This window comes from Streptomyces sp. AK08-02 (genome assembly GCF_033795085.1).
GTDB classification, from domain to species: domain Bacteria; phylum Actinomycetota; class Actinomycetes; order Streptomycetales; family Streptomycetaceae; genus Streptomyces; species Streptomyces echiniscabiei.
Map to the genome: position 1 here is coordinate 57672 of NZ_JARAZV010000030.1, position 47704 is coordinate 105375.

The 47704-nt window shown below is 70.8% G+C and carries 39 protein-coding genes and 1 other RNA gene (1 of these 40 running past the window's edge); 32 read left to right on the plus strand and 8 right to left on the minus strand.

The annotated features are described in order from the left end of the window. From PV734_RS42815 to PV734_RS42830, 4 genes are all read left to right on the plus strand, one after another. Positions 1 to 481 carry the 3' portion of a S41 family peptidase gene (locus PV734_RS42815; RefSeq protein ID WP_319294745.1) on the plus strand. Its footprint begins 698 nt before the window's first position, so 481 of the gene's 1179 nt are visible here — the last part of the coding sequence; its start codon lies off the left edge, out of view; its stop codon occupies positions 479 to 481. 69 nt (positions 482 to 550) lie between these two features. Next, a complete protein-coding gene (gene smpB / locus PV734_RS42820) occupies positions 551 to 1033 on the plus strand; it encodes an SsrA-binding protein SmpB (RefSeq protein WP_319092552.1) in 483 nt (160 codons plus the stop codon). A gap of 175 nt (positions 1034 to 1208) precedes the next feature. After that, positions 1209 to 1611, plus strand: a transfer-messenger RNA (tmRNA) gene (ssrA, locus tag PV734_RS42825). Positions 1612 to 1726: 115 nt separating this feature from the next. Next, entirely contained in the window at positions 1727 to 3115 is a 1389-nt protein-coding gene (locus tag PV734_RS42830; protein WP_319294746.1) for an ankyrin repeat domain-containing protein, read from the plus strand. Positions 3116 to 3121: 6 nt separating this feature from the next. Here the strand turns inward: PV734_RS42830 and PV734_RS42835 are convergent, their stop codons facing one another. Together PV734_RS42835 and PV734_RS42840 are read right to left on the minus strand one after the other, a co-directional pair. After that, on the minus strand, positions 3122 to 3391 hold the full coding sequence (locus PV734_RS42835) for a DUF397 domain-containing protein (RefSeq protein ID WP_319294748.1): 270 nt from the start codon (positions 3389 to 3391) through the stop codon (positions 3122 to 3124). An 8-nt stretch (positions 3392 to 3399) separates the two neighbouring features. After that, entirely contained in the window at positions 3400 to 4236 is an 837-nt protein-coding gene (locus PV734_RS42840) for a helix-turn-helix transcriptional regulator (protein ID WP_319294750.1), read from the minus strand. 223 nt (positions 4237 to 4459) lie between these two features. Between PV734_RS42840 and PV734_RS42845 the strand changes: the two genes are divergently transcribed. The 7 genes from PV734_RS42845 to tsaE all read left to right on the plus strand — a co-directional run bounded on the left by PV734_RS42845 (position 4460) and on the right by tsaE (position 11180). Beyond that, complete coding sequence (locus tag PV734_RS42845; RefSeq protein WP_319092547.1) at positions 4460 to 4894, plus strand: ATP-binding protein; 435 nt, start codon at positions 4460 to 4462, stop codon at positions 4892 to 4894. A 145-nt stretch (positions 4895 to 5039) separates the two neighbouring features. Beyond that, entirely contained in the window at positions 5040 to 5411 is a 372-nt protein-coding gene (locus PV734_RS42850) for a holo-ACP synthase (protein ID WP_319092546.1), read from the plus strand. A gap of 66 nt (positions 5412 to 5477) precedes the next feature. Beyond that, positions 5478 to 6959: an NAD(P)H-hydrate dehydratase gene (locus tag PV734_RS42855; protein WP_319294752.1), complete on the plus strand. Its 1482-nt coding sequence runs from the start codon at positions 5478 to 5480 to the stop codon at positions 6957 to 6959. Between the two features lie 130 nt (positions 6960 to 7089). Then, positions 7090 to 7980, plus strand: a complete 891-nt coding sequence (locus PV734_RS42860) for a L,D-transpeptidase family protein (RefSeq protein WP_319092543.1) — start codon at positions 7090 to 7092, stop codon at positions 7978 to 7980. Between the two features lie 43 nt (positions 7981 to 8023). Continuing rightward, positions 8024 to 9193 carry an alanine racemase gene (alr, locus tag PV734_RS42865; protein WP_319092542.1) on the plus strand — a complete coding sequence of 390 codons (1170 nt, stop codon included), beginning with the start codon at positions 8024 to 8026 and terminating at the stop codon, positions 9191 to 9193. Between the two features lie 222 nt (positions 9194 to 9415). After that, on the plus strand, positions 9416 to 10678 hold the full coding sequence (locus PV734_RS42870; RefSeq protein WP_319092541.1) for an alpha/beta hydrolase: 1263 nt from the start codon (positions 9416 to 9418) through the stop codon (positions 10676 to 10678). Continuing rightward, positions 10641 to 11180: a tRNA (adenosine(37)-N6)-threonylcarbamoyltransferase complex ATPase subunit type 1 TsaE gene (gene tsaE, locus PV734_RS42875; protein ID WP_319294754.1), complete on the plus strand. Its 540-nt coding sequence runs from the start codon at positions 10641 to 10643 to the stop codon at positions 11178 to 11180. The genes PV734_RS42870 and tsaE overlap by 38 nt, the downstream gene beginning before the upstream one ends. 329 nt (positions 11181 to 11509) lie before the next feature. Here the strand turns inward: tsaE and PV734_RS42885 are convergent, their stop codons facing one another. Then, positions 11510 to 12064, minus strand: a complete 555-nt coding sequence (locus tag PV734_RS42885; protein ID WP_319092538.1) for a hypothetical protein — start codon at positions 12062 to 12064, stop codon at positions 11510 to 11512. 110 nt (positions 12065 to 12174) lie between these two features. Between PV734_RS42885 and tsaB the strand changes: the two genes are divergently transcribed. From tsaB to PV734_RS42925, 8 genes are all read left to right on the plus strand, one after another. Next, on the plus strand, positions 12175 to 12831 hold the full coding sequence (tsaB, locus tag PV734_RS42890; protein WP_319294756.1) for a tRNA (adenosine(37)-N6)-threonylcarbamoyltransferase complex dimerization subunit type 1 TsaB: 657 nt from the start codon (positions 12175 to 12177) through the stop codon (positions 12829 to 12831). 20 nt (positions 12832 to 12851) lie between these two features. Beyond that, entirely contained in the window at positions 12852 to 13466 is a 615-nt protein-coding gene (locus PV734_RS42895) for a GNAT family N-acetyltransferase (protein WP_319092619.1), read from the plus strand. Continuing rightward, on the plus strand, positions 13459 to 14547 hold the full coding sequence (gene tsaD / locus PV734_RS42900) for a tRNA (adenosine(37)-N6)-threonylcarbamoyltransferase complex transferase subunit TsaD (protein ID WP_319092536.1): 1089 nt from the start codon (positions 13459 to 13461) through the stop codon (positions 14545 to 14547). The genes PV734_RS42895 and tsaD overlap by 8 nt, the downstream gene beginning before the upstream one ends. After that, positions 14544 to 14798: a hypothetical protein gene (locus PV734_RS42905; RefSeq protein WP_319092535.1), complete on the plus strand. Its 255-nt coding sequence runs from the start codon at positions 14544 to 14546 to the stop codon at positions 14796 to 14798. The genes tsaD and PV734_RS42905 overlap by 4 nt, the downstream gene beginning before the upstream one ends. A 279-nt stretch (positions 14799 to 15077) precedes the next feature. Then, positions 15078 to 21350, plus strand: coding sequence for a DNRLRE domain-containing protein (locus PV734_RS42910; RefSeq protein ID WP_319294758.1), 6273 nt, complete (start codon positions 15078 to 15080; stop codon positions 21348 to 21350). Positions 21351 to 21448: 98 nt separating this feature from the next. Next, positions 21449 to 21697, plus strand: a complete 249-nt coding sequence (locus PV734_RS42915; RefSeq protein ID WP_319092533.1) for a hypothetical protein — start codon at positions 21449 to 21451, stop codon at positions 21695 to 21697. Between the two features lie 65 nt (positions 21698 to 21762). Continuing rightward, complete coding sequence (locus tag PV734_RS42920) at positions 21763 to 21984, plus strand: hypothetical protein (protein ID WP_319092532.1); 222 nt, start codon at positions 21763 to 21765, stop codon at positions 21982 to 21984. 31 nt (positions 21985 to 22015) lie between these two features. Beyond that, positions 22016 to 22324, plus strand: a complete 309-nt coding sequence (locus PV734_RS42925) for a hypothetical protein (RefSeq protein WP_319092531.1) — start codon at positions 22016 to 22018, stop codon at positions 22322 to 22324. Positions 22325 to 22429: 105 nt separating this feature from the next. Here the strand turns inward: PV734_RS42925 and PV734_RS42930 are convergent, their stop codons facing one another. After that, on the minus strand, positions 22430 to 23281 hold the full coding sequence (locus PV734_RS42930) for a class I SAM-dependent methyltransferase (protein WP_319294760.1): 852 nt from the start codon (positions 23279 to 23281) through the stop codon (positions 22430 to 22432). A gap of 232 nt (positions 23282 to 23513) precedes the next feature. Here PV734_RS42930 and pstC point away from each other — a divergent pair, with 232 nt between their 5' ends. The 8 genes from pstC to PV734_RS42970 all read left to right on the plus strand — a co-directional run bounded on the left by pstC (position 23514) and on the right by PV734_RS42970 (position 35979). Beyond that, positions 23514 to 24539 (plus strand): phosphate ABC transporter permease subunit PstC, encoded by a 1026-nt coding sequence (gene pstC, locus PV734_RS42935; protein WP_319092530.1) that lies wholly within the window; start codon positions 23514 to 23516, stop codon positions 24537 to 24539. 10 nt (positions 24540 to 24549) lie between these two features. After that, positions 24550 to 25950, plus strand: a complete 1401-nt coding sequence (gene pstA / locus PV734_RS42940; RefSeq protein WP_319294762.1) for a phosphate ABC transporter permease PstA — start codon at positions 24550 to 24552, stop codon at positions 25948 to 25950. Next, positions 25950 to 27734, plus strand: a complete 1785-nt coding sequence (locus PV734_RS42945) for a substrate-binding domain-containing protein (protein ID WP_319294764.1) — start codon at positions 25950 to 25952, stop codon at positions 27732 to 27734. The genes pstA and PV734_RS42945 overlap by 1 nt, the downstream gene beginning before the upstream one ends. Continuing rightward, positions 27731 to 30412, plus strand: coding sequence for a hypothetical protein (locus PV734_RS42950; protein ID WP_319294766.1), 2682 nt, complete (start codon positions 27731 to 27733; stop codon positions 30410 to 30412). Before PV734_RS42945 ends, PV734_RS42950 begins: the two co-directional genes overlap by 4 nt. 151 nt (positions 30413 to 30563) lie before the next feature. Then, on the plus strand, positions 30564 to 32546 hold the full coding sequence (locus tag PV734_RS42955) for an Ig-like domain repeat protein (protein ID WP_319294768.1): 1983 nt from the start codon (positions 30564 to 30566) through the stop codon (positions 32544 to 32546). A gap of 97 nt (positions 32547 to 32643) precedes the next feature. After that, the gene (locus PV734_RS42960; RefSeq protein WP_319294770.1) at positions 32644 to 33558 is read left to right on the plus strand and encodes a sortase; all 915 of its coding nucleotides are present in this window, start codon (positions 32644 to 32646) and stop codon (positions 33556 to 33558) included. Between the two features lie 499 nt (positions 33559 to 34057). Beyond that, positions 34058 to 34834: a phosphate ABC transporter ATP-binding protein PstB gene (gene pstB, locus PV734_RS42965; RefSeq protein WP_415924367.1), complete on the plus strand. Its 777-nt coding sequence runs from the start codon at positions 34058 to 34060 to the stop codon at positions 34832 to 34834. Positions 34835 to 35040: 206 nt separating this feature from the next. Further along, positions 35041 to 35979, plus strand: coding sequence for a DUF3152 domain-containing protein (locus tag PV734_RS42970; RefSeq protein WP_319092524.1), 939 nt, complete (start codon positions 35041 to 35043; stop codon positions 35977 to 35979). A gap of 15 nt (positions 35980 to 35994) precedes the next feature. On the opposite strand, the gene PV734_RS42975 is transcribed toward PV734_RS42970, so the two are convergent. Genes PV734_RS42975 through PV734_RS42990 form a run of 4 tightly spaced genes read right to left on the minus strand, consistent with a single transcriptional unit; the run spans position 35995 to position 41498 of the window. Next, complete coding sequence (locus PV734_RS42975; RefSeq protein WP_319092523.1) at positions 35995 to 38307, minus strand: glycoside hydrolase family 3 N-terminal domain-containing protein; 2313 nt, start codon at positions 38305 to 38307, stop codon at positions 35995 to 35997. 50 nt (positions 38308 to 38357) lie between these two features. After that, positions 38358 to 39263 carry a carbohydrate ABC transporter permease gene (locus PV734_RS42980; protein ID WP_319294772.1) on the minus strand — a complete coding sequence of 302 codons (906 nt, stop codon included), beginning with the start codon at positions 39261 to 39263 and terminating at the stop codon, positions 38358 to 38360. Between the two features lie 4 nt (positions 39264 to 39267). After that, complete coding sequence (locus tag PV734_RS42985) at positions 39268 to 40158, minus strand: sugar ABC transporter permease (RefSeq protein ID WP_319092521.1); 891 nt, start codon at positions 40156 to 40158, stop codon at positions 39268 to 39270. After that, the gene (locus PV734_RS42990; RefSeq protein ID WP_319092520.1) at positions 40155 to 41498 is read right to left on the minus strand and encodes an ABC transporter substrate-binding protein; all 1344 of its coding nucleotides are present in this window, start codon (positions 41496 to 41498) and stop codon (positions 40155 to 40157) included. The genes PV734_RS42985 and PV734_RS42990 overlap by 4 nt, the downstream gene beginning before the upstream one ends. Before the next feature lie 141 nt (positions 41499 to 41639). On the opposite strand from PV734_RS42990, the gene PV734_RS42995 reads away from it, so the two are divergent. The 5 genes from PV734_RS42995 (at position 41640) to PV734_RS43015 (ending at position 47600) form a co-directional block, all read left to right on the plus strand. Next, positions 41640 to 42710 carry a LacI family DNA-binding transcriptional regulator gene (locus PV734_RS42995; RefSeq protein ID WP_319092519.1) on the plus strand — a complete coding sequence of 357 codons (1071 nt, stop codon included), beginning with the start codon at positions 41640 to 41642 and terminating at the stop codon, positions 42708 to 42710. 455 nt (positions 42711 to 43165) lie between these two features. Continuing rightward, positions 43166 to 44536 carry an endo-1,4-beta-xylanase gene (locus PV734_RS43000; protein ID WP_319092517.1) on the plus strand — a complete coding sequence of 457 codons (1371 nt, stop codon included), beginning with the start codon at positions 43166 to 43168 and terminating at the stop codon, positions 44534 to 44536. A gap of 103 nt (positions 44537 to 44639) precedes the next feature. Next, a complete protein-coding gene (locus tag PV734_RS43005; RefSeq protein WP_319092516.1) occupies positions 44640 to 45725 on the plus strand; it encodes an LCP family protein in 1086 nt (361 codons plus the stop codon). Positions 45726 to 45866: 141 nt separating this feature from the next. Then, complete coding sequence (locus tag PV734_RS43010) at positions 45867 to 46223, plus strand: YciI family protein (RefSeq protein ID WP_319092515.1); 357 nt, start codon at positions 45867 to 45869, stop codon at positions 46221 to 46223. Between the two features lie 90 nt (positions 46224 to 46313). Then, positions 46314 to 47600, plus strand: a complete 1287-nt coding sequence (locus PV734_RS43015) for an RNA polymerase sigma factor (RefSeq protein WP_415924366.1) — start codon at positions 46314 to 46316, stop codon at positions 47598 to 47600. The last annotated feature ends 104 nt before the right edge of the window (positions 47601 to 47704 follow it).

Consider the following 47704-nt stretch of genomic DNA (forward strand, 5'->3'; position numbering starts at 1 on the left):
CGGCGCGGTCCGGGACGCCCCGGCCGGCGCCGGGATCATTCTCGACCTGCGCGGCAACTCCGGCGGGCTGGTCACCGAGGCGGTCGCCGCCGCCTCCGCCTTCCTCGACGGCGGCCTCGTCGCCACGTACGACGTCAACGGCGAGCAGCGTGCCCTGCACGCCGATTCGGGCGGCGACACCACCCGGCCGCTGGTCGCGCTGGTCGACGGCGGCACGATGAGCGCGGCCGAGCTGCTCACCGGAGCGCTCCAGGACCGCGGGCGGGCGGTCGTCGTCGGCTCCAGGACCTTCGGCAAGGGCTCGGTGCAGATGCCGAGCCGGCTGCCCGACGGTTCCGTCGCCGAGCTGACCGTCGGCCACTACCGCACCCCTTCGGGGCGTGGCGTCGACGGCGTGGGCCTCACGCCCGACCTCGACGCCGACCGGGGAGCACTGGAACAGGCGGAGACCGTACTCAGCGGGCTGGGCGATCCCTCGTAGCCCCTGGCCCCCGGTCCCTGGTAATCGACTTTCCTTTCAGCGCCCTCATGGTGCGAAAATGGCCGCACTATGGCTAAGGAAACAGGGCGCAAGCTGATCGCCCAGAACAAGAAGGCGCGCCACGACTACGCCATCATCGACACCTACGAGGCCGGTCTGGTCCTCACCGGTACCGAGGTGAAGTCGCTGCGCCAGGGGCGGGCCTCGCTCGTCGACGGCTTCGTGCAGCTCGACGGGAACGAGGCGTGGCTGCACAACGTGCACGTGCCGGAGTACAGCCAGGGGACCTGGACCAACCACAGCGCGCGGCGCAAGCGGAAGCTGCTGCTGCACCGCGCCGAGATCGACAAGCTGGAGTCCAAGTCGGGGGAGTCGGGGCTCGCGATCGTGCCCCTCGCCCTGTACTTCAAGGACGGCCGGGCGAAGATCGAGATCGCGCTGGCGCGAGGCAAGAAGGAGTACGACAAGCGACAGACGCTGCGGGAGAAGCAGGACCGGCGCGAGACGGACCGGGCGGTCTCGGCGGTGCGGCGCAAGCAGCAGCACGGGTAGCACGGGTAGCACCGTGCGGTGGCTCCACCGACGGCGCGACCGACGGCTCGACCGGCGGGCGGAATATTGGTGGCACGCGCGCGCGTTGGTCACGTACGATGGCAACTGCACCTCACCGAAGGTGCGCCACCCTCCTCGGAGGGACTCCTCTGCGGAGGAATTGAAAAAACAACATGGGGATGATCGGTTTCGACAGCGGATGTCGAAGCAGGTGAAGCGTGTCGAGGAAGCGGCCATGATCTCGTAAACCACAGGCCGAAAAAAATAATCGCCAATTCCAACAGCGATTCTCCCGCGCAGCAGTTCTCTCTCGCCGCCTGATTTCAGGTAGCGACGAGCCTGCTCCGCACTAATGGGAGTGTCAGCCCGGGAGTGTTCCCGACCCGGATCCTGGCATCAGCTAGGGGACTAAACCTTGATCCCGGTCACGGGGTGAAGAGGGAAATCTAACAGTGACTGGGCCCGTCGGCGACTTGTTCGCGTGATTGCCGGGGCCGAGAAAAGCACAGCGAACTGCACACGGAGAAGCCCTGATTCCGCACCGTTGGACGCGGGTTCGATTCCCGCCATCTCCACAATTCCCATGTTATGCAGTGCACGCAGTGTCCAAGGGCCCCGTCGCTTTCGAGCGACGGGGCCCTTGGCGTGCTGTGTTCGTGCCTTGCGCGGGACTTCTGAGGGATGGGGCGGGGGATGACGGAGGAAGCAGAGGAAGCACTCGACAGTCGGCTCAGGTCGGCGGTTCGGGCAGGGGACGCCGAGGCGGTGCGGGTTCTGTTGGAGGAGGGCGCCGACCCGAACACCCTGGACACCGGTGGCGGCACTGACGCGGATGCGCTGCCGGTGCTGTGTGTGGCTGTCGCCGCTTATGACCAAGCGGTCGCCGAGGCGCTGGTGGAGGGCGGGGCAGACCCCGACCGGGTGCTGCCGGACGGGACCACGCCTCTGTGGCGCGCCGTCGACGGAGGTTCCCCGGCGGTCTTCTCGGCGGTGCTGGGCAAGGAGCCCCGGCTGCGGATGCCGGTGGAGGCCCGGGAACGGCTGCTCACTCTGGCGAGGGGTTGGTACGAGACGGGTGCGGCCGAGGGACTCCGGCGCAGGGTGGGTGGGTCTGAGTCGGCGGTGACGGTCCGGGTGCAGGACGACGAGTACACGTGGGTCGAGCGGATGTCGCTCGGCGGGCTTGCCGTACGGGCCGGCCACGGAGCCGTCCTCACCGAGCTGGAGTGGGCCTTCCGTGTCCTGACCCCCGTCGACGAGCTGATCGGCCGCGCCGTCGATCCGCCCGATGACGAGCACGTGAACTGGTCGACGGTCTGCTGGATCCTCGTCCAGCGCCGCAGCTTCGAGACCTGGTCGGCGGTGGTCGCCCACCGTCACGACTCCGACCGGGTGCACCGACGGTTCGTACTGGACTACCTGCGGTCGCGGTCGTTCATGTACAACAGCGATCCCGTCGACGAGCAGCGCGACAGTGACTTCCTGGCTGCCTGGGCGGCAGAAGAGACAGACAGTGGGATGCTCGCGAAGCTGCTGGACGCCTACACCGGGTACACGCACCAGGACCAGGAGACCATCGGGCTTCGCTACGCCGACCACCCCGACCCCCGGGTCCGTCGCGAAGTGCCCTACGCCCTCTCGACGCACGGTGTCCCCCTGCCTCCCCTGACCCCTCTGGCCAGGGCCGGGTTGCTCACCCTCATGCGCGACCCGGACGCCCAGGTACGGGTCGGTGCGTGCGGGGTGGGCATGCGGGACGACAGCCTCCTCCCGGAGATCGGCCAGGCACTGCTTCTCCTGGTCGAGGACCGGCACGCGGACGCGTGGCACACGGCGGTGGAGACGCTCGCCGGTTCCCGAATCCGCACGCCCGCAGTGGCCGACGCACTGGTTGCGCTTCTTGACCACGATGACCAGCTCGTGCGTCTGGAAGCCGCCTATGGGCTTGCGGTGCGTGATGACCCGCGCACCGAGGAGGCGATCGGCCGGGTGGGGCCTCTCGGCGCCGGGTTCGAGCACGACCACCGTGTCAGTGCGTTCTATTGGTGGCAGGTGCGGAAGGCGAATCCGACCGACGCGTGAGGGTGTCTACGACGTCCTGGGGGCCTTGCGCGTGGGCGACTTGAGGGAGTCGATGAACGGGGTGTAGGCGGAGGGCGGGAAGGTGAGGGTGCGGGTGGCTGGGGCCTTGGAGTCACGGATGGCTATGTGGGTGGGGGAGTTGGCGATCTCCACGCACTCGTTGCCGTCGCCCGGGCCCGAGTAGGACGACTTTCGCCAGGTTTCAGGGATGGCTATCTCCACGCAGTTGTTGCCGTCGTCGGGGCCGGAGTAGGACGACTTCCGCCAGTTGCCCATCGGGTACCTCACAGCTCTTTCGCCAACCGGTTCATGAAGTCACGCGACCGTGAGGGGTCGAGTGATACGGCTTCCACCTTACGGAAGCGCGTGCGAAAGGCGCTGAGCTGTCCTTCGGAGTCGATGAAGGCTGAGCCATGGGGTACGTCACGCACCACCGTGTCCAGTTTGGGTACGGAGCCACCCACGTACGTCATGGTGCTGGCGGCTCTGGCGAAGCCATCCAGATCGAAGGGGATGACGCGAACGGTGACGTGGTCCGCTTCGGAGCGCTCCATGAGTTTGGCGAGTTGAGCACGGGCAGCGGCACGGTCGCTGACCCTGATGCGCAGGGCCGACTCGTGGATCACCAGCTCGTACGGGATGGAGAGCTGCTGGCGCCTCATTCGGTGGCCGACGCGCAACTCAAGCTCGTCGTGCGTTAGTTCGGGAACCCGGCCGGAGAAAACTGCGCGAGCGTAGTCGTCGGTCTGCAACAGGCCGGGTACGTACAGAACGGCTACCTCGTGCTGGAAAACGGCGTGGTGATCCAGCTCCGACAAGTCCAGGAAGGATGTGGGCAGCAGCCCCCGGTACTCCTCCCACCAGCCGCGCGTTCGGTCGGTGGCCATCGCGACCAAGGCGTCGATGAACTCCTTGTCCATGCAGGCGTAGTGGGATGCGAGGCGGCGGAGTCGTGGCTCGCTCACGCCCGCGAGTCCGTTTTCGATGTGACTCATCTGGACGCGATTCGCCCCCAGCAGTGCTGCTGCCTCGATGGCGGTGAGTCCTGCCCCTTCGCGGAGTCTGCGCAACTCGACTCCCAGGCGCAGTTGACGCGCCGTGGGTTCGCGCCTCAGGACCATCCAATAGCTCCTTGCTCAACATGGCTTCCGGTGCCGCCCGTTCGGGTCAGATTACGCGATCAGCTTGCTCGGGATTACAAGTTAGACGTACCGTCGGTGACGCGACGCACACTCTGCGGCACCCCGGGGATCCGGAAGCGCACCACTCCGTCCTGCCACGACGGCTGCGGCATGCCACCGCCCGCCCGACCGCAACCCCCCACCACCGAACGGGAGTTGACGCATGCCCGAAACCGAGACAGAAACCCGGCCCGAGCCCGAGCCCTGGGAGTACTCCCTCTACATCCCCAACGACCTCCGAGCCGTCACCGTCAGCCGCCGCACCCTCCGCCTCATCCTGACCATGCACGGGCTGATCGGCCTCGTCGACGTCGCCGAACTCCTCGCCACCGAGCTCGTTTCCAACGCCGTACGGCACACCAAGGGCCCCGCCGCCCTCCGCGTCCGCTGGTCCGGCGGCGTCCTGCGGATCGGAGCCTGGGACGCGGACCCTCGACCGCCGGAGCCGCCACGGGAGTTGGAACAGCTTGTCGAGTCGCAGGACGGGCGCGGACTCGGGATGGTGGTGGCTTGTTCCGATCTCTGGGGGTGGCAGCCGCTGAGCCGGTTCGGGAATCGCGGGAAATTCGTGTGGTGCGAGCTGCGAGCCGCCGCATGATGCGCCCGGACCTGGAAGAGGAAGTCTGGTCGCCTGGATACGCCGAGCAGTGACCGTGCTGGAAGCAAGGACCTGTTCGCCGGGTACCCGGAGCTTGCGCCGGGTGCTGCTCCTGAACAGGGCTGACGGATCGTAGAGTGCCCGGATGAGCATCATCGGAGTCGGGATCGACGTCGCCGAGATCGAGCGGTTCCGGGCCTCGCTTGAGCGGACGCCCGGGCTGGCCCAACGGCTGTTTCTGGAGAGCGAGTTGCTGCTGCCCAGCGGGGAGCGGCGCGGGGCCGCCTCGCTCGCCGCCCGGTTCGCCGCGAAGGAGGCGCTCGCCAAGGCGCTGGGCGCTCCGGGCGGCATGCTCTGGACCGACGCCGAGGTCTGCGTCGAGGACAGTGGGCGGCCCTGGCTGCGGGTGACGGGGACGGTGGCGGCGCGTGCCGCCGAGCTCGGGGTGCGGTCGTGGCATGTGTCGCTGAGCCATGACGCGGGGGTGGCCTCGGCTGTGGTGATCGCGGAGGCGTAGGCCCCAGCGAAGAGGGCCGCCCGTGTGCGGCGAGCCGGGTCGGGAGTCGTGCGGGAGACTCGGTGTATGCGAACTGCGTACGGCGTGGAGACGGTACGGGCGGCCGAGCGTGAGCTGATGGCGCGGCTGCCGGAAGGTGCGCTCATGCAGCGCGCGGCGGCCGGACTGGCCGTCGCCTGCGGTCAGTTGATGGGGCGGGTGTACGGCCGCCGGGTCGTTCTTCTCATCGGCAGCGGTGACAACGGCGGCGACGCCCTGTACGCCGGTGCCCGGCTCGCCCGGCGCGGAGCGGGCGTCACGGCGCTGCTGCTCGCCCCGGAGCGCACGCACGCCGGGGGGCTCGCGGCGCTCCGGGCAGCGGGCGGGACGGCCATTTCGGCGTCCGGGTCCGGTGCCGCCGAAGGGGTCATCCGACGCGCCGATCTCGTCGTCGACGGCATCGTCGGGATCGGGGGGCGGGGTGGCCTGCGGGGTGATGCCGTGGCGTTGGTGGACGTCGTGCGCGAGGCGGGGGGCGCCGTTGTCGCCGTCGATCTGCCCAGCGGGGTCGACGCCGACAGCGGTGAGGTGTCCGGGGCGGCGGTCCGGGCCGATCTGACCGTGACCTTCGGGACCCACAAGCCGGGGCTGCTCATCGATCCGGCGCGGGAGTACGCCGGTACCGTGCGGCTCGTCGACATCGGGCTCGGGGAGGTGCTTCCCGGGCGCGCTGAGCTGGAGGCGTTGCAACACACGGACGTCGCCCGGCTGTTGCCGGTGCCCGGGGTCGAGAGTGACAAGTATCGGAGAGGGGTCGTCGGGATCGCGGCGGGGTCGGCGCGGTATCCGGGGGCCGCTGTGCTGGCCGTCGCGGGCGCGCTCCGGGGCGGCGCCGGAGCCGTGCGGTACGTGGGGCCGGCCGCCGACGCGGTGATCGCCCGCTTTCCCGAGGTGCTCGTGTCCGACCAGGGGCCGCACAAGGCGGGGCGTGTCCAGGCGTGGGTCGTGGGGCCCGGGGCCGGGGACGACGCCGCCACGGTCGCCGAGGTCCTGGAGGCGGACGTACCCGTGCTGATCGACGCGGACGGGCTGCGGCTGGCGGACCGGGACGCGGTGCGGGGGCGTATCGCGCCGACGCTGATGACCCCGCACGCCGGGGAGGCCGCCGCGCTGCTCGGCGTGGGGCGCGGGGAGGTGGAGGGGGGCCGGTTGTCGGCCGTGCGTGAGCTTGCCGCGCGATACGGGGCGACCGTTCTCCTCAAGGGCTCCACCACGCTGATCGCCGATTCGGAGGGGGGCGCCGTGCGGGTGAACGCGACCGGCACCGGGTGGCTCGCCACCGCCGGCAGCGGAGACGTGCTGTCGGGGCTGTGCGGGTCGTTGCTGGCGGCGGGCCTCTCGGCGCCGGACGCGGGGAGCGTGGGGGCGTATCTGCACGGGCTCGCCGGGAGGCTGGCGGCCGAGGGGGCACCGGTGGGGGCGCACGATGTGGCGGAGGGGGTGCGCCGGGCCTGGCAGGACGTTCGGGACGGGCGGGACGGGCGGCGGCGGGGTGCTCGGGGCCAGTGAGACAGCCGGCCAGGTGACTCGTCGCCCAGCGACCTCATGACCAGGCGACGCACCGCCGGGTGACGCACGGTCGGGTGACCCCGCCGCGCGGCTGACCCCGGCGGCGTCAACCCCACGTTCTCCTGATCGCATGATCAGTCGACCGATCGTCCTGCGAGGGCTCGCCGCGCTCCTTGTCGCGAGTGCCGTGCTGCCCGTCGGCCCCGCCGTCGCGGATCCCGTGCCGTCACCCGCCTCCGGCCCCGAGGGTGTCCTCGTCCCCGGTGTGCCCCCCGCTCCCTCCCAGCCCTGGACCTTCGACACCCCGGACCAGCTGCTCGCGCCACGGGTGTACACGCCGACGGGGCAGGAGGACGCCGTCGAGCCGGCCGAGGCCGCGAAGGGGACGTACGACCTCATCGAGTACGTACCCCTCCGTGACGCTGCCGGGAAAGTGGCCTGTTCCAAGCTGGCCGGGCCCTATCAGCGGCAGATCGAGTTCTGGCTGAAGCTCAAGGTGGACGGGAAGCAGTCCGCGTCCGACTGTGTCGCCATCCGGGCGTTCCAGCGGAAGTACAAGATCAAGCCCGCCAGCGGATTCGCCGGGCCCGTCACCTGGTCGCGTATGCAGCTGCTGTCCGCGAGGAAGAACCCGAACGCCGCCGGCAAGTGCCCCGTACGGACCTACCGCGTCGCCTGTGTCGATCTCGGGCGGCAGCTGACCTGGGTGCAGAAGGGAAAGAAGGTCGTCTACGGGCCCGTGCCCGTCCGGAGCGGACGTACCGCCTATCCGACACGCGGTGGGTGGCACAAGGTGTACTGGAAGCACAAGAACCACCACTCCACCCTCTACGACACCCCCATGCCCTACGCCCAGTTCTTCAGCGGCGGCCAGGCCTTCCACGCCGTCTACGGCAGCATCCACACCACCGTCGGCTCCATGGGCTGCGTCAATATGCGGCTCGCCGACGCCCGTACCCTCTGGGGCGTTCTGAAGACGGGCGACCGGGTGTACGTGTGGGGACGACGGGCCGCGGGGTAGCCGCGGGTGTGCTCCGCGGTCCCTCTGAGACACTGGGGGCGCCATGAGTGAGACAGCAGCCCCGCCGGCCGCCGCCCTGCGAGCCCGCGCCGAGATCGACCTGGCCGCCCTGCGGGCCAACGTACGGACCCTGCGTGCCCGCGCGCGCGGGGCGGTCCTGATGGCCGTCGTCAAGTCCGACGCGTACGGCCACGGGGCGCTCCGGTGTGCGCGGGCGGCCGTCGAGGCGGGCGCCGAGTGGCTCGGCACCGCCACCCCGGAGGAGGCCCTCGCCCTGCGGCGGCCGGACTCCGGGATCCCCCGCCATGTCCGGGTCATGTGCTGGCTCTGGACGCCGGGCGGGCCCTGGCAGGAGGCCGTCGAGGCCGACGTCGACGTGTCGGTGGGCGGGATGTGGGCCCTGCGCGAGGTGGTCGAGGCCGCTGCCGCCGCCCGGCGGCCCGCTCGTGTCCAGCTGAAGGCCGACACGGGGCTCGGGCGCGGCGGCTGTCAGCCGGGGGACGACTGGTGCGCGCTCGTCGCCGCCGCGCTGCGCGCCGAGCGCGACGGGCTGATCCGGGTGACCGGGCTCTGGTCCCACCTCGCCTGCGCCGACGAACCCGAACACCCGTCCGTCGACGCCCAGCTCACCCGCTTCCACGAGATGGTCGCGTACGCCGAACGGCACGGCCTGCGGCCCGAGGTGCGGCATCTCGCCAACTCGCCCGCCGTGCTCAGCCGTCCGGACACGCACTTCGACCTCGTACGGACGGGCGTGGCCGTCTACGGCATCTCGCCGAGCCCGGAGATCGGGACCTCCGTCGACCTGGGCCTTCGCCCGGTGATGACGCTGGCGGCCTCACTCGCGCTGGTCAAGCACGTACCGGGCGGCCACGGCGTCAGCTACGGGCACCACTACGTCACTCCCGGCGCCACCACCCTCGGTCTCGTCCCCGTCGGCTACGCGGACGGCATCCCGCGCCACGCCTCCGGCACCGGCCCCGTCCTGATCGGCGGCAAGTGGCGGACCGTGGCAGGCCGGGTCGCCATGGACCAGTTCGTCGTCGACCTAGGGGGCGACGAGCCCGAAGCGGGCGCGGAGGTCCTGCTCTTCGGGCCCGGTGACCGGGGTGAGCCCACCGCCGAGGACTGGGCACAGGCGGCCGGGACGATCGCGTACGAAATCGTCACCCGCATCGGAACCCGGGTGCCACGCGTCTACGTGAATGAGTAACAAGAGGGCGGTCGGGGGGTAGTCGCCGGTAAGGTCCTCCGGCCCGGAGGGAGGCACGAGTAACCCGGCGACTCCGCCTCCTTCTTCCCCGTCAGGGCCCCCAGCCCTGACAGCCCCGTCAGCCCTACCGGCTCAGCAGTCCAACTGCTTCAGCAACATCAGTAACTCCAGCAACTCAGGCCTACCCAGCAGTTTCAGTGGATCTCCAGCGAGGAGCGGTACGTGAGCGAGAGCAGTGCGGAGGTCGTCGCGAGCGCCGCCACCGCGGTCGTGGCCTCCGCCGCCGAGGTGTCGACCGGGGGCTGGCGCCGAGCGACCGGCATCGCGGGCGTCGCCATAGGGGTGGTCGCCGCCGGCGCCGCCGCGGGTGTCGCCGTCGAGCGGCTCACCGTGGGGCGCGGTATGCGCGAGAGGGCGCGGCTCGTGCTCGACTCGGCGGGCCCCTACGGCGCGCTGCGCGGCACCCCGGGCAAGGCGTACGCCGACGACGGCACCGAGCTGTACTACGAGGTCGACGACGTCGACCCGGAGGCCGGGCCCGCCCTCACCCCGCGTCGGCGGCGGCTCTTCGGGCGCAAGGCCCCGGCCCCCGTCACCGTCGTCTTCAGCCACGGCTACTGCCTCAACCAGGACTCCTGGCACTTCCAGCGGACCGCCCTGCGCGGTGTCGTCCGCAGCGTGTACTGGGACCAGCGCAGCCATGGGCGGTCCGGACGCGGGGCCGCCCAGCGGGGCGACGGGACGCCCGTCTCCATCGACCAGCTCGGACGGGACCTGAAGGCCGTCCTCGACGCCGCCGTGCCCGAGGGGCCGATCGTGCTCGTCGGGCACTCCATGGGCGGGATGACCGTCATGGCCTTCGCCGACGAGTACCCGGACGTCGTACGGGAGCGGGTCGTCGGGATCGCCTTCGTGGGTACGTCCTCGGGGCGGCTCGGCGAGGTCAACTTCGGGCTGCCCGTCGCGGGCGTGAACGCCGTCCGGCGGGTGCTCCCCGGTGTACTGAAGGCGCTGGGGCAGCAGGCCGAGTGGGTGGAGCGGGGGCGGCGGGCCACCGCCGATCTCTTCACCGGCATCATCAAGCGGTACTCGTTCGCTTCGCGGGACGTCGATCCCGCCGTCGCCCGGTTCGCCGAGCGGATGATCGAGGGCACGCCCATCGACGTCGTCGCCGAGTTCTACCCGGCCTTCACCGAGCACGACAAGACCGAGGCCCTCGCCCACTTCAGGGACCTGCCCGTGCTGGTGCTGGCCGGGGTCGGGGACCTCGTCACCCCGAGCGAGCACAGCGAGGCCATCGCCGATCTGCTGCCGGACGCCGAGCTGGTCCTCGTGCCGGACGCCGGTCACCTGGTGATGCTGGAGCACCCCGAGGTGGTCACCGACCGGCTCGCCGACCTGCTCACCCGCGCGGGTGCCGTGCCGGCAGGGGCTACGGTTTCCGGTTATGGAAGCACCAGCAGCAGCGCACGAAGGCCCGGCTGAGTCCCCCTCGTGCCCCACGTCCGCCCTGTCGTTCGAGCTCACCGTCAACTCACCCGACGAGATGCGGGAGTTGGGCCGCAGGCTCGCCGGTCTGCTCCGGGCCGGCGACCTCGTCATGCTCACCGGTGAGCTGGGCGCGGGCAAGACGACGCTGACGCGCGGGCTCGGCGAGGGGCTCGGGGTCCGGGGCGCGGTCACCTCGCCCACCTTCGTGATCGCCCGTGTCCACCCCTCCCTCGGTGAGGGGCCGCCGCTGGTCCACGTGGACGCGTACCGGCTGGCCGGCGGTCTCGACGACATGGAGGACCTCGACCTCGACGTCTCGCTGCCCGAGTCCGTCATCGTCGTGGAGTGGGGCGAGGGCAAGGTCGAGGAGCTGACCGACGACCGGCTCCATCTCCTGATCCACCGGGCCGTCGGAGACACCACGGACGAGGTGCGGCACGTCACCCTCACGGGGGTGGGGGAGCGGTGGGCGACGGTTGACCTGAGTGCCGTGTGAACGTTCGCGTGAATGTTCCGACAATCCGTCGGCAAGATGTTGCGTCGGGTGTCCCGGCCGTGGTCACATGGTACCCAGCTCGTAGTTAGGTTTACCTAACTACGTCCGCCCCCGGACTTCAGGAGGCGTCCATGTCGGCTACCGAGAACACGAGCGCGAGCATGAGCATGAACGCGCCCAGGCCGAAGCGGAACGCGGTCCCCGGGGTGTCCATGCGCGATCTGCTGGCGTCCTGTGCCGCCGCCCGTGCGGTCTCGACACCGCCGCGTCCGCCCGAGGTGTCCGTCCGGCGGCAGCCGGAAGCCGCCTAGGACAGCCCCCTGGCCCGTTCAGCGGATCACGACGACCTTCTCGCCGATCGTCGCGAACTCCCACATGGCGTCCCCGTCCGTCCGCGTCTCCCGGATGCCCCCCGTGCGTGCCTCCGGGTCGGCCTGTTGAGGCGGGAGGTCCACCGCCGCGCTGAAGCCGATGGCCACGCCGTCCACGCCGGTGAACCGCACGACGTGCTCGATCGGGGTGCCGTCGGTCCCCGTGATCGAGTTCGAGCGGGACGTGACCAGATAGCTGCCCGGCGCCGGATCGACCGTGCCCGGCGCGACGGTGAACGAGCGGCGCGCCCTGCCGTCCGTGCCGACCAGCCACACCCGGTCGTCCTCCAGGGAGTACACGACCCGTCTGCCCGCGCCGGAGCCGGCCGGCAGCGCCCCCGGGTGCCGGGTGTCCCGGGGGACCTTCTCGGTGGTCACCGGCGTCGAGGAGGACAGGCGCTCGTCGCCCGGACGCGAGGGGGCGTTCGCCGAGGCCTGGTAGGCGAGGAAGCCGACCCCGGCGAGAGCCGCCACGGTGAGCCCGGCCACGAATCCCGAGCTGCTCCTGGTCACCAGCGCCCACCTCTTCGTCTTGTACGTCCCGTTTTGCGGTGACGGTAGCAGCAGCCGTACCGCCGACCGGAGCGGCCGTACGGGGGGCGCGGGCGCCGTAGGCTGTTCGCGTGCTCTTGCTCGCTCTGGATACCGCCACCCCGGCCGTCACGGTCGCCCTGCACGACGGGACGGCCGTCGTCGCCGCGTCGAGCCAGGTCGACGCGCGCCGGCACGGGGAACTGCTGCTGCCCGCCGTCGACCGGATCCTCGCCGAGGCGGGCAGGGGCCTCGACGCCGTCACCGGCGTCGTCGTCGGCATCGGCCCCGGCCCGTACACCGGGCTGCGCGTCGGCCTGATGACCGCCGACACCTTCGGACTGGCGCTCGGCGTCCCCGTCCACGGCGTCTGCACGCTGGACGGCCTCGCCTACGCCGCCGACGTCCCGGAGGGCCCCTTCGTCGTGGCGACCGACGCCCGCCGCAAGGAGGTCTACTGGGCCCGCTACAGCGACTCCCGTACGAGGGTGACCGAGCCGTCCGTCGACCGGCCGGCGGACATCGCCGACCAGGTCGCGGGCCTGCCGGCCGTCGGCGCGGGTGCCCTGCTCTACCCGGACACCTTCCCGAGCGCGCACGCGCCGGAGCACGTCAGTGCCGCGGCCCTCGCCTCGCTGGCCGCCGAACGGCTGGCGGCGGGTGTCGAACTCCCGGCCCCCCGCCCCCTCTACCTGCGCCGCCCCGACGCCCAGGTTCCCAAGAACTACAAGGTGGTCACCCCCAAGTGACGACTGCCGTGCTGCGCGAGATGCGCTGGTGGGACATCGAGCCCGTGCTGGAGCTGGAGAAGGACCTCTTCCCCGAGGACGCCTGGTCCCGGGGCATGTTCTGGTCGGACCTGGCCCACGCGCGGGGACCGGACGCGACCCGGCGGTACTTCGTCGCCGAGGACGCCGAGAGCGCCCCGGAGGGCGGCCGGCGGATCATCGGATACGCGGGGCTCGCCACCGCCGGTACCGAATCCGACAGTGGTTCCGCCACGGGGGCCGACATCCAGACGATCGCCGTCGCCCGCGAGCACTGGGGCACGGGCCTCGGAGCACTCCTGCTGACCGAACTGCTGCGGGCGGCCACCGCGTTCGAGTGCGCCGAGGTGATGCTGGAGTGCCGGGTGGACAACGTGCGCGCCCAGAAGCTGTACGAGCGGTTCGGCTTCGAGCCCATCGGTTTCCGGCGCGGCTACTACCAGCCGGGGAACGTCGACGCCCTGGTGATGCGGCTGCGTGACCCCGCGGCATCGGTGCCGGCGCGAGAGGCCGACGAGCAGCGGACCGAGGTGCGGCAGGCCGGCGAACAGCAGACCGACGTACGGGAAACCGACGTACAGGAAACCGACGTACAAGGAACCGAGAGCAATGGCTGACTCCAAGGACGTGCCGCTCGTCCTCGGCATCGAGACCTCCTGTGACGAGACCGGCGTCGGTGTCGTGCGGGGGACCACGCTCCTCGCGGACGCCATCGCGTCCAGCGTCGACGAGCACGCCCGGTTCGGGGGTGTCGTGCCCGAGGTGGCGTCCCGCGCGCACCTCGAAGCCATGGTGCCCACCATCGAGCGGGCGCTGAAGGAGGCCGGGGTGAGCGCGAGGGACCTCGACGGCATCGCCGTCACCGCCGGTCCCGGGCTCGCGGGCGCGCTGCTGGTCGGGGTCTCGGCGGCGAAGGCGTACGCCTACGCGCTGGGCAAGCCGCTGTACGGCGTGAACCATCTCGCCTCCCACATCTGCGTCGACCAGCTGGAACACGGGCCGCTGCCCGAGCCGACGATGGCCCTGCTGGTCAGCGGCGGCCATTCCTCCCTCCTGTTGTCCACCGACATCACCTCGGACGTACGACCGCTGGGTGCGACCATCGACGACGCGGCCGGCGAGGCCTTCGACAAGATCGCGCGGGTGCTGAACCTCGGCTTCCCCGGCGGTCCGGTCATCGACCGGTACGCGCGCGAGGGCGACCCGACGGCCATCGCGTTCCCGCGCGGACTGACCGGGCCGCGCGATCCCGCGTACGACTTCTCCTTCTCCGGCCTCAAGACGTCCGTGGCCCGCTGGATCGAGGCGAAGCGGGCGGCGGGGGAGGAGGTGCCGGTGCGTGACGTGTCGGCCTCCTTCCAGGAGGCAGTGGTGGACGTGCTGACCAGGAAGGCGGTGCGGGCCTGCAAGGACGAGGGCGTCGACCACCTGATGATCGGCGGAGGCGTGGCCGCCAACTCGCGGCTGCGGGCGCTGGCCCAGGAGCGTTGCGAGGCGGCCGGTATCCGACTCCGGGTGCCCCGGCCCAAGTTGTGCACGGACAACGGCGCGATGGTGGCCGCGCTGGGCGCCGAGATGGTCGCCCGCAACCGGGCTCCCTCCGACTGGGACCTGTCGGCGGACTCGTCCCTGCCGGTGACCGACCCGCACGTGCCCGGTCATTCGCACGCGGTGGCCGAGGGGAACCTGTACACGTGACCGTCGCGTTGATGTGGGAGGCACGGGCCGTCGAGGGACGCGGGGACCAACTCCTCGCCTGGGCCCGGGCGAGGACGCTGTCGGCCGAACCCCTGCGCCGGGAGACACTCCGGGCTCCGGGGGACCGCGTCCTCGTCATCACGTGGTGGGACGCGGAGTACGACGCCGAGCTGCCCGAACTTCCGGAGCCGGGGGCGGAGTTGGTGGCGCGGTCGGTGCACCGGTGGCGGTTTGAGGTGATTGGCGAGTGATGCCCTGATCTCCCGTCAAGGATTGGGCAATCCCCGCTTTGCCTCCGTGAGGGGTATCGGGCCGGACGAAGCGGACAGAGGTCGCGACTCGGTGATTCCCCTTCCCTTGTCCGGTGGATCTCTTTAGATCTCCTTTATGTCCGCTGGGGTCGCCGTTGGGGCGGTCTCCGTCCGCGTCCGGACCGCCCCGGATGATCAAGCCGCTTTGCCCGTGTGACCGCACACGGGCGACAAAGGGGGCTGATCATGCATCAGAGACACAGACGCAGACAGAGAGACGTGCGGCGTACGGCCGTGGCCGTGCTGTTGACGCTCGCCGCCCAGGTCGCGCTCGTCGAGCAGAGCAGCGGGCTGGTGTTCGCCGCGGACACGGGCTCGCCGACGAAGTCCACCACCAAGGTCTCCGGGCCCGCGGAGGCGCAGGACGAGGCATCCGCCGTGCTGATGGCCCGTCTTCAGCACCGGAAGATCGAGGTGCTGTCGGAGCGGACTGCGGACTCGTCGACGTTCGCCCTGCCCGGTGGGCAGATGCAGACGCAGGCGTATGCCGGGCCGGTCCGGACGAAGGTCGACGGTGTCTGGAAGAACATCGACACCTCCCTCTCCGACACCGGCGCCGATCTCACCCCCGCCGTCGCGCCCGCCGATGTGGCCGTCTCCGACGGCGGTGACACCCACCTCGCCTCGGTCAGCAAGGGCAAGCAGTCCTTCGGGCTCGGCTGGGCCGCCAAGCTGCCGGCCCCCTCCGTGAAGGCCAACACCGCCTCCTACGCCCTCGGCAGCGGCCAGACCCTGTCGGTGAGCGCGCTCGCGCAGGGCTTCTCCGAGAACATCCGCCTGGCACACAGGCCCGCCGACGGGGCGGTCTCCTACCGCATTCCGCTGAACCTGTCCGGGCTGAAGCTGTCCCGAGCCGCCTCCGGACACCTGCTGTTGAAGGACACCGGCGGCAAGCTGGTCGCGGAGGCTCCCGCGCCGGTGATGTGGGACGCCACCATCGACAGGGCATCCGGTGAGTCCGCGCACCAGGAGCAGGTCGCGACGAAGGTCGAGACCGCCGCCGACGGCAGCCAGACCCTGGTCCTCACCCCGGACACGTCCTTCCTGGCGACCGCGGCCTACCCGGTGACCGTCGACCCGACGACGACCCTCGCCGTCACCACCGACACCTGGGTACAGAACCCGGACTACCCCGACTCGCAGATCAGCTCGGAGGAGCTGAAGTCGGGCACGTACGACGGCGGGACCGACACCGCGCGCTCGTACATGAAGTTCGACGTGTCGAAGTTCGTGGGCAAGCACATCACCGCCGCGAACCTGTCGCTGTACAACTACTACTCGGCGACCTGCTCGACCTCCGGTCCGGCCACCCTCGCCAAGCGGGTCACCTCCACCTGGACCTCCTCGGGGATCACCTGGGGTGCGCAGCCGACCACCACGACGACCGGTGACGCCTCCAACACCGGGCACTGGGGCTACGACTCCACCTGCGCGGCGAACTGGTCCAACTGGAACCTGCAGGCCATCACCCAGGCGTGGGCGGACGGTTCGAGCAACCAGGGCATCCAGATCGCGAGCGCGTCCGAGACCGACTCCACCACCTGGCGGCGCTTCCGCTCCGCGAACTACGCGACCTCCGGGTACGCGCCGAAGCTGTCGGTGACCTACAACTCGTATGCCACCACGTCGTCTTCGGCCGTCTCGCCGAACTACCCGAACCCCTACAACGGCAAGACGTACGTGACCTCCCTGACGCCGACGCTGTCGGCGAAGGTGACAGACGCGGACGGCGGCAACGCGCAGGGGCAGTACGAGATCACCGCGGACCCGGCGTACGCGGACAACACGTACTCGTACACCGCGTACGGCCACACCGTCGCCTCCGGGGCCGTTTCCTCCCTGCTGATCCCGACGGCATCCGCCTTCCCCGCGGGCGCGCACCTGCGGTTCCGGGTGCGGGCCTACGACGGGACCGACTTCGGCGCCTGGTCGGCGTACAAGACGTTCGTCATGAACACCGCGCTGCCGGCCGCGCCCACCGTCTCCTGCACCCCGTACACCGCGAACACCTGGACGGCGACGGCGACCGGCGGGGCGACCTGCACGCTGGACACGACCTCCACCGACGGACTGGGCTTCGAGTGGGGCCTGGACGACTCCACGGTCCCCGGCCGGGTCTACGACACCACCGACGGCTCGGGCGGCGACCCGCTGACCATCACCGTCAAGCCCGGTGAGGACTGGCACAAGCTCTACGCCAAGACCATCGACTCCGGCGGGAACCTCTCCTCGGCGACCACCACGTACGCCTTCGGCGTCGGCTCCGGGGCCGGACTGCTCACCCCGGGCGACGGCGACAGCGCCGCGCGCCGGGTCAGCCTGACCTCGACCGGGAAGAGCACCTACACGGGCGTCACCTACCAGTACCGCCGTGGCGAGACCGACACCTGGCACAGCGTGCCCCTCGCCGATGTCACCAAGTCGTCGGACGGGTCCGCCGTGTCGGCCTGGCCGGTGACCGTGACCGGCGGCTCGCCCGCCGCGCTGACCTGGAACGTGACGACCTCGCTGACCGAGGACGGGGCGGTCGACATCCGGGCCGCCTTCACCGACGGCACGACCACCGCCTACTCCCAGCCCCACACCATCACCGTCGACCGCAACGCCGGTACCGCGCCGAGCGCGGATGTCGGGCCGGGCTCGGTGAACGCGCTGACCGGTGACTTCTCCCTTTCGGCCACCGACACCTCGGTTTTCGGCCTGTCTGTTGAGCGCAGTGCATCGTCGCGCACCCCAACGGCCGGAATGACGGCGGACGGCCAGGCCGCCATCTTCGGCCCGCAATGGAGCGCCGGCGTCAGCGACGACGCGACCGACACCGACTGGGCGTACCTGCGCAGGACGACCGACACATCGGTGTCGGTCGTGGACGTCGACAGCGGCGACACGGGGTTCACCGCCACGTCCAGCGGTGGTTGGAAGCCCGAGCCCGGCCTGGAGAACCTGACGCTGACCAGCAAAGACAGCACAGGCAGCACGACAAACGACCTGACGAAGGTCTCAGTCTTCAGCTTGAAGGACGACGAGGGCATCACCACCACGTTCACGAAGACCAACGCATCGGTTGCCACATGGCAGGTGGCGACCGTGCACTCGCCGACGGAAAACTCCACCGCCACCGTGGTGTCAGAGAAGATCACGTCCGGTGCCGGCGCGTTCGTCCGGCCCACGTACATGATCGCGCCGACCTCGGCGGTCAGCGCCGACCAGTGCCAGACCGCCATCGACGCGGCCACGGTCGCGGGCCACGACTACTTCACCAACACGAGCACCAACACCGGCTGCCGAGTGCTGCGGTTCGTCTACGCGAGCTCCACAACAGCGACCGGGTCGACGCTCGGCAACTACACCGGCCAGGTCCAGCAGATCGAACAGTGGGCCGTCACCCCCGGCGGCAGCACCACCACCGCCACGGCCGTCGCCCAGTATGCCTACGACGCCACCGGCCGCCTCCGTGAACAGTGGGACCCACGCATCAGCCCCCGTCTCACGACCGCCTACACCTACGACTCCGCCGGACGCGTCGCCACTCTGACCCCGCCCGGCGAGCTGCCCTGGACCTTCACCTACGGCCAGGCGGGCAACACCGCCACCGCAGGCGCCGGCATGCTGCTCTCCGCCTCCCGGCCGAACCTGACGGCGGGCACCCAGAGCACCACCGACGGAACGACGGCCACCACCAGCGTGGTCTACGACGTCCCGCTCTCCGGCACCAACGCACCCAACCAGATGGGCACTTCGGACGTCGCGAACTGGGGCCAGAGCGACATACCCACGGACGCCACCGCGGTCTTCCCCGCCGACTCGGTCCCGTCGTCCCACACCGGCACCGACCTGGCCGCGTCCGATTACAAGCAGGCAGGCATCACCTACACCGATGCCTCCGGACAGGAAGTCGACACCGCCACCCCGGGCGGTCACATCACGGCCACCGAATACGACCGCTTCGGCAACACGGTGCGTGAACTGACCGCAGGGAACCGCGAACTGGCACTCGCCACCAGCGGCGCCGGAAAAGCGGAACAGGTCGCGCTGAGCATCGACCAGATGAGCAGCCCCGACCGGGCAGAACTGCTGTCCACCCGCTCGGTGTACTCCGCCGACGGGCTGCGCGAGACCGACGAGAAGGGTCCCCTGCACCTGGTCACCCTCACCTCGGCGCTGGCCGCAGGCTCCGGCGGCACCGACCTGCCCGCGGGTACGTCGTGGCCGGCCCGCCGGCACACGGTCGACACCTACGACGAGGGCCGCCCCACCGACGGCACCGCAAGCGTCGCCGACCAGGTCACCACCACCAAGGTCGGCGCCTCCGTCGAGGGATACCCGACGGACGCCGACGTACGCACCACTTCCATCCAGTACGACTGGGTCAAGGGCCTGCCCACCAAGACCATCACCGACCCGAACGGGCTCGCACTGGCCAGAACCACCTCGTACGACTCCCAGGGCCGGGTGATCAGGACCAGCCTGCCGAAGTCGTCGGGATCGGACGCGGGCGCCACGGTCACCACGTACTACTCAGCCACCGGAAGCGGTGCGTGCAACGGCCGCCCCGAGTGGGCCGACCTGGTCTGCTCGACGGGGCCGGGCGGAAGCGTCACGGGTGGCGGCTCCAACCCCACCGCACTGCCGACCAAGACCACCGAATACGACCGGTGGGGCGACACCACGAAGATCAGCGAGGTCAGCGGCAGCACCACCCGCACCACCACCCTCGGCTACGACGGCGCGGGGCGCGTCACGCAGCGGTCCATCACGTCCACGGCCGGCGCCACGGTCCCGGACATGACCATGACCTACGACACGACCGACGGCCAGCTCGCCACCACGAGCAACGGCACGGCGACCGTCACCCACGTTCACGACGACCTCGGCCGGGAAATCTCCTACGACGACGGCGCGGGCAACACCGCGACCACGGCCTACGATCCCGAGGGCCGTCCCGTGCGGACCACCGACTCCGTTCCGTCCACCACCACCTACACCTACGACACCAGCAAGGACCCGCGCGGGCTGCAGACCTCCCGCACCGACTCGGTCGCCGGCACCTTCGCCGCCGCCTACGACGCGGACGGCAACCTGACCGCCGAGTCCCTGCCCGGCGGCTACACCCTCACCGTCGGCTACGACGAGACCGGAGCCCAGCTGTCGCGGACGTACACCCGCGACAGTGACGGCACCGTCGTCGCCGCCGACGACATCGACCGGTCCGTCCACGCGGAGACGGTCACCGACACCGACACCAACGGTCAGACACGCGCCCGCGCGTACGGCTACGACGCGGGCGGACGTCTCGTCCAGGCCGACGACACGGCGACCGACGGTTCCTGCACCCGCCGCGGCTACACCTTCGACGGCGACTCCAACCGCACGGCCCTGGCCGTCTCCACGTCCACCGCGGGCTCGGCCTGCACGTCGAGCGGAGCCACCACCACGTCGTACACCTACGACAGCGCCGACCGGCTGACGACGAGCGGCACCGTCTACGACGCTCTGGGACGCACCACCACCCAGGCAGGCGGCAGCACCGTCGACTACTACGCCAACGACCTCGTCCACCAGCAGACTTCCGCCGACGGGGCCAGCCGGCAGACCTGGACGCCGGATGCGGCCGGCCGTCTCGCCGCCTGGACCACCGAGACCAACAGCGCCGGCACCTGGACCCGTACGGCGGCCAAGAACAACCACTACGGAGCCGACGGCGACGTCCCCACCTGGATCCAGGAGGCGTCCGGCACGGTGACCCGTAACGTCCAGGGCATCGACGGGGAACTGCGGGCCACCACCGGAGCCACGGGCGGCACCGTCCTGGAGTTGACCGACGTCCACGGAGACGTCACCGTACAGCTCCCGCTCGACACCACCCAGCCGGTGGTCGCGTCGGCCTACGACGAGTACGGCAACCCCGAGGACAGCACCTCCGCGACCCGCTACGGCTGGCTCGGCGGACACCAGAGGTCGGGCGAGACGGTCACCGGAGCGATCCTCATGGGTCTGCGTCTCTACGACCCCACGACGGGCCGGTTCCTGTCCACCGACCCCATCGCCGGCGGCAGCGCCAATGCCTACGACTACGCGGGCGCCAACCCTGTCACCAACACCGACCTGAACGGCACAATGATCGTCTGCGGTGACGGCCGGACGGGCAGCCAGTGCAACGGCCACCCGCGCAACACCAGGTGGACCTCGGAGGGAAGGCACACGTACACCACGAAGTGGGATCCCTCCTACTTCAACACCATGCCCGCCCGCCTGAGGGCCTTCCTCCAGACCATCCAGGCCCTCTTCATGGTCGGGGTCTACGTGGACGGCTCCTGGTGGCGCTATCGATACCACTACACGCGCTATGGACGCTGGCACAACGGAAAGTGGCAGACGAAGAAGGGCAGCATGGACCTCTACGCAGAGCAGCCCAGAATCAGGATCTGGGTCAACTTTGTCGGATACTTCAGCAAGACCGGACCCTGGGACTACTTCGAGTACTACAACTAGCCACTGACCGGATTCCGTGGGGGCGAGCAGAGCCGGCTCGCCCCCACGGACCGGAAGCCGGGCCAAGGGTCCAGATCCCACAAGAACGGTATTCGTCGATGACCTACCTACAGATCGCGCTGGGGCTCACGGAGTTCCTCTGCGCGTGGGCCGCGTTCTGGCAGGTGCGCGGCCGCAGGGACCCACTGTTCATCCCCCTCGTCGCGGTCGTGGCAGCAGCGGGTGTCGCCGTGCCCCTGCTGTTCCCCCTCGGGCACCCCACCGGGTTCTCACTGTCGCTTCAGGTGCTCGCCGTGATCGCGCTGCTCCTGATCGCCGCGACAGGACACAGGCGCGACCGGACGTGAGTGCCGGCGCACGTCACGGCGCAACAGGCCGGGGCGGGCATCGGGATCGGAATGGAGCCCCCCTCGTGCGTCCCGACCAAGTCGCCCTGATCGCCACCCTCATCGTCTTCGGCGCGCTCTCGGCCTGGCTGCTGCCCGACGGCTCGCGGTTGGCCTCCCTGCCTCTCGCCCTGATCTGCGCGACGATCGCCCAGCGGTACGTGGCCGGGCGTACGGCACGGGCACCCGGCGGGGGCGACGGCGACGGCGGATCCGGGAGCGGCGAACCGCCCGCCGGAAACGCCTGACGACAGGCGGAACGGGAAGGTCGGGGAACCAGTGGACGTCACCTCGTACGTGATGGGATTCGCCATCGCCGCGCTCCTCGTCGGGGGAGGAGTGAGCCAACTGGCGGGGCACGGAACACCGGTAGGCCCCCCGAAGGGCCGGGGGAGGGCGGGCGCGTGGGGGAACGTCCTGTTCGGTGTGGGGCTCGCCCTCGGCACCGCGGCACGCATCCCGAGCGGCCACCGTCTCCTGTGGGACGGCGTGCTCCTGGGTCCGGCATCGCTCTGCGCCGTCGGCGCGTTCTACCTGTACGCACGACCCGCGTTGAGCACATTCCCGCCGGACAGCCATGACCACTGACCCGGACTCCGTCCGTGGGCGCGTCGACCCTCGCTGCGCTCACCCCCGTCCACAACAGCGGGGCCCCGGTGTGGATCTGGCCGCTTTCCCTGGTCGCGTGTCTCCTCATGGCCGGGCAGACGCTGGGCGCGATGCGGCGTCGGGTGTCCGGGACGCCATGATCGCCACCGTCGTGTAGTGGACGGCGAAATCGCCGCCCAGCGTGTCGAGCGCGGCGCCGGTGGCTGTGAGCAGCTCCTTCAGCCGGGCCGGGGGGAGTTGGCCGGCCCGGCCGTGGGTGGGGAGGAGGTCCAGCCACTCGTCGCGGGTGTACGGGTGATCCCACTCGTACCGCCACTCCTTCGGTACGCCGAACGCGCCGCCCGCCCGGCGTATCCCCTCGGTCGCCTCGGCGAACAGGGGTGCGTACGTGTCGAGGGCGGGTTTCCTCCAGAGGTTGGGGGTGTCCGGCAGGACCCGGTCGTGGACCTCGGCGAAGGCCTCGGTGGCCGCCGGTGAGGGCTGGAGGACGTTCCAGAACAGGGCGAGCAGGCCGCCCGGGCGCAGCACCCGAGCCGCCTTCGCCGCCCCGGCGACCGAGTCCACCCAGTGCCAGGCCTGCGCGGAGACCACCGCGTCGAAGGCCCGCCCGGCGGGGTCCCACTCCTCGAACGACGCCACCTCCGCCTCGACCCCGGTCCGCCGGGCGAGCTCGGCCATCCGCGCGTCGACCTCCACCCCGAGTACCCGGCACCCGGCCGCCTGGAACTGCCGGGAGACGATGCCGGTGCCGACCCCGACGTCCAGGAGTTCGGGGCCCGGTGCCGCGGCGACGATCCGGTGCACCAAGGCGTCGGGGTAGCGGGGGCGGGCCCGGTCGTAGCGGTCGGCCTCGGCGCCGAACGACCTTGCTGTCGGCTGGAGTTGAGGAGGGCCGGGGGCGTGGGAGCGGGTTGGCTCCGGAGTGGGCGTGGGCATGTGGTCACCCTAGGGCGTGCTCGACCGCAGGTCGCGGGGCGAGGCGATTCGGTGGCCCGGGGGACGCCGGAGTCGCCTCCACAGCAGACCCACCAGGTTGACATGACTCATTCACGCAATGTCCACATCTGACGCGTCGGTACGTCAGGATCCGGCCATTGACTCTCTCCGCGTGGTGCCCTCCGGTACGGCGCGGGGAGAGTCGTTTCCGTTTCTTGAGGGGCGGGCGTAAGTGGTGTCCACGCAGGAGGGTTCCGGTTCCGGCGGACCGGAGTCCGACAGATCCGTGCCTCGGCGGCTGTACGCCGCCAGGGGGTTCGGTGACCGGGTCTTCCGGGTGCAACTGACGGCGACCGGGGTCGTGGTCCTCGCGATCATGGCGGCCGTCGGCCTGTTCCTGTTGCTGCGCGCGGGGCAGGCCCTGCACGCCCAAGGGCTCGACTTCCTCACAACTGCCGCCTGGCAGCCGGACGTTCACAACTTCGGTATCGCGGCAGTACTCACCGGCACCCTCCTGATCGCCCTCGTCGCGGTGACCATCTCGGTACCGCTGGCCGTGGGCACGGCCCTGTTCATCTCCGACGTCGCCCCGCGCGGGCTGCGCCGCACCCTGGTGAGCATGGTCGACCTGATGGCCGCCGTACCGTCGGTCGTGTACGGACTGTGGGGGCTGTTCTTTCTCCAGCAGCACGTGATCGGGCTGTCGCGCTGGCTGTCCGACTGGTTCGGCTGGATACCGCTGTTCAGGGTGGACGGCGTCCAGGCCGGCGATCCGCTTGCCTCCGACAGCGTGTACACGGCGTCCACCTTCGTCGCCGGGATCGTCGTCGCGCTCATGGTCGCGCCGATCCAGTGCTCGGTGATGCGCGAGGTCTTCTCCCAGGCACCGGCGGGCGAGCGGGAGGGCGCCTACGCGCTCGGCGCCACCCGGTGGGGAATGATCCGCTCGGTCGTCCTGCCGTACGGCAAGGGCGGCATCATCGGCGGCACGATGCTGGGGCTCGGCCGGGCGCTCGGCGAGACCATCGCGGTCTACCTGATCATCTCGCCGGTCTTCACCATCCAGCCGCACATCCTGCAGACCGGGGCGAACTCGGTCTCCTCACTGATCGCCCTGCACTACGGAGACTCCTCCGAGTTCGGGATGTCGGCGCTGATGGCGGCGGGCCTGGCGCTGTTTCTGCTCACCCTGGCGGTCAACTTCACCGCCTCCTCCGTCGCGGCCCGCTCCCGCTCCGGCGCCCAGAGCGAGGCCTGAGATGACTGTCGTGGAACACGCCCCCGTCGAGGCCGACGCGCTCGTCGAGGCCGCCGTGTCGGTCGCGTCGGACTCCGTGGCTCCTCCCGAACAGCCCCGCCGCATCGGCGGTGTCAGCCGCTCCGCCGTGCTGTCCCTGACCGGCGCCGCCGCCTCCGCGCTGTGCGTCACGACCCTGCTGTTCGGTGAACTCGCCTCGTTCTCCGGCACGTTGGGCTTCGCCGTCACCGCCTATCTCGTCTTCCTCGCCCTCTACGCGGTGTTGACCGGGTTCGAGGAGGACGGCCAGGCCGTGCGGGACCGGGTGATGACGGTCGTGCTGTGGACGGCGGCCCTCCTGCTGTTCTCCGCCCTCGCCCTCGTCGTCGGGTTCACCGCCTGGCGTGGCAAGGAGGCCCTGCCGCACGGCAACTTCTTCACCCAGGACATGCAGGCGGCGGGCCCGCTCGACCCGCTGACCAACGGCGGCATCGCCCACGCGATGGTCGGCACGCTGATCATGATGGCCATCGCGCTGACGATCAGTGTGCCCCTCGGACTGGCCTGCGCCGTCTACCTCAACCAGATCCCGGGGCGCTTCTCCCGGTTCGTGCGCACCATCGTCGAGGCGATGACCGCGCTGCCGTCGATCGTGGCCGGCCTGATGGTGTACGCCGTCTGGATCCTCGGCCTCGGCATGCCCAAGTCGGGCCTCGCGGCCGGGTTCGCGATCAGCGTGATGATGCTGCCGATCGTGATCCGGGCCTCGGACGTGGTGCTGCGGCTCGTACCGGGCACCCTCACCGAGGCGGCGGAGGCGCTCGGCGCGCCGCGCTGGCGCACGGTGTGGCACGTCGTCCTGCCCACCGCCCGCTCCGGGCTCGCCACCGCCGTCATCCTCGGCACCGCGCGCGGCATCGGCGAGACCTCGCCCGTGCTGCTGACCGCCGGCTTCACGGCGGCGCTCAACGCCGACCCGACCGCCGGGCCGATGGTGTCCCTGCCGCTGGCCGTCTTCAACTTCGTCAAGTCACCGCAGCCGGAGATGATCGCCCGTGGCTTCGGCGCGGCGGCCGTGCTCATGACCATGGTGCTGGTGCTGTTCGTGATCGCCCGGGTGATCGGCGGACGCGGCCCCGGCCATCAGACCCGCCGCCAGGCCCGCGGTACGGCCCGCGCCTCGCGCCGAGACGTGGCCCGCTTCACCGAACTGCACACGCCCGCGTCCCTGTCCGGGCTGTCGCTGTTCGTGACCCCCGCCCCCGGACCGTCGGCAGCCGCCGACGCCGAGCACGACACCCCGGCCGGAGGCCGGGAACCCACCCCCCGACCCGCACCGGCCCCCGGTCCGGTCTCCGGGCCCGCACCGGCCCCCGCTCCCACGCCCGCCCCCGGCCCCGCACCCGCCCCCGCCCCCGGAGAGACCGACTGATGCTCAGCCACCTCACCACCGCTCTCCGGCGCCTGCGCGCGCCGGCGACTCTCGCCGTCCTGCTCGGCGTGGTCGCCGCGCTGCTCGCCGGGCCGGCAACCGCGCCCGCCGCCGCCGAGAGCTACACCCCGGTCGCCGGGGCCGGTTCGACCTGGGCGGAGAACGCCATCGAACAGTGGCGCAAGGCCGTCAACCAGTACGGCATGCGGATCAGCTACGCAGGCAGCGGGTCCTCCGACGGCCGCCGCCAGTTCCTCAGCGGCACCGTGGACTTCGCGGTCTCGGACATCCCGTTCCAGACCAACCCGACAGACGGTTCCGCCGCCGAGCGCCCGTCCTCCGGCAGCTACGCCTACATGCCGATCGTGGCCGGTGGCACCTCCTTCATGTACCACCTCACGGTCAACGGCAGGAAGGTCACCAACCTCCGCCTCTCCGGAGACGTGGTCACCAAGATCTTCACCGGCGTCGTGAAGTACTGGGACGACCCGGTGGTCAAGGCCGACAACCCGGGGCTGCAACTGCCGCACCGCGCCGTCGTACCCGTCGTCCGCTCCGACGGCTCGGGCTCCACCGCCCAGTTCACGATGTGGATGGCCAACCAGCACGCGTCGCTGTGGAAGGCGTACTGCGCCAAGGTCGGCCGCTCGGGAGCCTGCGGGCAGACCTCGTACTACCCGACCGTCTCCGGCATGATCGCCCAGTCCGGCGACCCGGGCGTGGCGGGATACGTCGCCCAGAACTACGGCGAGGGCGCCATCGGGTACGTCAACTACTCGTACGCCATCAACGAGGGCTATCCGGTCGCCAAGGTCCTCAACCACGCCGGCTACTACACCGAGCCGACCCCGAAGAACGTCGCCGTCTCGCTGCTCAAGGCGAAGATCAACACCAACAAGGCCTCCGCCGACTACCTCACCCAGAAACTCGAGGGCGTCTACAACGACACCGACAAGCGCAACTACCCGCTGTCCAGCTACTCGTACATGATCCTGCCGCTGAAGGTGCAGGGCACGTTCACCAAGGACAAGGGCAAGACGCTCGGCGCGTTCTCCTACTACTTCATGTGCCAGGGCCAGCAGCAGGCGCCCCAGCTCGGTTACTCGCCACTGCCGATCAACCTGGTGCAGGCGGGCTTCGACCAGATCCGCCGGATCCCCGGTGTGAAGACGCAGAACATCAACATCAGAGGCTGCAACAACCCCACCTTCAGCTCCGACGGCCGCAACAGGCTTGCCGAGACCGCCCCTTACCCGGCCGCCTGCGACAAGAAGGGCGCCGCGCCCTGCACCACGGGCAGCGGCGGCGCCAAACCGGCCTCGGGGAGCGGTGGTTCGGGCGGTTCCGGGACCTCCGGCGGTACGACGTCCGGGGGCACGACCGGCGGTACGGCGGCCGGGGGCACCGCGGCCGGGGGCGCGACCGGCGGCGGGTCGGCCGGTGGCGGAAGCGCGGCCGGGGGTAACTCGGCGAGCGGGGGCGGCGACGGGAAGCCGGCCGTCGACCCCGACACCGGGCAGGTGCTGTCCTCGTCCTCCGGCGGCAACTCCGCCACCGGCTCGGGCGGTGGCACCGCCGTCGACGGCACGATCGCCCTGGCCCAGCCGGTCGCCGTGGCCGGACACGGCGGCTGGACCGGCACCCAGACCCTGATGCTGCTCGCGGCGCTGCTCATCCTCGGGCTCGTCCTGCTGCCGTCCGCCGTCGCCCGCGCACTCGGCGCTCGCGGCGCCGACAACTCCCCTACCGGCAACTCCCACACCACGGACGGGAGTTCGCGATGAGAGCGGCCACAAGCACGAGCCGGATACGGCGGCTGCTGACGCGCCTCGTCGCCGGGGCGGCCGTCGGTGCTCTCGCCGGGACGGCCGTCGCCCAGACCGCCCCGCCCGCCACCGCCGACACGGGCGGCGGTTCGGCGGTCACCGTCTCCGGGCGCGGCGAGTTCAAGGACATGCGGTTCACCGTCAGCCAGACCGAGCACCTCACCAGCCAGGCGGTCACCGTCTCCTGGACCGGCGGCACCCCGACCACCCTCGCGGGCACCCTGTTCAACACCGACTTCGTACAGATCATGCAGTGCTGGGGAGACGACGACGGCACCGTCCCCGCCAACCCCGGCCCCTCGCGCACCCAGTGCCAGTACGGGGCGTCCCCGACCACCGACCGGGGCAGCTGGCCCGGCAACGAGTACGACGACACCCGCAAGGTCTTCTACAGCGCCGACCCCACCAACTACGGCCAGGACGACCGCTACGGCGCCGGAAACGTCTCCGGTCTCGGCGAGGTCCCCTTCAAGGCCGTCGACGGCACGCTGATCACCTCCGGCACCCAGAACAACGCCCTGTTCAACCGCAACACCACCAACGAGGTCGACTTCGCCCGCACCGGCGCCGACGGCACCGGCCGGGAGTACGTCGAGGTGCAGACCGCCAACGAGGCACCGCACCTGGGCTGCGGCACCCCCGTACGGCAGAACGGGACGGTGAAGCCCCGCTCCTGCTGGCTGGTCATCGTCCCGCAGGGCCATCTCGACCTGGACGGCAGGCCGTACGCCGACACCAGCCAGGTCAACGCCGGTTCACCGGTCTCCGCGACCAACTGGAAGAACCGCGTCGCCGTCAGGCTCGGCTTCAACACGGTCGGCGCCAACTGCGCGCTGGGCTCCGACGAGCGTGCCACCAGCGGCAGCGAACTCGCCGCCGACGCCATGAGCAGCTGGCAGACAGCCCTCTGCCCGAGCGGCAAGGTGTACGGCTACACGGAGGTCGGCGAGCCCGACACCCGCGCCCGTCTCATCGCCGACGGCACCTCCGGCCTGGCGTTCACCACCCGGGCCCTCGGCGCCGACGCCGGCACGAGCGCCCCGGCCGACGCCACCGTCTACGCGCCGACCGCGCTCTCGGGCACCGTCATCGGCTTCACCGTCGAACGCAGACCCAAGGCCGGCGCCTCCGAGGCGGTCCGCAGGCTCGCCGGTACCAAGGTCGAGTCCCTCGACCTGACGCCCCGGCTGGTCGCCAAGCTGCTCACCGAGTCGTACCGCAACTCCCCCTGGGGAGCGGTCGTCGGCTCCACCGCCGCGAAGGGCTACGGCTGGGCGAGGAACAACCCGGCTGGACTGGCGAGCGACCCCGAGTTCATCGCGCTCAACCCGGAGTTCGCCGAACTGTCGGTCCCCGAGACCCCGGCCACCGACACCGACCTGCTCACCGCGCTGGGCCACAGCGACTCGGCCCGTGCGGTCTGGCAGTGGATCGTCTCCGACAAGGAGGCGCGCAACTTCCTCGCGGGCGTCTCCGACGACTGGGGAATGAGGGTCAACCCGTACTTCAGCACCAACACGGACGTGAACCCCACCGGTTTCGCCTTCGACCCGGCAGACACCGACACCTACCCCAAGAGCGACCCCTGGTGCACGATCCCGCCCGGCACCGGCGCCACCGCACCCCAGTGCATGATCGACTTCCACCCGTACGTGACGGACATGCACGCCGGCGCCCTGCACACCCGGCGCGCGGACAGCCTGTGGAAGGCGACCTGGGACCCGCTGGCCAGTCCGCCCGCGTACAAGACGCCCGGCCCGCAGACGGTCGGTTCCCGGTTCGTGATCACCGTGACCGACGCGGCCTCCGCCGCCCGGTACGGCCTCCAGACCGCGCGCCTGCGCAACGCCGCCGGCACGTTCACCGCGCCCACCTCCGCGTCTCTCACCGCCGCCGCGGCGAGCGCGTCCGGCGCGAAGGCCCCCGAGATCAGCCCGGCCAAGGCCACCGCGAAGGGCGCGTACCCGCTCGCCCAGCTCGTCTACGCGGCCCTGCGCCCGGCGAAGCTCGACCCCGCCGCCCGCAAGGACTACGCGGCGCTGCTGACGTACGCCGCCGGCAAGGGCCAGATCAGCGGCGCCGACCCCGGCCGCCTCCCGGGCGGCTACGCACCGCTGCCGAAGTCCCTGCGGGACCGGACGACCCAGGCCGCCACCGCTCTCGCCCACTACACCGGCCCGTCCGCCGACCCGGGCGGCTCCGGCTCCTCCGGTGGCGCCGACGGCGGGACCGGAGGCAGCGTCTCGGGCGGCGGCTCCGGCACCTCCGGCGGCCTGGGCGGTTCGGGCGGCACAGCGGCCGGGGGTACGGCCGGCGGCGGTACGACCGGCGGTGCCGCGTCCGGTGGCGGCGCGAGCGCTTCGCCCAGCGACCGGCCCTCGTACGGCGGCGGCCAAGCGCTGCAGACCACCGCCCTCGGCACCACGCCCGCCGACCCGGCGAACGCGCTGCGCTACGCCGTCCCAGTGGGCGCAGTGCTCGGCGCGGCGGCCGGTATCGGGGCGCCCTTCGCGGGCGGCGGCCGGCTGCGGCTGCCCCTCAGGGTCCCGCTGCCCGGCGGTCGCACCGTGACCGTCATCCCCCAACTCGCCCTGCCGGAGCGGCTGCGCAGGCTGCTGCCACCCGGCCGGGGCTGAGACCCGGAGCAACGGCCTCCGGGCCGGAGCTCCCCACAGACGGCCGCCCGCCCCGAAAGTCAGTCGGGGCGGACGGCCCGCACCACCCTGCCAGATCTGCCACATCCATCGGTTCCACACGACGCACACGACGTACAACAGGAGAACCCCGATGCGCAGAACGCGCCTCACCGCGGCCATGGTCGCCGCCGCCGTGGTGTCCGGCACGCTGGCTCTCGCGAGCCCGGCGTCCGCCGACCCCACCCCCGCCGGAACGTTCCGCCAGCTCGTGGGCGTCGGTTCCGACACCACCCAGGACGTCCTGAACGCCCTCGCCGGTGACACCGTCAACGACAAGAGCTACGCCGACACCGCCGTGAAGTCGACGGCCGGCGCGGGCCTCGCCTCGTACGACGCGATCGGCTCCGCCACCGTCCAGACCCGCTCCGGCGGTACGGCGTTCACCCGGCCCAACGGCTCAGGGCCCGGCCGGACCGCGCTCAGCATGTCGCTCACCGGCGACCTCTTCCCCAACGCGACAGGCGTCTCCGTCAAGGGCCAGGTCGACTTCGCGCGCTCCTCGGGCGGCCCGAGCGTCTCCGGCACCGCGCTCACCTACATCCCGTTCGCCCGGGACGCGGTCGGTGTCGCCGTACGCGGCTCCGGCCTCGACACCCTGACGGTCGACCAGCTGCACGACGTCTACGCGGCCGGCAGCGACCACAAGGTCAACGGCCAGACCGTGCACCCCGTCCTCCCGCAGAGCGGCTCCGGCACCCGCAAGTTCTTCCTCGGGGCGATCGGCCTCAACGAGAACACGGTCGACACGAGCATCGCGACCGTCCAGGAGAACCAGGCCGACTCCGCGCTCACCACCGACGGCACCCTCGTACCGTTCTCCGTGGGCAGCTGGATCGCGCAGAACAACGGCATCGCCCCCGACCACAGCAAGACCGCGGTCGCCGCCGGCGCACACCTGGCCGGCGTCACACTGCCCGGCGACACCGGCGCGACCAGCCCGGTCACCACGGTCAACGGCAAGCTCGCCCCGGTCGGCGGCTACTACGAGAACGCCACCTTCGGCCGCGACGTCTACAACGTCGTCCCGACCCGGGCGATCGACCCGAGCAGCGTCTTCTTCGACAAGGACCTCTACGACGTCTTCGTCACCAGCGGCACCCACGAGGCGGCCCTCGCCTCCGACGCCGCCGGGGCCGTCATCGCCAAGTTCGGCTTCGTGAACGAGTCGTACAACGGCTCGGTCAACCTGGCCAGGCACGCCAAGGTCGGCGGCCTGGAGATCAGCGGTCTCGAAGCCAAGACGCCCGCCGCGCCCACCCTGAAGACCACCCCCGGCGACGCGAGCGTCAAGCTGGCCTGGACCGCGCCCAGCCCCGCCCCGGCCCAGCCCGTCACCGACTACCGCGTGACGCTGACCGGCGCCGACGGCGCGCTCGTGGCCACCAAGGACGTCCCGGCCACCACCACGTCGTTCACCTTCTCGGGCCTCGCCACCGGCACGTACACCGCCTCGGTCGCCGCCGCCAACCTGATCGGCACCGGCGACGCCGCCTCCTGGACCGGCGCGGTCAAGTACGTCAGCACCACGAAGGCGTCCGCCGCCACCACCGCGTACGGCGTCGCCCCGAAGGTCGCCGTCACCGTGACCGGCAGCCACGGCGTCGTCCCCGCCGGCAAGGTCACCGTCAAGGAGGGCGCCACCACCCTCGGCACCGGCACCCTCAGCAGCGCGGGCAAGGTCACCGTCAGCCTGTCGAACCACCTCAAGGTGGCCACGCACACGCTGACCGTGTCCTACGCGGGCGCCGCCAAGCTCAACCCGTCCTCGGCGACCGTCTCCCTCAAGGTCACCAAGGCGACCCCGGCCGTCGGCACCAGCGCCCCGGCCTCGGTCAGCCACACCGCCCGCGCCAAGGCCACCGTGAAGGTCACCGCGACCGGCACCACCCCCGCCGGCACGGTCCGCGTCCTGGAGGGCACCCGCGTCATCGCCACCGGCACTCTCAGCGCCGGCAAGGTGACCGTCACCCTGCCCGCCCTGGCCAAGGGCAGCCACACCCTGCACGTCTTCTACGTCGGCTCCACCACGGTGAACTCGAAGAACGGCGCGAACTTCGTCGTCAAGTCCACCTGATCCCCGCCCCACCACGTCGGGGGACCGCCGCCACGGTCCCCCGACTCCCTCCCCAACCCCCTGAACACCCCCTGAACCGCGAAGGAGGCGGGCCGCCGTGACGGTCGCCGTACAGACCCCGCTCGCACCGGCAGCGTCCGCCGCACGGACGCGCGTCGCGAGTGTCACCGCCGTCCGCCATCTCGCCCGGGGCGGCCTGCTCAGCCTCGCCGCCCTGCTGCTCGGAGTCACCGCACAGCTGCTGTTGGTCAGCGGCATTCAGCAACACAGCGCCCAGCAGGCCGCGTTCGACGCGCTGCGCGACCAACTCGCCCAGGGCACCGCCCCGGTGGCCCAGGTCGACCAGCAGGGCAGCCTGCTCGCCCCGGGGACGCCGGTCGCGCTGCTCGACGTACCCGCCCTGGGCATGTCCCAGGTCGTCCTGGAGGGCACCGACTCCGCCGTGCTGACCGACGGGCCCGGTCACCGCCGGGACACCCCGATGCCCGGACAGGCCGGCACCAGCGTGCTGATGGGCCGGGCCGCGGCCTACGGCGGCCCCTTCGGACGGCTGGCCGATCTCACCGCAGGAGACACGTTCACCGTCGTCACCGGCCAGGGCAAGGCGACGTACCAGGTCAGCGGCGTACGACGGGCCGGTGATCCGGCGCCCGCACCGCTCGCCGCCGGAAAGGGGCGCCTGGTGCTGGTCACCGCCACCGGCCCGCGTTTCATGCCGGACGGTGTCCTGCGCGTCGACGCCGACCTGGTGTCCGCGCCGGCGCAGACCCCGGCGGCCGTCATCCGCTCCGGCACCCTGCCGCGGGCCGAGGAGCCGCTCGCCCGGCCCTCCGGGGTGCCCTGGCCGCTGGTGATGTGGCTGCAGGCCCTGCTGCTCGTGGCGGTCGCCGCGGTGTGGACCTGGCACCGCTGGGGCCGCCACCAGACCTGGATCGTCTTCGCCCCGGTCGTCGCCGTCCTGGGCCTCCAGGTCGCCACCCACACCACCGAGCTGCTGCCGAACCTGCTGTGAACCGTTCCTGTGGACTGAGCGGGAGTGAGTCCGTTCAGCCGCGCGCCCCGAACGGTCTTGGGCGAGCTGGTCCCCGGCGTACTCGACCCCGGGTGGCGACACGCATCCTGTGCGTGGTCCTTGCCCGGGAGGCCAGTTCCCTATGCGGCCTGGGCAGTTGGGTACGGCCAGGGGGCGGCGGGGAGGCCCTGAACCATCCTCTGGTGGAGCAGGGGCCCCGCACGCTGGCGCCGTACCCGGTGTCCCAGGTCGCACGATCACGTTAACCCGAACAGCCCAGACCACCACAAGCCCGCACGCGAACGATCACACGATCGAGCTAATCCGGCCTTATATGCACTCCTTGGCGAGCAGCTCCAACCCCGCCGCGCCCTTCGCCGCGCCCCGACTTCCGAGACCCGAGGTACCCGCCGTGACCGACTCCCTGACCGACACGATCGTCCTGCCCGCCACCCCGGCCCCGGTCCCGGCCGGTGCTGCCACCGGCGCCGCGACGACCGTGCCGGCGATGCTCGAAGCCCGGGCGGTGTCGGCCTGGTTCGGCAGCCACCAGGTGCTCAGCCGGGTCTCCCTCACCATGCCCGCCGGGCAGGTCACCGCGCTCATCGGCCCCTCCGGCTGCGGCAAGTCGACGTTCCTGCGCACGCTCAACCGGATGCACGAGATGATCCCGGCGGCGGCACTGGCGGGCGAGGTGCTCCTCGACGGCGAGGACATCTACGACCCCTCCCGGCGGCTCACCGACGCGCGCCGCCGCATCGGCATGGTCTTCCAGAAGCCGAACCCGTTCCCCGCCATGTCGATCTACGACAACGTGGTGGCCGGCCTGCGCCTTACAGGGACGCGCACGGGCCGCCGCGCGAAGGACGAGCTGGTGGAGGAGTCACTGACCCGGGCGGGCCTCTGGAAGGAGGTCCGCGACCGGCTCCGGCAGCCGGGCGGCGCGCTCTCCGGCGGCCAGCAGCAGCGCCTGTGCATCGCCCGCGCACTGGCCGTACGCCCCCGGGTCCTCCTCATGGACGAACCGTGCTCCGCCCTCGACCCCACCTCCACCCGCCGCGTCGAGGAGACGATCCACGAACTCGCCGGCGAGGTCACCGTCGTGATCGTCACCCACAACATGCAGCAGGCCGCCCGCGTCTCCCAGCAGTGCGCGTTCTTCCTCGCCGAGCAGGGGACACCCGGCGGCATCGTCGAACACGGGTCCACCGACGCCGTCTTCGGCAACCCGACGGACCAGCGCACGGCGGACTACGTGGCGGGCCGCTTCGGCTGAGCCCACGAGCGGCCGACAGGGCCGCCGACCCGGCCGCAACCCGACGCCCACGAGAAATTTCCCGAACCCCTTCAACCTTTTCGCCCCGAGCACGCTCAAGAACAGGTGAGACAGAAACCTGTGAGGCGTGTGAGGGGCGTGATGCGTATGAGGCATGTGTGCCTGTGCGGCATGTGCGCTCCAGAACGAGACAGGCGGTTCCCCCGATGACTGAGCAACGACGTGCCATACGTGGTTCGCGCCGACTGACCGCGTTACGGCGACGGCGCAGGCGCCGGACCCGGATCGGGGCGATCGGCGCCACGGTCTGCCTCGCCGCGCTCGGTACTGCGGCCGTGCCGGTGCTCCTGCCCCGTCTGCTGCCGGACACCGCGTCCCGGTCCCGCTCCCCGGAGGCGGCCCGGACACCGGCCCAGCCCACCCCGGGTGCGGGGGCGGACGGTACGAGCCGGCCCCCGGACGACTCCACCGCCGGCGCGGCCCCCGAGCCGTCCGGGTCACCCAAGTCCCCGGGCGGCAAAGGCACTTCCGGGTCGGGGAAGGGGCCGGGCAAGGGCGCCGGGTCCGGATCCTCCTCGCAGCCCGCGATCCCCGCATCCGGCCCCGGCACCTTCGAAACGGCCCCGCTCACCGTCACCGGGCCCGCCTCGGGAACCCCGTTCCGCGTCCAGGTCGAGGACGGCGCGGGTGTCGACCCGGCGGACGCCGCACGCCAGATCGGCGTCATCCTCGGCGACCGGCGCGGCTGGGGCCGAGCGGGTGCCAGGTTCCGTCAAGTCACCGGACCGGAAGCCGAGTTGACGTTCCGTGTCGCCACCGCGGCCACCACCGACAAGCTGTGCGACGTGCGGCAGGCGGATCACAAGGGCGAGGTCAACTGCCGTACGGGTGCCGACGTCGTGATCAACCTCAAGCGCTGGCAGCTGGGTTCGCCCGAGTTCGACGGACCGCCGGTCGAGTACCGCGCCCTCATCGTCAACCACGAGGTCGGCCACTGGCTGGGCCGCGGCCACGAGACCTGCCCGGGTCCCGGCCGCCCCGCGCCCGCGATGATGCAGCAGATCGACGGCCTCAAGGGCTGTGTGTCCAACCCCTGGCCCTACGACACGCGGGGCCGCTACCTGAGCGGCCCCGCCGTCCCGTGAGGCGACCGGGCGGGGCTACCCCACCGGGTCGGTCGACGTCCCGCACCGCATCCGCCGATCCGCCCCCAACTCCCTTGTTGAGCCCACCAGTCGCACCCGGGCCGCGTGCCGCACGTCCGCACTGGACGCCCCGAGCCGCAGCTCGAGCACGCCCGGTTCGACGACCCGGCGTCCCGCCCGGTCGGTGAACGCCGACAGGTCCGCGTGGAAGCGGAACGTGACGCGGCTCGCGGCCCCGGGCGCCAACTCCAGCCGCTCGTAACCGATCAGGCGAACGTCGGGCCGGGTCACCGACGCCACCGGGTCGTGCAGATACAGCTGGACGACCTCCGCCCCGGCCCGCGCACCGGTGTTGCGGACGGTCACCGACACCTCGTACGAACCGTCCGTGCCGATCTCCGCCGGACCACCCTCCGTGAAGTCCTCCCAGGTGAACGAGGTGTAGGAGAGCCCGTGCCCGAACGGGTACAGCGGGGTCGGGTCCAGGCTGCTCACCCCGCCCGCCAGGCCCAGCGGCGGCTGGAGGTACGTCCACGGCTGGCCCCCGCGCTCCCTGGGCACGCTCACCGGCAGCCGGCCCGAGGGGTTGACGCGGCCCGACAGCACTCCCGCGACCGCCGGACCGCCCTCCTCCCCGGGGAAGAACGCCTGGACCACCGAAGCCAGCCGGCCGTGCCAGCGCCCCAGCGCGTACGGGCGCCCGCTGAGCAGCACGAGCACCACCGGCACCCCCGTCGACACCAGCGCGTCCAGCAACTCAGCCTGTACGCCCGGCAGTTGCAGCTCGGCCACATCGCAGCCCTCGCCCGAGGTGCCCCCGCCGAACAGGCCCGCGCGGTCGCCCATCACCGCCACGCACACATCCGCCTCGGCGGCCTTGGCCACCGCCTCCTCGAAGCCCGAGACGTCCGGCCCCGACGTGTCGCAGCCCTCGGCGAACGTCACCTTGGCGTCGGGGAGTTCGGTGCGCAGGGACTCCAGGAGCGTGGGGATGTCGATGCCGAGCGGAGTCTCGGGATGGTTGGGCAGGACATGCGAGGGGAACGAGTAGCAACCCAGCATCGCCAGCGAGTCCGCCGCCCGTGGCCCGACGACCGCGATCCGGGTGTCCGGGGCCAGCGGGAGCAGCCCGTCCGGGTTGCCGAGCAGCACCACCGACTCCTCCGCGAGCCGGCGGGCCAGCGCCCTGTTCCCGGCCGAGTCCAGATCGACGGGCCCGTCCGCCGGCTCGGGCCGCCAGTCCTCGTCCAGCAGCCCCAGTTCGCACTTCTGCGTCAGCACCCGCCGCGCCGCCCGGTCCACCAGCGACTCCGGGACCTCGCCCGCCCGTACGGCCGTCACCAGCGCCTCGCCGTAGCTCCCGAACGACGGCAGTTCGACGTCGATACCGGCGGCCAGGGCGGCGTGGCCCGCCTCGGCCGGGGTACCGGCGATCCGGTGCAGGGACTGCAGGAAGGCGATGCCGAAGTAGTCCGAGACCACCGTTCCGGTGAACCCCCATTCCTCGCGCAGGAGTTGGGTGAGGAGGTAGGGGTCGGCGGAGGCCGGGACACCGTCCGTCTCCGTGTAGGCGGCCATCACGGAGCGCGCCCCGCCGTCGCGCAGTGCCATCTCGAACGGGGGAAGCGTCAGGTCCGCGAACTCCCGGGATCCCGCCCGTACCGGCGCCAGATTGCGGGCGCCGACCGAGCCCGCGTACCCCGCGAAGTGCTTCAGCGTGGCGATGATCCCCGCCGACTCCAGACCCCGCACATACGCCGACCCGATCGTCCCCACCAGGTACGGGTCCTCGCCGATCGTCTCCTCCACCCGACCCCAGCGCGAATCCCGTACGACGTCCAGGACCGGGGCGAGACCCTGGTGTACGCCGACCGAGGCGAGGTCGTGGCCGATACGGGCCGCCATCTCCTCCACCAGCTCGGGGTGGAAGGTGGCACCCCAGGCCAGCGGGACCGGGTAGGCGGTCGCGCGCCAGGCCGTGAAGCCCGCCAGGCACTCCTCGTGGGCCAGCGCCGGGATACCGAAGCGGCCCGCCCCGACGATCCGACGCTGGGCGCGGGCCAGCGCCTGCGCGCCCAGCGTCGGGTCCACGGGGGCCGTACCGAAGGGGCGTGTGAGCTGGCCGAGACCCTGGGTGATCAGCTCGTCCCACTGGTAGTCGGCGGTCAGGTCGTGCTGGTGCGGTGCGACCCCGTGGCCGTCCGTCGAGGCGCCCACCCAGACGCCGTACAGCTGGGCGGTCTTCTCCTCCAGGGTCATCCGGGAGAGCAGGTCGTCGACGCGGTCGTCGGCGGACAGGGCGCGGTCACGCCAGGGGGCGGTCGTCATGGAACTCCTGTCAGAGTCTGCGAGTTCGGTGTCTGCGTCGCCGCCGGTGCTCATTTGCCCCCCACCCCCATCAGGCCGCCGATCAGTGCCCGCCGGGCCACCAGGTAGACGGCGAAGATCGGGATGCCGGAGAGGACGACCGACGCGAGCAGGGCGGGGATGTTCACGCCGAACTGGCTCACGAAGTTGAAGAGGCCGAGGGTGAGCACGCGGGGTTCGTCGGACTGGGTGAAGATCAGCGGGAAGAGGAAGCCGTTCCAGGCCTGCAGGGCCGCGTAGATCACGACGGTGCTGATGCCGCCCTTGGCCAGGGGGACGGTCAGCTGGAACAGCATGCGGACGGGGGAGGCGCCGTCGAGGGCCATCGCCTCGTACAGGTCCTCCGAGATGTCCCGCAGGGTGCCGGTGAGGACCAGCACCGAAACCGGCATCGCGAAGGCCGCCGTCGGCAGGATCACCGCCAACAGACTGTCGTACAGGTCGAGTTTGGCGATGAGGAGATAGAGCGGGACCACCACCGCCTGGGCCGGGATAGCCACCCCGAGCAGGAACAGCCGGAAGGCCGCCCCCGACCAGCGGGTGCGGGTGCGCACGGCCACGTACGCCAGCGGGACACAGAGCCCGAGGACGATGACCACGACCGTCACCGCGACGATCACGGTGTTGCTCAGCAGATGCCAGAAGCCGGAGTGGAGAACGGTGTTGTAGTTGTCGAGGGTCGGATCGGTGGGCGGTTTCAGGGGGTTGCCGGTGAGCGCCTTGTCGGGTCCGGTGAGCGAGGCCGACAGCATGGCGTAGATCGGCACGAGGACGATCACCAGCCAGACGACCGAACCCAGACCCGCCAGCGGGTTGGCGCGCCTCGACCAGTGCCCGCGCCGGCGGTGAGCCTCGGTCCGCGGCCGGTCCGGGCGCTTGTCGGTCGTCGTGGGACGGGGAAGCGTGTCGTGTGACACTCCGTCACATCCCTTCACGCGTACTGCGCATGCCGCCGAAGCCGGTCAGCCGGATGAGGACCAGGGACAGGCCGGTCGCGGCCAGCACGAGCGAGGACGCGATGGCGCTCGCGTAGCCGAAGTCATAACTCTTGAAGCCCGCCTCGTACATCAGGTACGGCAGGATCGCCGTGTCCGTGCCCGGGCCGCCCTTCGTCAGGATCAGGACGGTCTCGAAGTACGTGAGCGAGCCGACGACGATCAGCACGGTCGACGTGGTGATCGTGTGCCGAAGCTGCGGCAGCGTGATCGAGAAGAACTGGCGGTAGCGGCCCGCGCCGTCGATCGCCGCCGCCTGATAGAGGACCTCGGGGATCTGGCGGGCCCCGCCCTGGTAGATCAGCGTGTGGAACGGGATGAACTGCCAGCCGCCGACGAACACGATCGCGAGGAACGCGCCGCTGGACGAGCCGAGGGTGTCCTTCTGGATGATGCCGAAGTTCGGGTCGAGCAGGGCGTAGAAGAGGACCGAGATGGCGGTCGAGGAGAGCAGGAACGGGACGAAGAAGATCGCCGAGAGGACGGCCCGGTTACGCTGCCGTCCCGCCGCCCACACGCCGAGCAGCAGCGCCACGACGGTCTGGAACGCCCAACTCGCCGCGGTGAGAAGGACGGTGAGTGTGAGTGACTGCGTCAGCCGCGGATCGTCCAGCAGTTTCTGCCAGTTGGCGAGACCCACCGGCTTCGGGTCGCCGAGGCCGTCCCACTTGGTGAAGGAGAGATAGAAGGCGAGGCACATCGGGACGACCGCGAAGAAGGTGAAGAAGAGGACCGCGGGAAGCGCCCAGACGGCATTCGGCCGCCCGGCCCGCGCCTTCACCGGGCTTCCGCCCCCAGAAGTGACCGTCGAGCTCACTTCAACTCCTTGCAGGCCGACACGAACTCACTGGGCTTCGACTTGCCCGTGAAGAGCTTCCCGATCTCCGTGTGCATCTTCGTGCCCAGCTCGTCGCCGAGCGCCTGGTCCCAGGAGAGCGTGAAGGCGGGCGCCTGCTGGACCATCTCGTACTGGAACTTCGCGTACTCCGGGTTGGGCGCGGAGGACAGCAGCGCCGCCGCGTTCGAGGTGGTCGGTACGTCGCCGAGGGCGACCAGGTCCTTCGCGTACGCCTCGGACGCGCAGTCCTTGAGGAAGGCGATCGCCGCGTCCTTGTTCCGCGTACGAGGGTTGATCGACCAGTAGTTGGTGGGGTTGCCGACGACGTTGCGGACGTCGCCGGCACCGTCCTCGATCTTCGGGAAAGCCGCCCAGCCCAGGTTCGACCTGGCGAAGTCGGGGAACTTGCCGAGCTGCGTCGAGTACTCCCACGAGCCCATCAGATGCATCGCCGCCTTGCCCTTGGCGAACACCGCCGGAGCACCGCCGTTGACGTACGACACGGAGGTGAACTTGGAACCGAAGGCGCCGTCGTCGACGAGTCCCTTCACCATCTCGGCGGCCTTCAGTACCGCCGGATCGCCCCAGCCCTCCGCGTCGCCGTTCTGGATGCGCTTGAAGACCTCGGGGCCGCCGATACGGTCCACCAGGTACTCCAGCCACATCAGTTCGGGCCAGAGGTCGGAGCCGCCGAGGGCGAACGGGGTGATGCCGGCCTTCTTCAGCTTGCTGTTGATGTCGAGCAACTGGTCCCAGGTGGTGGGCGGTTGGAGCTTCTGCTCGGCGAACACCGCCTTGTTGTAGAAGAGGATCACCGGCTGCATCCCGCGCATCGGTATCCCGTAGTGCCGGCCGGCCAGGTCACCGGCGGCGAGCACGGAGGGCAGGAAGCCGCTCTTCAGCACCGGGTCGTTCTCGATGACGTCGGTCAGGTCGACGATCTTGTCGGCCTCCTGGTACGCCTTGATGGAGCCGCCGCCCCAGTTGAAGAAGACGTCCGGGGCGCTGGGCGAGCCCATTGCCGTGCGCAGCTTCGCCGAGTAGTCCGAGCCCGGAATCTTCTCCAGCTTGACCTTGCCCTTGGCCGTCCTGCTGGCGGCCGACTTGTTGAACCGCGCGACGGCCGCGGCCTGCACCTTCACGGCGTCGTCCCCGTAGACGAACGCGGTGACCGTGTCCCCGCCACCGCCCGAACCCTCACCCGAGCCGCAGGCGCTGAGGCCGGTGGTGAGCAGGGCGGACGCGCCGGCGCCGAGCACCCAGCGCCTGCTGAACGCCGTACCGGCGGGCCGGGCGGACCGCCCTCTGTTCGACTCCATGACAGCACCTCTCGCGAATGTTCTGAACGAAACCTGAACGAGTCTCTGTACGAATCTTTCGGGTGGTACTTCGAATGTTCCGGGAACTTATGGTGGGACAGGGTCTTCGTCAAGGGGTCGCGCAGGGATACGATCGCCGCCATGAGACCCTCGAAACCCGCTGAATCGCAGACGACACCGCAGTCCACGCAGACCGCGACGCTCGCCGAGATCGCCCGCGAGGCAGGCGTCTCCGCTCCGACTGTTTCGAAGGTGCTCAACGGCCGTGCCGATGTCGCCCCCGCGACCCGGACCCGCGTCGAGGACCTGCTGCGGGCCTACGGCTACCGTCGCCGCCGCGCGGAGGCGACCCGCTCCCCGCTGATCGACCTGGTCTTCCACGAGTTCGAGAGCGCGTGGGCGATGGAGGTCATCCGGGGGGTGGAGAACGCGGCGCGGGAGGAGGGGCTGAGCGTCGTCCTCTCCGAGAGCGCGGGCCGCCTCACCCCGGGCCGCACCTGGGCCGACCAGGTCGCGGCGCGCCGCCCGCACGGTGTGATCCTCGTCCTCTCGGGCCTCGACGAGTCCCAGCGGGCGCTGCTGACCAGCCGCTCCATCCCGTTCGTGGTGATGGACCCGGCGGGCGACCCCGGCGACGACGTGCCCTCGGTCGGCGCGACCAACTGGCAGGGCGGCCTGGCGGCCACCCGCCACCTGGTGGAACTCGGCCACACCCGCATCGCGTCGATCAGCGGCCCGTCCCGCATGATGTGCAGCCGCGCCCGCGTGGACGGCTACCGAGCGGCCCTGGAAACGGCGGGCCTCCCGGTCGACCCCGCCCTCCTCAAGGTCGGCGACTTCCACCACGAGACCGGCTACCGAGCCGGCCTCGAACTCCTCCGCTCCCCGAACCGCCCCACCGCCGTCTTCGCCGGCAACGACCTCCAGGCCCTCGGTCTGTACGAGGCCGCCCGCGAACTCGGTCTGCGCGTCCCCGAGGACCTCAGCATCGTCGGCTTCGACGACCTGCCGATCGCCCGCTGGGTAGGCCCCCCACTCACAACAGTCCGCCAGCCCCTGATGGAAATGGCGGAAACGGCAGCCAAACTGGTCCTGAACCTGGGCCGCGAGGACGGCACCTCAGGAGCGACAAGGGTAGAACTGGCAACAAGCCTGGTAATCCGCAACAGCACAGCACCACCTGCCCAGCAGCCAGAGCGACAGCCCGCCTAGGAACACAAGAAACCGCCCGCCAAGCCACAACACCCCCGCAGCGACCCACGGCCCAGATCAGGGACGCGGGGAACTGCGCGAAAACCCACGACGCACCTGCAGCGTTCCACGGTCCTGATCAGGGGCGCGGGGAACTGCGCGAAAACCCACAACACCCCCGCAGCGACCCATGGCCCAGATCAGGGGCGCGGGGAACTGCGCGAAAACCCACGACGCACCTGCAGCGTTCCACGGTCCTGATCGGGGGCGCGGGGAACTGCGCAAAAACCCACGACGCACCTGCAGCGTTCCACGGTCCTGATCGGGGGCGCGGGGAACTGCGCAAAAATCCACAACGCCCCCGCAGCGACCCACCGACCCCCAGTTGCCCAACCGTATTGACGCGCAACCCAAGTCCCCCCACACTGCACCGAAGTCAATCGGTTGAACAGCCGAAACTTTCGGAGGCACCCGCAATGAGCCCCTCCAGAACAGCCCCCCGCACCCGCTGGACGACCCTCCTAACCGCCGCAGCCACCACCGCCACCCTCCTCCTCACCCTCACCCTCACCCTCACCGGAACGGCAACCGCGGCAGACCCCCCACTACGCGACCTCGCCACCACCAAGGGCAAAGTCATAGGCACCGCCGTCACCGGCTCCAAACTCACCGGCACGTACGGCGACCTGGCCGGCACCCAGTTCAACTCCCTCACCCCCGGCAACGCCATGAAGTGGGAGTCGGTGGAGCCCACCCGCGGCTCCTACAACTGGACCGAGGCCGACCAGATCGTCGCCTTCGCCCAGGCCCACAACCAACAGGTACGCGGCCACACCCTGGTCTGGCACAGCCAGAACCCCGGCTGGCTGGCGAACGGCACCTGGACTCCGGCCCAGCTCAGCACCATCCTCCAGGACCACATCACCACCGAAGTCACGCGCTACAAGGGCAAGTTGGCGGCCTGGGACGTGGTGAACGAGCCCTTCAACGAGGACGGCACCTACCGCTCGACGCTCTGGTCGAACAACCTCGGCACCGACTACATCGCGCAGGCCCTGACCTGGGCGCGGGCAGCCGACCCGACGGCGAAGCTCTACATCAACGACTACAACGTCGAGGGCGTCAACGCGAAGAGCACGGCCCTCTACAACCTGGTCAAGTCCCTCAAGGAGCGCGGGATCCCGATCGACGGAGTGGGCCTGCAGGCTCACCTGATCCTCGGTCAGTACCCCTCGACCCTCCAGCAGAACATCCAGCGGTTCGCCGATCTGGGCGTCGACGTGGCGATCACGGAACTGGACATCCGTATGCAACTCCCCGCCACAGAAGCCAAGTTGACCCAGCAGGCGGCCGACTACAAGGCCGTCATGGGCGCATGTGTGGCCGTGACCCGGTGCGTCGGTGTGACCGTCTGGGGCTTCACCGACTCCGACTCGTGGATCCCGGACGTGTTCGACGGATACGGCGCGGCGACCCCGTACACCGAGAGCTTCGCCCCGAAACCGGCGTACTACGCCATCGCCCAGTCGTTCGGCGGCACCCCGTCGACGGAGGGCTGCACGGCGACGTACAGCATCCCGAGCCAGTGGAACACCGGGTTCACCGGGCAGGTGACGATCGCCTGTTCCGCGGGCCGCTCGCTGTCGTCGTGGAAGGTGAGCTGGACGTACGGCGCGGGTCAGCAGATCACGCAGGCCTGGAACGCGACCTGCACCCAGGCGGGGGCGGCGGTGACCTGCGTGAACGCCTCCTACAACGGGCCGGTGCCGAGCGGCGGCTCGGTGAGTTTCGGCTTCAACGGGACCTGGAGCGGGAGCAACGCCGTACCGACGGTCACGCTGGGCTGAGGCCCAGGTCGAAGGGTGATCCCGACCTGAGAAGTGTGAGATTTTCCGAAGAATGCCGGGCATGCGCCCCTGCGCGTAATAATTCGGACGTACGTTCCTCCCTGTGACGGGAGACGAGGAACAGACGTCGGGCGACGACGGGGGCGCGGAAAGACAGGTGGGCCGGCAGCCGGGCCGACGGTCGTCGCGCTGGCTGAAGGCCGTCGGTTTCACCCTGGCCGGCACCCTGGTGCTCGCCGCCGGGGGCGCCGGTTACGCCTACTGGCATCTGAACGACAACATCAAGAGCGTCGACATCGACAGCGCGCTGGGCGACAACCGCCCGGCGAAGACGAAGTCGCTGCCCTCGGCAGGGGTGTCCGCCTCGGCGACACCCCTGCCGAGCGAGGCGCTGAACATCCTGGTCCTGGGCTCGGACTCGCGCAGCGGCAAGCGGAACCAGGCGCTCGGTGGCGGCAGCAGCGAGGGCGCGCGGTCCGACACGGCGATGGTCGTCCACCTGGACGCGGGCCGCACGAAGGCGACGATCGTGAGCATCCCGCGCGACACGCTGGTCACGCGCCCCTCCTGCCCTCTGTCGGACGGGGGTTCGACGGCGGAGGCGTACGGCGTCATGTTCAACACGGCGTACTCGGTCGGTGGCCCGGTCTGCGCGGTCAAGACCGTGGAGGCGATGACGAACGTCCGCATGGACCACTACCTGGAGGTCGACTTCGCCGGCTTCGCCGACCTGGTGGACGCGTTGGGCGGAGTGACGGTCACCACGACCGAGGACATCCACGACGAGGACAGCCACCTCGACCTGAAGGCGGGCGAACACCACCTCGACGGCACCAAGGCCCTCGCTCTCGCCCGCACCAGACACGGCATCGGCGACGGCAGCGACCTGGGCCGAATAGGCCTCCAGCAGACCCTGGTCAAGGCCCTCCTCCAGCAGATCTCCTCGACGAACCTGCTGACCAGCCCGACCAAGCTGTACAAGGTCGCCGACGTGGCCACGGCCAGTCTGACCACGGACACCGGCCTGAACTCGCTCAGCGAGCTGATGAGCCTGGGCGAGAGCGTGCAGGGCCTGTCGGCGGACCAGTTGACGACGGTGACGATGCCGGTGGTGACGGCGGCGTCCGACGCCAACCGGGTGGTCGCCCAGGAACCGGAGGCGGCGGACCTGTGGGCGACCTTGCGTTGATGGGGCGCCTCTGACCTGCGGAAACGCCTTCCGGGAAAATTTCCCGAAGAAATTTCCGCAGCCGTGTCGATCCCGGTCCTCCCCGTTCGACGCACAGGTGAGAGCCCGGAAGGAACCGGGCCCCGCCCAAGGAGGAACCCGATGCCCCGCTACCTCTCCCTCGTGAAGATCGACGAAGCCACCGCCCCCGCCGAGGGCCCCAGTCCCGAGCTGATGCAGCGCATGGGCGAGCTGATCGAGGAGATCACCAAGGCCGGCGTGATGCTCGACACGGCCGGCCTCACCCCCACCGCGCAGGGCACCCGTGTGCACTGGCAGGACGGCAAACTCTCCGTCACCGACGGCCCCTTCACCGAGTCCAAGGAGATCGTCGGCGGCTACGCGATCATGCAGTGCAAGGACAAGGCCGAGGCCCTGGAGTGGACCAAGCGCTTCCTGAAGGTCCACGAGGAGCACTGGACGGTCACCTGCGAGGTACGGGAGATCGCGGAGGGCTGAGCGAAGCCGCTCTGCTCGCCGCGTTCCCCGCGCTGCCCGCACTCCCGGCTTCCTTGGCCGATCGTCGCCGACGGTGTCTGATGGTGGGCTGTGACCCAGCAGCCCACCTCCGACTCCGACTCCATGACCGAGCGATCCGTAGAGACGGTCTTCCGCCTCGAGTCCCCCCGCATCATCGCGGCCGTCACCCGCACCGTCCGGGACATAGGAATCGCCGAGGAACTGGCCCAGGACGCCCTGGTCGCCGCTCTCGAACAGTGGCCCCGAGACGGCGTCCCCGACAACCCGGGCGCCTGGCTGATGGCCACCGCCAAGCACCGCGCCGTCGACCTGGTCCGCCGCCGAGAGACGTACGCCCGCAAACTGACGGAGATCGGCCGAACCCTGGAGACGACCGTCCTGCCGGTGGAGCCATCCGCCCCCGACGACATCGACGACGACCTGCTGCGCCTCGTCTTCACCGCCTGCCACCCGGTCCTGTCCGCCGAGGCCCGTATCGCCCTCACCCTCCGTCTCCTCGGCGGCCTGACCACCCCCGAGATCGCCCGCGCCTTCCTGGTCCCCGAGGCGACGGTCGCCCAGCGCATCGTCCGCGCCAAACGAACCCTCGCGACGAAGAACGTCGCCTTCGAGGTCCCGTACGGCCCACAGCGCGAGGCCCGACTCGGCTCGGTGCTGGAGGTCATCTACCTGATCTTCAACGAGGGTTACGCGGCCACAGCCGGCGACGACTGGCTTCGCCCCGCCCTCTGCGAGGACGCCCTGCGCCTCGCCCGCGTGCTGTCGGCCCTGATGCCCAAGGAACCCGAAGTGCACGCGTTGACGGCCCTGTTGGAGCTACAGGCGTCCCGATCGGCGGCCCGCACGGGCCCGACCGGCGAGCCGGTGCTCCTCAGGGACCAGAACCGTTCCCGCTGGAACCGCATGCTGATCGCCCGCGGCTTCACAGCCCTGGCCCGAGCGGAAGCGACCGGCGCCACGACCACCACGTCGGGCCCGGGCCCGTACGTCCTCCAGGCCACCATCGCCGCCTGCCACGCCCACGCCGACTCCTACGACGCCACGGACTGGCCCCGCATCGCCGCCCTGTACGCGGCCCTGGCCGTACGGTCCCCGTCCCCGGTGGTGGAGTTGAACCGAGCGGTGGCGGTCTCGATGGCCGAGGGCCCGGCCGCCGCCCTCCGGATCATCGACACCCTGACAGCCGAACCGGCCCTGCGGGACTACCACTTGCTCCCCAGCGTGAGAGGCGACCTCCTCCTCCGCCTGGGCCGCACAAAGGAGGCAGCAGCAGAATTCCGAAGAGCGTCAGAACTGACCCAGAACGAACAAGAACGCCACTTGCTAAGAACCCGAGCGCAAAAATGGGCCCCGTAGGGCCCCCTAGGAGTTGTCTTCAAATGTCACGCCCACATCAGGAGCGATGCGAGGGTGACGGCGGCTTGGTAGGACTCGGCGGTCTTGTCGTAGCGAGTAGCGAT

Coding starts and splice junctions, on each gene's coding strand:
- PV734_RS42945 (WP_319294764.1), top strand. CDS start 25,950: ATGCTCAGCCACCTCACCACCGCTCTCCGGCGCCTGCGCGCGCCGGCG.
- PV734_RS42975 (WP_319092523.1), bottom strand. CDS start 38,307: ATGACGACCGCCCCCTGGCGTGACCGCGCCCTGTCCGCCGACGACCGC.
- PV734_RS42995 (WP_319092519.1), top strand. CDS start 41,640: ATGAGACCCTCGAAACCCGCTGAATCGCAGACGACACCGCAGTCCACG.
- tsaE (WP_319294754.1), top strand. CDS start 10,641: ATGGAAGCACCAGCAGCAGCGCACGAAGGCCCGGCTGAGTCCCCCTCG.
- PV734_RS42855 (WP_319294752.1), top strand. CDS start 5,478: ATGCGAACTGCGTACGGCGTGGAGACGGTACGGGCGGCCGAGCGTGAG.
- PV734_RS42840 (WP_319294750.1), bottom strand. CDS start 4,236: ATGGTCCTGAGGCGCGAACCCACGGCGCGTCAACTGCGCCTGGGAGTC.
- alr (WP_319092542.1), top strand. CDS start 8,024: ATGAGTGAGACAGCAGCCCCGCCGGCCGCCGCCCTGCGAGCCCGCGCC.
- PV734_RS42915 (WP_319092533.1), top strand. CDS start 21,449: ATGACCTACCTACAGATCGCGCTGGGGCTCACGGAGTTCCTCTGCGCG.
- PV734_RS42860 (WP_319092543.1), top strand. CDS start 7,090: ATGATCAGTCGACCGATCGTCCTGCGAGGGCTCGCCGCGCTCCTTGTC.
- PV734_RS42850 (WP_319092546.1), top strand. CDS start 5,040: ATGAGCATCATCGGAGTCGGGATCGACGTCGCCGAGATCGAGCGGTTC.
- PV734_RS42990 (WP_319092520.1), bottom strand. CDS start 41,498: ATGGAGTCGAACAGAGGGCGGTCCGCCCGGCCCGCCGGTACGGCGTTC.
- PV734_RS42830 (WP_319294746.1), top strand. CDS start 1,727: ATGACGGAGGAAGCAGAGGAAGCACTCGACAGTCGGCTCAGGTCGGCG.
- PV734_RS43000 (WP_319092517.1), top strand. CDS start 43,166: ATGAGCCCCTCCAGAACAGCCCCCCGCACCCGCTGGACGACCCTCCTA.
- PV734_RS42930 (WP_319294760.1), bottom strand. CDS start 23,281: ATGCCCACGCCCACTCCGGAGCCAACCCGCTCCCACGCCCCCGGCCCT.
- PV734_RS42845 (WP_319092547.1), top strand. CDS start 4,460: ATGCCCGAAACCGAGACAGAAACCCGGCCCGAGCCCGAGCCCTGGGAG.
- PV734_RS42955 (WP_319294768.1), top strand. CDS start 30,564: ATGCGCAGAACGCGCCTCACCGCGGCCATGGTCGCCGCCGCCGTGGTG.
- PV734_RS43010 (WP_319092515.1), top strand. CDS start 45,867: ATGCCCCGCTACCTCTCCCTCGTGAAGATCGACGAAGCCACCGCCCCC.
- PV734_RS42835 (WP_319294748.1), bottom strand. CDS start 3,391: ATGGGCAACTGGCGGAAGTCGTCCTACTCCGGCCCCGACGACGGCAAC.
- tsaD (WP_319092536.1), top strand. CDS start 13,459: ATGGCTGACTCCAAGGACGTGCCGCTCGTCCTCGGCATCGAGACCTCC.
- PV734_RS42895 (WP_319092619.1), top strand. CDS start 12,852: ATGCGCTGGTGGGACATCGAGCCCGTGCTGGAGCTGGAGAAGGACCTC.
- PV734_RS42950 (WP_319294766.1), top strand. CDS start 27,731: ATGAGAGCGGCCACAAGCACGAGCCGGATACGGCGGCTGCTGACGCGC.
- smpB (WP_319092552.1), top strand. CDS start 551: ATGGCTAAGGAAACAGGGCGCAAGCTGATCGCCCAGAACAAGAAGGCG.
- PV734_RS42970 (WP_319092524.1), top strand. CDS start 35,041: ATGACTGAGCAACGACGTGCCATACGTGGTTCGCGCCGACTGACCGCG.